The 57,671-nt window shown below is 46.1% G+C and carries 51 protein-coding genes (2 of these 51 cut by a window edge); 43 read left to right on the forward strand and 8 right to left on the reverse strand.

The features are described from left to right. Positions 1-300, reverse strand: the 5' end (the start) of a protein-coding gene (locus HNQ56_RS19640; RefSeq protein ID WP_429149636.1) for an AraC family transcriptional regulator. The gene continues 543 nt to the left of window position 1, outside the view; 300 of the gene's 843 nt are visible here — the first part of the coding sequence; it begins with the start codon at positions 298-300; its stop codon lies beyond the left edge, outside the window. 282 nt (positions 301-582) lie between these two features. Between HNQ56_RS19640 and HNQ56_RS19645 the strand changes: the two genes are divergently transcribed. The 10 genes from HNQ56_RS19645 to HNQ56_RS19690 all read left to right on the forward strand — a co-directional run bounded on the left by HNQ56_RS19645 (position 583) and on the right by HNQ56_RS19690 (position 12,022). Next, positions 583-1,425, forward strand: a complete 843-nt coding sequence (locus HNQ56_RS19645) for a 5'-3' exonuclease (protein ID WP_429149637.1) — start codon at positions 583-585, stop codon at positions 1,423-1,425. 188 nt (positions 1,426-1,613) lie between these two features. Then, on the forward strand, positions 1,614-2,582 hold the full coding sequence (locus HNQ56_RS19650; RefSeq protein ID WP_429149639.1) for a helix-turn-helix transcriptional regulator: 969 nt from the start codon (positions 1,614-1,616) through the stop codon (positions 2,580-2,582). A 515-nt stretch (positions 2,583-3,097) separates the two neighbouring features. Beyond that, the gene (locus tag HNQ56_RS19655) at positions 3,098-6,154 is read left to right on the forward strand and encodes a glycosyl hydrolase (protein WP_429149641.1); all 3,057 of its coding nucleotides are present in this window, start codon (positions 3,098-3,100) and stop codon (positions 6,152-6,154) included. A gap of 166 nt (positions 6,155-6,320) precedes the next feature. Beyond that, the gene (locus HNQ56_RS19660) at positions 6,321-6,677 is read left to right on the forward strand and encodes a SoxR reducing system RseC family protein (RefSeq protein WP_429149643.1); all 357 of its coding nucleotides are present in this window, start codon (positions 6,321-6,323) and stop codon (positions 6,675-6,677) included. Between the two features lie 475 nt (positions 6,678-7,152). Further along, positions 7,153-8,487 carry an electron transport complex subunit RsxC gene (gene rsxC / locus HNQ56_RS19665; protein ID WP_429149645.1) on the forward strand — a complete coding sequence of 445 codons (1,335 nt, stop codon included), beginning with the start codon at positions 7,153-7,155 and terminating at the stop codon, positions 8,485-8,487. A 5-nt stretch (positions 8,488-8,492) separates the two neighbouring features. After that, positions 8,493-9,428 carry an RnfABCDGE type electron transport complex subunit D gene (locus HNQ56_RS19670; protein WP_429149647.1) on the forward strand — a complete coding sequence of 312 codons (936 nt, stop codon included), beginning with the start codon at positions 8,493-8,495 and terminating at the stop codon, positions 9,426-9,428. Further along, the gene (locus HNQ56_RS19675) at positions 9,428-10,006 is read left to right on the forward strand and encodes an RnfABCDGE type electron transport complex subunit G (protein ID WP_429149649.1); all 579 of its coding nucleotides are present in this window, start codon (positions 9,428-9,430) and stop codon (positions 10,004-10,006) included. The genes HNQ56_RS19670 and HNQ56_RS19675 overlap by 1 nt, the downstream gene beginning before the upstream one ends. Then, a complete protein-coding gene (gene rsxE / locus HNQ56_RS19680) occupies positions 9,993-10,601 on the forward strand; it encodes an electron transport complex subunit RsxE (protein WP_429149651.1) in 609 nt (202 codons plus the stop codon). Before HNQ56_RS19675 ends, rsxE begins: the two co-directional genes overlap by 14 nt. Positions 10,602-10,603: 2 nt before the next feature. After that, complete coding sequence (rsxA, locus tag HNQ56_RS19685; protein ID WP_429149653.1) at positions 10,604-11,176, forward strand: electron transport complex subunit RsxA; 573 nt, start codon at positions 10,604-10,606, stop codon at positions 11,174-11,176. Between the two features lie 39 nt (positions 11,177-11,215). Further along, on the forward strand, positions 11,216-12,022 hold the full coding sequence (locus HNQ56_RS19690; protein ID WP_429149655.1) for an RnfABCDGE type electron transport complex subunit B: 807 nt from the start codon (positions 11,216-11,218) through the stop codon (positions 12,020-12,022). 7 nt (positions 12,023-12,029) lie between these two features. Here HNQ56_RS19690 and HNQ56_RS19695 read toward each other — a convergent pair whose 3' ends face one another. Genes HNQ56_RS19695 through HNQ56_RS19710 form a run of 4 tightly spaced genes read right to left on the reverse strand, consistent with a single transcriptional unit; the run spans position 12,030 to position 14,327 of the window. Next, positions 12,030-12,803 (reverse strand): ABC transporter permease, encoded by a 774-nt coding sequence (locus HNQ56_RS19695; protein ID WP_429149657.1) that lies wholly within the window; start codon positions 12,801-12,803, stop codon positions 12,030-12,032. Next, the gene (locus HNQ56_RS19700) at positions 12,796-13,506 is read right to left on the reverse strand and encodes an ATP-binding cassette domain-containing protein (RefSeq protein WP_429149659.1); all 711 of its coding nucleotides are present in this window, start codon (positions 13,504-13,506) and stop codon (positions 12,796-12,798) included. Before HNQ56_RS19700 ends, HNQ56_RS19695 begins: the two co-directional genes overlap by 8 nt. Before the next feature lie 15 nt (positions 13,507-13,521). Then, the gene (locus HNQ56_RS19705) at positions 13,522-13,854 is read right to left on the reverse strand and encodes a zf-HC2 domain-containing protein (RefSeq protein ID WP_429149661.1); all 333 of its coding nucleotides are present in this window, start codon (positions 13,852-13,854) and stop codon (positions 13,522-13,524) included. After that, positions 13,851-14,327: an RNA polymerase sigma factor gene (locus HNQ56_RS19710; RefSeq protein ID WP_429149663.1), complete on the reverse strand. Its 477-nt coding sequence runs from the start codon at positions 14,325-14,327 to the stop codon at positions 13,851-13,853. Before HNQ56_RS19710 ends, HNQ56_RS19705 begins: the two co-directional genes overlap by 4 nt. A gap of 201 nt (positions 14,328-14,528) precedes the next feature. On the opposite strand from HNQ56_RS19710, the gene HNQ56_RS19715 reads away from it, so the two are divergent. From HNQ56_RS19715 to HNQ56_RS19735, 5 genes are all read left to right on the forward strand, one after another. Beyond that, positions 14,529-16,052, forward strand: coding sequence for a Y-family DNA polymerase (locus HNQ56_RS19715; RefSeq protein WP_429149665.1), 1,524 nt, complete (start codon positions 14,529-14,531; stop codon positions 16,050-16,052). Beyond that, entirely contained in the window at positions 16,049-16,474 is a 426-nt protein-coding gene (locus HNQ56_RS19720; RefSeq protein ID WP_429149667.1) for a YolD-like family protein, read from the forward strand. The genes HNQ56_RS19715 and HNQ56_RS19720 overlap by 4 nt, the downstream gene beginning before the upstream one ends. Positions 16,475-16,477: 3 nt before the next feature. After that, positions 16,478-16,846: an ACT domain-containing protein gene (locus HNQ56_RS19725; RefSeq protein ID WP_429149668.1), complete on the forward strand. Its 369-nt coding sequence runs from the start codon at positions 16,478-16,480 to the stop codon at positions 16,844-16,846. Positions 16,847-16,914: 68 nt separating this feature from the next. Continuing rightward, entirely contained in the window at positions 16,915-17,508 is a 594-nt protein-coding gene (locus tag HNQ56_RS19730) for a DsbA family oxidoreductase (RefSeq protein WP_429149671.1), read from the forward strand. A gap of 127 nt (positions 17,509-17,635) precedes the next feature. Next, positions 17,636-18,454, forward strand: coding sequence for a MerR family transcriptional regulator (locus HNQ56_RS19735; RefSeq protein ID WP_429149674.1), 819 nt, complete (start codon positions 17,636-17,638; stop codon positions 18,452-18,454). 66 nt (positions 18,455-18,520) lie between these two features. On the opposite strand, the gene HNQ56_RS19740 is transcribed toward HNQ56_RS19735, so the two are convergent. Next, positions 18,521-19,231 carry a FadR/GntR family transcriptional regulator gene (locus HNQ56_RS19740; RefSeq protein ID WP_429149677.1) on the reverse strand — a complete coding sequence of 237 codons (711 nt, stop codon included), beginning with the start codon at positions 19,229-19,231 and terminating at the stop codon, positions 18,521-18,523. 260 nt (positions 19,232-19,491) lie between these two features. Here HNQ56_RS19740 and HNQ56_RS19745 point away from each other — a divergent pair, with 260 nt between their 5' ends. The 9 genes from HNQ56_RS19745 (at position 19,492) to HNQ56_RS19785 (ending at position 28,234) form a co-directional block, all read left to right on the forward strand. Next, positions 19,492-20,481 carry a DUF5692 family protein gene (locus HNQ56_RS19745; protein ID WP_429149679.1) on the forward strand — a complete coding sequence of 330 codons (990 nt, stop codon included), beginning with the start codon at positions 19,492-19,494 and terminating at the stop codon, positions 20,479-20,481. A 16-nt stretch (positions 20,482-20,497) separates the two neighbouring features. Then, positions 20,498-21,160, forward strand: a complete 663-nt coding sequence (gene hypB / locus HNQ56_RS19750; RefSeq protein ID WP_429149682.1) for a hydrogenase nickel incorporation protein HypB — start codon at positions 20,498-20,500, stop codon at positions 21,158-21,160. 3 nt (positions 21,161-21,163) lie between these two features. Continuing rightward, on the forward strand, positions 21,164-23,893 hold the full coding sequence (locus HNQ56_RS19755) for an FAD-dependent oxidoreductase (RefSeq protein WP_429149685.1): 2,730 nt from the start codon (positions 21,164-21,166) through the stop codon (positions 23,891-23,893). A 3-nt stretch (positions 23,894-23,896) separates the two neighbouring features. Further along, positions 23,897-24,238, forward strand: coding sequence for a hydrogenase maturation nickel metallochaperone HypA/HybF (locus HNQ56_RS19760; protein ID WP_429149688.1), 342 nt, complete (start codon positions 23,897-23,899; stop codon positions 24,236-24,238). Between the two features lie 130 nt (positions 24,239-24,368). After that, a complete protein-coding gene (locus HNQ56_RS19765) occupies positions 24,369-24,995 on the forward strand; it encodes a CDP-alcohol phosphatidyltransferase family protein (RefSeq protein ID WP_429149690.1) in 627 nt (208 codons plus the stop codon). Continuing rightward, positions 24,992-25,864 carry a phosphatidylserine decarboxylase gene (locus tag HNQ56_RS19770; protein ID WP_429149692.1) on the forward strand — a complete coding sequence of 291 codons (873 nt, stop codon included), beginning with the start codon at positions 24,992-24,994 and terminating at the stop codon, positions 25,862-25,864. Before HNQ56_RS19765 ends, HNQ56_RS19770 begins: the two co-directional genes overlap by 4 nt. Beyond that, complete coding sequence (locus HNQ56_RS19775) at positions 25,852-27,006, forward strand: metallophosphoesterase (protein ID WP_429149694.1); 1,155 nt, start codon at positions 25,852-25,854, stop codon at positions 27,004-27,006. Before HNQ56_RS19770 ends, HNQ56_RS19775 begins: the two co-directional genes overlap by 13 nt. 154 nt (positions 27,007-27,160) lie before the next feature. Further along, complete coding sequence (locus HNQ56_RS19780) at positions 27,161-27,874, forward strand: SGNH/GDSL hydrolase family protein (RefSeq protein WP_429149696.1); 714 nt, start codon at positions 27,161-27,163, stop codon at positions 27,872-27,874. A 45-nt stretch (positions 27,875-27,919) separates the two neighbouring features. Then, on the forward strand, positions 27,920-28,234 hold the full coding sequence (locus HNQ56_RS19785) for a class I SAM-dependent methyltransferase (protein ID WP_429149699.1): 315 nt from the start codon (positions 27,920-27,922) through the stop codon (positions 28,232-28,234). Between the two features lie 70 nt (positions 28,235-28,304). On the opposite strand, the gene rsmH is transcribed toward HNQ56_RS19785, so the two are convergent. Next, on the reverse strand, positions 28,305-29,354 hold the full coding sequence (gene rsmH / locus HNQ56_RS19790) for a 16S rRNA (cytosine(1402)-N(4))-methyltransferase RsmH (protein WP_429149702.1): 1,050 nt from the start codon (positions 29,352-29,354) through the stop codon (positions 28,305-28,307). 235 nt (positions 29,355-29,589) lie between these two features. Between rsmH and HNQ56_RS19795 the strand changes: the two genes are divergently transcribed. From HNQ56_RS19795 to HNQ56_RS19835, 9 genes are all read left to right on the forward strand, one after another. Beyond that, positions 29,590-30,957 (forward strand): amidohydrolase, encoded by a 1,368-nt coding sequence (locus tag HNQ56_RS19795; RefSeq protein ID WP_429149704.1) that lies wholly within the window; start codon positions 29,590-29,592, stop codon positions 30,955-30,957. A gap of 67 nt (positions 30,958-31,024) precedes the next feature. Then, on the forward strand, positions 31,025-31,564 hold the full coding sequence (locus HNQ56_RS19800; RefSeq protein ID WP_429149706.1) for a hypothetical protein: 540 nt from the start codon (positions 31,025-31,027) through the stop codon (positions 31,562-31,564). After that, on the forward strand, positions 31,548-32,345 hold the full coding sequence (locus HNQ56_RS19805) for an ABC transporter permease (protein ID WP_429149708.1): 798 nt from the start codon (positions 31,548-31,550) through the stop codon (positions 32,343-32,345). Before HNQ56_RS19800 ends, HNQ56_RS19805 begins: the two co-directional genes overlap by 17 nt. Positions 32,346-32,544: 199 nt before the next feature. Then, the gene (locus HNQ56_RS19810) at positions 32,545-33,579 is read left to right on the forward strand and encodes an ABC transporter substrate-binding protein (RefSeq protein WP_429149710.1); all 1,035 of its coding nucleotides are present in this window, start codon (positions 32,545-32,547) and stop codon (positions 33,577-33,579) included. A gap of 15 nt (positions 33,580-33,594) precedes the next feature. After that, positions 33,595-34,380, forward strand: coding sequence for an ABC transporter ATP-binding protein (locus HNQ56_RS19815; protein WP_429149713.1), 786 nt, complete (start codon positions 33,595-33,597; stop codon positions 34,378-34,380). Between the two features lie 25 nt (positions 34,381-34,405). Beyond that, the gene (locus tag HNQ56_RS19820) at positions 34,406-35,284 is read left to right on the forward strand and encodes a nitroreductase family protein (RefSeq protein ID WP_429149716.1); all 879 of its coding nucleotides are present in this window, start codon (positions 34,406-34,408) and stop codon (positions 35,282-35,284) included. A gap of 149 nt (positions 35,285-35,433) precedes the next feature. Continuing rightward, on the forward strand, positions 35,434-35,874 hold the full coding sequence (locus HNQ56_RS19825) for a MarR family winged helix-turn-helix transcriptional regulator (RefSeq protein ID WP_429149718.1): 441 nt from the start codon (positions 35,434-35,436) through the stop codon (positions 35,872-35,874). A gap of 100 nt (positions 35,875-35,974) precedes the next feature. Beyond that, positions 35,975-37,735 (forward strand): ABC transporter ATP-binding protein, encoded by a 1,761-nt coding sequence (locus HNQ56_RS19830; RefSeq protein WP_429149720.1) that lies wholly within the window; start codon positions 35,975-35,977, stop codon positions 37,733-37,735. Continuing rightward, positions 37,732-39,576 carry an ABC transporter ATP-binding protein gene (locus tag HNQ56_RS19835; RefSeq protein WP_429149722.1) on the forward strand — a complete coding sequence of 615 codons (1,845 nt, stop codon included), beginning with the start codon at positions 37,732-37,734 and terminating at the stop codon, positions 39,574-39,576. The genes HNQ56_RS19830 and HNQ56_RS19835 overlap by 4 nt, the downstream gene beginning before the upstream one ends. 561 nt (positions 39,577-40,137) lie before the next feature. On the opposite strand, the gene HNQ56_RS19840 is transcribed toward HNQ56_RS19835, so the two are convergent. Continuing rightward, the gene (locus HNQ56_RS19840; protein WP_429149724.1) at positions 40,138-41,553 is read right to left on the reverse strand and encodes a PQQ-dependent sugar dehydrogenase; all 1,416 of its coding nucleotides are present in this window, start codon (positions 41,551-41,553) and stop codon (positions 40,138-40,140) included. A 751-nt stretch (positions 41,554-42,304) separates the two neighbouring features. Here HNQ56_RS19840 and HNQ56_RS19845 point away from each other — a divergent pair. The 10 genes from HNQ56_RS19845 to HNQ56_RS19890 form a co-directional block, all read left to right on the forward strand. After that, entirely contained in the window at positions 42,305-44,401 is a 2,097-nt protein-coding gene (locus tag HNQ56_RS19845; protein ID WP_429149726.1) for a methyl-accepting chemotaxis protein, read from the forward strand. A gap of 117 nt (positions 44,402-44,518) precedes the next feature. Continuing rightward, positions 44,519-46,150, forward strand: a complete 1,632-nt coding sequence (locus HNQ56_RS19850) for a response regulator (RefSeq protein ID WP_429149728.1) — start codon at positions 44,519-44,521, stop codon at positions 46,148-46,150. Further along, entirely contained in the window at positions 46,137-47,615 is a 1,479-nt protein-coding gene (locus tag HNQ56_RS19855) for a sensor histidine kinase (RefSeq protein ID WP_429149729.1), read from the forward strand. Before HNQ56_RS19850 ends, HNQ56_RS19855 begins: the two co-directional genes overlap by 14 nt. Next, the gene (locus HNQ56_RS19860) at positions 47,612-48,640 is read left to right on the forward strand and encodes an ABC transporter substrate-binding protein (RefSeq protein ID WP_429149732.1); all 1,029 of its coding nucleotides are present in this window, start codon (positions 47,612-47,614) and stop codon (positions 48,638-48,640) included. The genes HNQ56_RS19855 and HNQ56_RS19860 overlap by 4 nt, the downstream gene beginning before the upstream one ends. Positions 48,641-48,819: 179 nt before the next feature. Beyond that, positions 48,820-49,797, forward strand: coding sequence for a substrate-binding domain-containing protein (locus HNQ56_RS19865; protein ID WP_429149735.1), 978 nt, complete (start codon positions 48,820-48,822; stop codon positions 49,795-49,797). Between the two features lie 181 nt (positions 49,798-49,978). After that, positions 49,979-51,505: a sugar ABC transporter ATP-binding protein gene (locus HNQ56_RS19870; protein ID WP_429149737.1), complete on the forward strand. Its 1,527-nt coding sequence runs from the start codon at positions 49,979-49,981 to the stop codon at positions 51,503-51,505. Next, positions 51,489-52,595 carry an ABC transporter permease gene (locus tag HNQ56_RS19875; RefSeq protein WP_429149739.1) on the forward strand — a complete coding sequence of 369 codons (1,107 nt, stop codon included), beginning with the start codon at positions 51,489-51,491 and terminating at the stop codon, positions 52,593-52,595. Before HNQ56_RS19870 ends, HNQ56_RS19875 begins: the two co-directional genes overlap by 17 nt. A 33-nt stretch (positions 52,596-52,628) precedes the next feature. After that, positions 52,629-53,678, forward strand: a complete 1,050-nt coding sequence (locus tag HNQ56_RS19880) for an ABC transporter permease subunit (protein ID WP_429149741.1) — start codon at positions 52,629-52,631, stop codon at positions 53,676-53,678. Between the two features lie 234 nt (positions 53,679-53,912). After that, a complete protein-coding gene (locus HNQ56_RS19885) occupies positions 53,913-55,199 on the forward strand; it encodes a Glu/Leu/Phe/Val family dehydrogenase (protein WP_429149743.1) in 1,287 nt (428 codons plus the stop codon). A gap of 37 nt (positions 55,200-55,236) precedes the next feature. Next, positions 55,237-57,671, forward strand: partial view of a PEP/pyruvate-binding domain-containing protein gene (locus HNQ56_RS19890; protein WP_429149746.1) — the 5' portion only. Its footprint extends 694 nt past the window's final position; the window shows 2,435 of its 3,129 coding nt (coding positions 1-2,435); it begins with the start codon at positions 55,237-55,239; its stop codon lies off the right edge, out of view.

The following is a 57,671-nucleotide window of genomic DNA, read 5'->3' on the forward strand; positions in this document are numbered from 1 at the left end:
CGGTGTAATTCCATGCATTGCTATAAATGCACGAGAAAACGAATCAGGCGAATTATAACCATACTTCAAAGCAATATCAATTATCTTTTCCTTCCCATTCTGCAAGTCAAAAGCGGCAAGGGTTAAACGGCGGCGCCTTATGTATTCGGATAGCGGTACGCCGATCAGGAAAGCAAACATGCGCTGAAAGTGATATTGAGAGCATAATGCGATCTGTGCAATCCTGGCATATTCCATTTCACGGTCAAGATTGCTTTCGATATAATCGATTGCTTGTTTCATGTTTTCCAGTGTATCCATATACTTCTCCTTTCATGATAAGTATAATATAAATTAAGAACGTATACCCGACAATATTTGCAAGTATTTGTAGGCTGGAGCGTTAATCCGCTCGCAAACAACCCCCTGAGCCAATACACCGGATGATTATAGAGATCATAATATATGATAAGCTTTAAGAAATTACAAGTCAATATTTTTTACATAGTCTTAAGATTATGAATTCAATAATTTTGGTTGAAACAAAGCTCCGGAGGAGATACAATTATAGTGATACTTTTCTCGTAGAATTGAGGTGAAGGAATGGAAAAGCTCCTTATTATTGACGGATTGAATTTGCATTTTCAGATGTTTTTTGGTATGCCGTCAAGAATTATGAATGCTTACGGTAAAGCGATACAAGGCACTCTGGGATTCGTTGGAGCGTTAATCAAGATAATGAAAATGACAAAGCCAACTCATATTGTGGTGCTGTTTGACGGCGAACATCCAAATGACAGAGCGGAACTGCTTTCCGAATATAAAGCCAACCGCCAGGATTATTCCGCTGTGCCCGAGGAAGAAAGCCCATTTTCACAACTGCAGGATGTATATGATGCCTTAACCTTTATGAATATCAAGCACACAGAGGTAGCCGAACTGGAAACCGATGATGTTATCGCAAGCTATGTACACACATACGAAGACAAGGGACAAATAGTGATTGCTTCCTATGACAGTGACTTTTTTCAGCTTATCAGTGATAATGTAAGAGTATTGCGGTACCGCGGCGATAATACGGTTCTTTGCGAGGCCGAATACATATATAACAAATATGGTATATTACCCTCCCAATATGCAGATTTCAAGTCCTTAACCGGCGATCATTCCGATAACATCAAAGGTGCGGAGAAGATAGGTCCCAAAACTGCTGCAGCACTTATAAATCAGCTTGGATACTTGCAGGAAATCATAAATAATGCCGATAAAATCCAAAAGCCGTCCATCCGTGAGTCCATTATTCGAAACGCAGACCGTTTGCGGAATAACTACAAGCTGATAAAGCTTGAGGATAGAGCAGTCTTGCCATTTGTTTTTGATGAACTCGCCTACAATTATAGCGGCATCACCACTAACGAGGTTTTGAAAGGAATTGGGCTGAGATGAATGAACCACGTGGTATCCTTGTTTTCAGAGCGAACGGTAGCGGGAAATCGATTTTTGGAAAGGCAGCTTCAGGCGAATTTAATGAACTTTATTGAAAAGCAGCGTATTTTCAGCAAGTAAAATCAAGCGATGCAAGTTATATTACTCTATAATGACGATAGGGTGGTTAAAGCGAGGTGAAATGATAAATGTACGAGTGGAATAAGCAAATTCAAATAATCGTTGATGAAATTGACGAGTGCATTAAGAACCATAATGGAGAGGCTATAACGCTGCGATTTCTTTCTCGCAAGCTGGGATATTCTGAGTTTCATACGACAAGAAAATTTAAGGAAATATCGGGTATGCAGTTTAGGGATTATCTGCGTCAAAGAAAGTTGGCTTTTGCTTTGAGAGAGGTCAGGGACAGCGAAAGAAGCCTTTTGGATATTGCTTTTGATTATGGATTTTCAACACATGAAGCCTTTACGCGGGCGTTCAAGTCGGCATATTGCATTGCTCCAAGCGAGTACCGTAAAAATCCTATGCCGGTCGCACTTCGTACAAAAATAAAACCTTTTGACCGCTACTTTTTAGGAATTGGAGAAATTGGCATGGTAAAATCCACAGAGGACGTCAAGATTTATTTTGTAACGATTCCCGCCCATAGGTTTTTGCACATCAAAAACTATGAGAGCAATGGTTATTGGGATTTCTGGCAAAAACAGAACGCCATACCGGGGCAGGATTATGATACTATCTGCGGTTTGCTCGACAGTATCAAGGATAAACTGGATGACATAGGCAGCAACGATCTTAGCAGCGGCAGCGGTCAGATTATGGCGTATATCCACGACCCGGATGGTAAACCTTTCTGTTACGGTATCCCCCGCGCTGAATGTTACGGCGTCCGGCTCGACCCCGATTATAACGGCGAAGTGCCGGCACAAATGCTCTTGATAGACGTACCCGAAGAAGAGTACATTGTTTTCGAACATGGGCCGTTCGATTATGAACAAGAAAACCGCAGCGTGGAGGAAAAGGTAGATGCGGCAATTGCAAAGTTTGATTTCGCAGACACCTCTTATTGTTATGATACTTCTCCCGGCAGAATGGCCTACTTTTTCCATGACCCGAAGCGATTTTGGAAGTATGTCAGGCCAGTGCGGAAACAATAGACGACATAGTACTGTTGGCAAAGAGTGAGAGGAGGGCGGCTAGTCACCGCCTCCTTCTCGTTTTATAAGCACCCTTGCCAGCTTGATTTTTAAAGGATATGAGATCTACCGAATTGTCATGGCTTCTTTTATAAGTTCCAGGCATGCTTCCAAGTCGCCTTCCAAGCCGTCTAATGTCATACCCTTCCATATCAATATAGAAAAATAGATTGTGGGCATAAAATCTCTTTTTGCATCATGAAGTGAATTTTATGATGTCTTTGCGTTAAAAGCTGTAAAATATATAAACTATGATGACTTTATTTCAGTTGCAACGGCGGTTTTGAAATCAATCAGAGCTGCCGTTTTTTTTCGTAGAAGCTGAGGAGATAAAATAGATGATTGGTTTTTTTGTAAGACATTAGCATTTATAAATAAAAAATGTATTGTTTTTCCAAATTATATGATATACTAATTATGACAATCTAGCTTGCACAAATTAATATTAGTAAAAAATTCATGAAAGGAGTGAGTGTATGAAGAAAACGAAAATCTTTTCTTTCGCTGTTGCGGTGTGCATGCTGCTGACTTTAATTACAACTATGCCCGTCTCCGCAGCCGAGGAAGGTACAGTGTCTGCTACCGAATGGCAAAAAGATGCAGTTGTATATCCTGCTCAGGAGCAGTTAATCCCGGCGGGACCTGTTTGGGTCAAATGGAACACTGTGCAAAATGCAGTAAGATACATAGTGTATCTGGACGACAAACCGGGTGTAGCTGTTAATGCGACGTCCGGCAGCACGATTGAGTATGAGGTATATACGGTTGATGTAAATACTCATACCGTCTGGATCGAAGCCGAGCTGACAAACGGTCAGAAGGTTTTGACAAAGCCAAGAACGTTTTATGTAAGCAAGAAAGGGATCGGTTTTTTTAACGATCTTTCAAACATGCAGAACATGAATCTAAGCTGGTATTACACCTGGAACGCAACCAAATCAAATCAAGCAGTCGTAGAGAAACTTGATTTTACCCCTATGTTCTGGAACGGCCAATGCAATCCCGGTGAAATTGCCGGCTACAAAACAGTGCTTGGCTGTAATGAGCCGGACCACACAGGACAAGTTAATACACCTGCAACGACGGTTGCCCGCAGTTGGTGGCCCAGCTTTGTTGATTCCGGCAAACGCACCGGATCACCTGCTGCGGCTTGGGAGTATGAAAATAAACCCGGCCAGTGGCTTTATGATTTTATGGAGCTTATTAAGCGGCCGGACGGTTCCTATCCTGTTGATTTTATTACAGTTCATAGCTATCCCGGCTGGCCCGGTGATACAGACGGAGGAGATCAGATTGCCGACTTTAAAGCATTGATCGAGGATTTATGGAACCGTTACCACAAGCCAATCTGGATTACTGAGTTTGCTGTGGCAAACTGGCCCAGTAACCAGGATGATATACAACCCTGGGGTTATACGAAGCAGCATGTATACAACTATATGGACAAGCTCCTTGACTATCTGGACAACTGTCCTTATGTCGAGCGTTATGCGTGGTTCTCCTTCGGCGATCCGGACGGCAATCCGTATGGTGAGAGTGCCGGAAGCCATGCTGCTTTGACGACCCGGACAACCGGTGTTCTGACCCGGCTCGGCGAACTTTACAGAGATAAGGGCAATCCGCAAAAACGTTCCGTTTCTGACAGCGCTGTTCCGGGCTCACTGGGCGGAACGGTATCCTGTATTATTAATGTTTCAGCAGGAACGGGAGGTACCGTCATGGGCGGCGGCACCTATAGCGATCATGCACAGGTTACCCTGACTGCCAGGCCGAATGAACATTATCTCTTTGACGGCTGGTACGCGGGCAGTACAAAAGTAAGCGATAATCCGACCTATCTCTTTACGGCAATAGCAAGTATGACACTGCAGGCGAGATTTAAGGTTGACCCGGCAAATCCGCCTCCGGTCCCTGTGATTCATATTTATGATCCTGACAATGTGTTTGGCGGCAATGCATTTGTTTATTCCGGTATCTGGATTAACCAATGGCTGGAAATGAGCGGCCCATGGCCGGGTATTCCTTTGCAGAAGAACAATGGCTGGCTTACATTTGAAATGGATCTGGAAACTGTCGCTACCTTTATTCTCAATGACGGAAGCTTCGATGCCGCGACCCAGATCAAATATGTATGGGACGAGGGACTGCATAACAAAACAGATCTTTACTTTGCAGTTGATAAGGACGCACTGGCGTATCAGAGTGACGGAGGCAGCAAAAAACACTATTTAACTCAGTACAAAACCAGGGAAGCTGCCCTCAGGGGAGGCGGTACCGCACCTGGCGGCCCTGTACTTAATATCTATGACCCCACCAATCAGCTTGGCAGCAATCCGTACTGGTACGGACTTGATACCAACTGGTGGGAATGGCCTGCAGGTTCATACCCCGGCGCATCTCTAACAAAGAGTGCAGACGGCTGGTTCTCACTTGAGTATGACCTCAATGTCCTAAACGCAATCATTTTTAACAATGGTACCGAGAGTGTAAAATATGTATGGTCACGTGACAGACATAAATTCAATGAATATTGGCTTGTTGTTGATCCTACTGCACCGACACATGTAGTGGATAATGGCACAGTTGAAAGATTTTTAATTCCATATACCAGTAAGGCTGCAGCATTGGCAGGCGGCGGCACGGAACCGGGACCAGGCAGAGGCGGGCCGGTTGACCCTGACATTCCGCCCGATCCTGATCCGGATCCATCAGGGGACGTGACAAACGTTGCACTCGGTAAGATGGCGGCAACAAACAGACCGGGCAACGGCGCGGCCAGCTACGGTGTTGACGGCGACGCGAATACCCGCTTTGAATCTGAGCACGGCGGAAACTATGAGCTGATTTACACCGTTGATTTGGGTGCTAATTGCTCAGTCAGCCAGATCGCAATCAACTGGGAAGCAATGACCACCACAGCCACGAAGTTCAAGATTGAAACCGCTACAAGCGAAAATGGTCTCTGGACAGAGGTTTACACTAAGAACAGCGGCGCGGCTGAACAGGTGTTCCGCACAACGTTTAATGCAGTCACAGCACGTTATGTTAAGCTCACGGCTACTGAGAAGGAAGGTCCTTGGGGCTACTCCTTCTGGGAATTTGAAGTTTATGGCACCGGGGGACAGGCTTCTTCTGCCAATGTTGCAAGGGGTAAAACTGCTTCAACAAACAGACCGGGCAACGGTGCTGCCAGCTATGGTATTGACGGCAGCAGCAATACCCGCTTTGAGTCCGAACATGGAGGAAATTATGAACTTACCTACACGATCGATCTTGGAAGCACATTCTCTGTTAATAAGATAGCTATTTTATGGGAAGCTGTCACTACAACAGCTACAAAGTTCAAGATTGAAACCGCTGCAAGTGAAAACGGACCCTGGACAACCGTTTATACGAAGAGCGGCGGTGATCCTGTTATGGATTTTGAAACATCATTTGCAGCTGTAAATGCTCGCTATGTAAAACTTACAGCTTATGAGAAGACCGGTCCTTGGGGCTATTCCTTCTGGGAATTTGAAGTTTACGGCAGATAAGCAAGCCGGTATGGAATATTCAGACAGGCAATGATATATAAAATAGGAAACCATAAGATAGCACTTGCTATCTTATGGTTTCCTATTTTATACTAAAGATGGATTCACCAAAAAATTTGCAGTATAAAAAAAATGTTATGCTATACAAAGCTGAGGAGGTTTTGTAATGTCTGAAAGAGGTTTGGTAACAAAAGTATCAGGAAAGAGCATGTGTGTGAAGATGTTTCCGCTTACCAGCTGCGGTGAGTGTAAAGCATGTGATGCGCACAGACGGTCTGCCATGACAATAGAAATTGAAAATACTTGTAATGCTTCTGTTGGAGATTATGTGTCTGTTGATATGAAGGAGACTATTTTGGCAGGCGCTGTTATTTTTTACGGTGTTCCGCTTATGGCTTTCGCAGCGGGCATTTTGCTGGGCTGGATCATTACGCCGGGCTTGGTTTCAGAAAGCCTGAGGGAGCCTGTTACCGCCGCTGTAGGGGTAGGCTTTTTATTAATAAGTTATTTGTGTATCCGCTGATTAAGAGTCGTGCGGCATTTCCGGTTGCAACAGCAATTATTTCAAATAACCTGGAGGACGACCCGGAAGAAGAAAAAGAATGGTAGTAATTACCACTGTAGGGCTTGCGGTTTTACAGTGGTTTTTTTACGGCGTTTTGTGAACTTATTAACGAAATTGTTATCTTCCGGACAATATGTTATAATAATGACCGAGAGTTGAAAATACAGAGAGACTGTTACAGTTCAGCCTGCAATGTTATGAAGTTAAGCCGTTAGAACTCCACCAAGTCACTTTTACGCAGATCCGTCCAATGTTATATTCTGTGTCACAGAATGTAACATTGGTGCATCTTGTGAAGCGGAGCGCTTTGAACGCACGAAGGTAAGGCAAGTAAAAGTGACTTGGTGGAGTTCTAACGGCTTAACTTCATGACATTGGTTCGGCCTATGGAAGGGAGGAGGCTGAACTGTAATGAGAGACTTGGAGTGAAATTATGAGATTGCCTACTTTTAAAAAGGGAATTCATCCAAAAGGTGAGAAACACCACACGGATGACAAAGCAATACAAGTAATACTCCCCAGAGTCGGTTCTAAAATGGTATATCCTATGGTACAAAGCATAGGTGTTCCATGCCAGCCTGCTGTATCTGTTGATGAGCGTGTGCTTCTGGGACAAAAAGTTGGAGATGCGGAAGGTTTAATCTCTTCTCCAATTCACACAAGCGTTTCGGGAACCGTAGACGCGATTACAAAGGTGCTTACTCCTGCCGGAATTGTTTCAAATGCTGTTATTGTGGAAAATGACGGGCTCTATGAAGAGCATCCGACAATTTCTGAACCTAAAGATTATAACAGCTATACCAATGATGAGATTTTGCAGAGAATTCGAGAAGCCGGTATTGTCGGTTTGGGAGGAGCAGGCTTCCCAACCCATGTGAAGCTGTCGCCGCCTAAGGACATGATCATTGATAAGGTCCTGATCAACGGAGCGGAATGCGAGCCGTATCTGACAACGGATTATCGGGTTATGCTGGAGGAATCAGAAAAAATCGTTATTGGTACGGAGATCATATTAAAGCTATTGCCGACGGCTATAGCCATCATTGGAATCGAAGACAATAAGCCGAAAGCAATCGAAGCTATGCAAAAAGCATGTGAGGGCCATAACAAAATAAAAGTTCCTACAGTAAAAACAAAATATCCTCAAGGCAGTGAAAAACAATTGATTTGGGCTTGTACCGGCCGTGAGGTGGAAAAAGGAAAGCTCCCTGCCAGTTCCGGTGTCTTGGTGATCAATGTGGATACTGCGATTGCAATCCACCGTGCAATTGTAAGAGGACGTCCCTTGATGCGCAAGGTTGTTACCTTCGCAGGCGGTGCGGTAAGAAATCCGGGCAATTATAAAATCAGACTTGGAACACCCATTGACGAAATCGTTGAGGACATCGGCGGACTGCATGTCGAACCGTCAAAAATTATAGTAGGCGGCCCAATGATGGGAATATCTACATATAAACTGAAAATCCCTGTTATGAAAACAACATCTGGTATTCTCCTTCTTACAGCAGAAGAGGCAGAAATCCCCCCTGAAAGAAATTGCATCCGCTGCGGCCGTTGTGTGGCCAGCTGCCCCATTGGGCTTATGCCGTATGCGCTCAATCAATTTGTGATCCACCGGGAAATAGATAACTTTGTGCATAACAATGGTATGGAATGCATTGAATGCGGCAGTTGTTCCTATGTGTGCCCCTCTAAAAGGCACTTGACGCAGACCATCAAAAAGAAGAGAAGACAACTTCTTTCCCAAAAAAAGAAAAAGGATGATTAAAATCAATGCCAAAAAAAATATTAGTTTCAGCAAATCCTCATATACGCTCCGAAGCTACCATTGAAAAAATCATGTACGATGTTGTCATTGCACTTTTGCCTGCGTGCATTGCAGGGGTTTATTTCTTTGGTATCAGAGCATTTATTACAATTATTTTATCGGTGGCATCGTGTGTATCTGCTGAATGGTTATTTGAAAAAACAGCAAAAAAACCAATCACCATTCGGGATGGCAGCGCCGTCGTTACGGGCTTATTGCTGGCAATGAATTTACCGTATGCGGTACCCTTCTGGCTTCCCATTGTCGGCGGCTTTTTCGCAATTATTATCGTCAAGATGCTGTTTGGCGGATTGGGGCATAATTTTATGAACCCTGCCCTGGCGGCCAGAGCATTTTTATTGATTTCTTACCCGGTACAAATGACAACCTGGTCCCTTGATGCCGCCTCCGGAGCAACCCCTCTTGGACGCATGAAGGAAGGCGGTTTTGTACCGGCCTCTACGGATTATGTCAACGCCCTTTTGGGCTTCAAGGGAGGCAGTCTTGGGGAGGTATGTGCCATCGCAATCATTATAGGAGGCATTTACCTCATTGTGCGCGGCGTCATTTCATGGAGAACCCCTGTTTCTTTTATTGCGGTATTCTTCCTTCTTACGGCACTGTTAAAACGCACGGGATTTGATGCTTCCTATCCGCTGTATGAGATTCTCACAGGCGGTTTGATGCTGGGAGCGTTCTTTATGGCTACTGATTATGCTTCGTCCCCTATTCATCCAAAAGGACAATTCATTATGGGAATTGGCTGTGGAGTGCTGGCTGTTCTCATCCGGTTCTACGGCGGATTTCCGGAAGGCGTCTGTTATTCTATTCTGATTATGAATCTTGTTGTTCCGTATATTGATAAAATTACGGTGCCTCATGTATACGGAGGTGGAAAATAATGTTTAAATCTGTGATAAAACAGGCGTTGTTTTTATTCACGACGACGGTAATCATTGCCGGTCTGCTGGGTATTGTACACTATATTACCGAAGAGCCTATTCAGGCGCAATTAGAGCGGGAATTGCTGTTATCAAAGCAGATATTATTGCCCGCTGCCGCAACCTTTGAAACCGTTGACATCACAAACAATAACATTTCATCCGTAAAAATGGTGGAAAGAGGCTTGGATGCATCCGGGAGTAAGGTGGGATATGTGGTAACCGTTACGCCGAAAGGCTACGGGGGAGAAATTCTGACAATGGTAGGATTTGATGCAAGTATATCCATAACAAGCTATCGTATTTTAAAATCAAATGAAACACCGGGCTTGGGGGATATTGCTGCCAAACCGGATTTTATAAGCCGCTTTGAAGGCAGATCCGGCTATCCCATCAATATTGTAAAGCTTCCCGCAAAGGAAACGGACGTACAAGCAATCACAGGTGCAACCATTACTTCAAAGGCAATAGCACAAGGCATCAATCATGCCGCTGAAATCGTCACGTTCATAGAGGAGGAAAACAATGAGCAATCTTAAAAAAATAGCTTTAAACGGGATTATTCGCGAAAACCCGGTATTCGTCCAAATGATTGGTCTGTGTCCGACTCTTGCGGTTACCACCAGTGCGTCAAATGGTTTGGGTATGGGAATTTCTACGACCTTGGTTATGATGTTTTCAAGCATAGCGATTTCTACTTTACGTAACATTCTTCCTGAAAAAATCAGACTGCCCATTCTGGTTTCTATTACAGCCGGTTTTGTTACCATACTTCAGCTTATCATCAATGCATATTTTCCTGAGCTGGATAGAGCCTTGGGCATCTTTATCCCATTGATTGTTGTAAACTGTATTCCCTTCGCAAGAGCAGAGGTTTTTGCCTCAAAAAATAGTGTTATCTATTCCGCGGCGGATGGCTTTTTCATGGGACTGGGCTTTACGGCGGCTCTTTTACTCATTGGAAGTATTCGTGAGATTATAGGAGCCGGGACTTTCTTCGGGATTACAGTTCTCCCCGCGCTATTCCCCAAAACACTGATTATGATTTTTGCTCCCGGAGCATTTTTTACAATCGCATTTATCATTGCAATGATTAACTATTTTAAAGAAAAACCGAAAAAGGAGGATCAGTAAGTATGGATTTGTTTTTTCTGTTTTTAGGTGTGGTTCTGGTCAATAACTTTATTCTTGCCCAGTTTTTGGGGGTTTGCTCCTTCTTTGGGGTATCCAATAAAATTGAAAACTCCGTAGGGATGAGTCTGGCTGTGACCTTTGTTATTACGCTGTCCGCCTTCTTTACGCATATCACCTATCGATATATACTGGTTCCATTGAAGGTGGAATATATCTCCACACTGGCCTATATCCTGATTATAGCGTCGCTTGTACAGCTTGTGGAAATGTTCATAAAAAAAAGCAGTCCTGCTCTTCACCGTGCCCTTGGCGTGTACCTGCCTCTGATTGCGGTTAACTGCGCGATTTTCGGTGTTGCCATCATTAATCAGGAGAATAATCATACTCTGCTCCAATCAGTTGTCTACGGCTTTGGTGCAGGGGTTGGATTTTCCGTTGCGATTCTTTTGATGGCAGGGCTGCGCACAAAGCTTGAGAAAGCAGATGTCCCCAAAATATTTAAAGGATATCCCATTACCTTTATTATCGCCGGATTAATGAGCATTGCATTTATGGGATTTTACGGTCTGTTTTAGAGATAGCCTTAAAAAAATATGATATGAGGAGAAAAAGATATGAATTTCCCCTATTTATTTAATCCGATGATTGCCATCGGTACCATTAGCCTGATTTTTGGACTTGTGCTGGGGTATGCAGGCAAAAAACTGGAGGTACAGGTTGATGAACGCCTGCAGAAAGTTCTGGAGGCATTGCCCGGAGCAAACTGCGCCGGATGCGGCTTCGCAGGCTGTTACTCATTTGCCGAGGCACTGGTAGACGGACGCGCCCCGTTGAACGGATGCCCTGTTGGAGGAGCCGGCACGGCCGAAAACATTGCCGGTATTCTTGGGGTTAAGGCCGAATCCTTTGAAAAGCATGTTGCCTTTGTAAAATGCATCGGTTCGGTTGCGGTTGCGCATTACAGATATTCCTACCAGGGGATTTTGGATTGCAACGCTGCCGTACAGTTAGCAGGCGGAGGCACAAAGCAATGCACCTATGGCTGTATCGGCCTCGCAAGCTGCCAGAAGCTATGCCAATTCGGCGCCATACGGATTGAAAATAATATTTCGGTGATTGACCCGGAGAAATGCACCGCTTGCGGCAAATGCTTACCGGCTTGCCCCAAGAATTTGATTGAACTGGTTCCGGCATCCTCCAATGTACGAGTTTCCTGCTTTACAAAGGAAAAAGGCAAAGAGGTAAAGCTTCGCTGCTCTGTGGGCTGTATTGGCTGCAAGCTGTGTGAAAAGGTGTGTAATTTCGGTGCCATCACAGTTAAGAATAATCTGGCAAAGATTGATTACCAAAAGTGCACCGGGTGTCTGGCCTGTGTCAAAAAGTGCCCTTCCAAGGTTATTACTATCATTCATGAAGAATAAAACCGTTTCACAACTCGTACTTTCTAAAAACAATGAGGCCAAACACGGCAGATATAAGCATGATGACAACCGAATTGATTACAATACTTATGATCATGTCCACAGAAAATGATGTTGAAGAAATGATCGTTGACATACCATAGATAGAGTGCCGCATGCTCAATTCAACGATTTTTACAGCACCGGAAGAAAAGCTGCTTAGATTTCTAAGGATGGACCAGGATGTTTCGCTGAATAATACATAGCATAAGCAGATAATGGCCGATAAGGTATTGTTTTTTATCAGTATAGAAAGCAGACAAATAATTCCCCCTAAAGAGGCGTAAACAGCGGACCCGCCAATAATCATGGCAATGTACTTACTCGTCAGTATATTACTGATTTGACCTGAGCTAAACAAAGCAATCAACTCAAACAATAAGAAAACAGCGGCAGATATAAAGGATGAAAGAATGGTTTTTGACAAATAAATATGAGTGCGGCTTTTGCCTATTATCCATTTATGCTGCCATGTTTTCCATTGATATTCTTGACCAATAAATACGGAGATTAGGATAGCAATCAAAATACCTAACCCTTTTTGATATTCTGTGCCTATTCGAATAATATCCTCGATCCCCTTAAATGCGGTTAAGTTTCCAAAAACTGAAATGCCAACCCGGATATCTTGACGCATAATCATCATCAGAGAAAAAGCAAGAATACCTGTAAATGCCATAATTCCATAAAATAACTTGCTCTTTCCAAGCCTGTAAAGGTCGGTTCTCAACAGATTAGTCATTTGCTTTACCCCCTTTTGTGTATTGCATATACAGCTTTTCTAATGAAGTTCCATTTTGGAAAGCGTCATGAGCAGCTATTTCTTTGACAATTTTACCGTCATGCAGAATACCAAGCCGGGTTATCACTTGTTCTAATTCGCTCAAAATATGGCTGGAAATCAGTATTGTCATGCCGTTTTCATGTAAGCACAGTAATAATTCACGAAGGTCTGCAATTCCGTCCGGGTCAAGGCCGTTCATGGGTTCGTCCAGGATAAGGATATCCGGCTTTTGCAATAATGCCATCGCGAGCTTCAATCGCTGCACCATACCAAGAGAAAATTGGCTTACAGGCTTATTGTTAGCAATTTCCAGACCGACAATTTCCAGCGCCTGCTCAATTTGGCTGTTATCATGCAGACCGAGTAAATGTGCCTGTTCCTTCATGTTTTCAAAAGCACTCATATTAAGGAAAAGCGATGGGTCATTGATAACAGCGGCAAATCGGCTTTCACGGCCTTCTGTTTTTGCTATGGAAACTGTTCCGTTAAAATTTTGGATTAGTCCGGTAAGAATACGAAGCAAGGTTGTTTTTCCAGAACCGTTTTTTCCAACCAATCCGTAAATATCTCTATACTCTACATGGATAGAAACCTCATTCAAAACGGCATTTTCTCCATACCGCATTTTGATATTTTCTGCTGTTAAAGTGTAATGGATCAATTTGCAATCCTCCGATCAATAAGGTTTTGGTAAAGCTCGTATATCCATAAAGATGTACAAAACGAGAGCAATGGCGGCAACCACTAAAAGTGTAAGAAGGACGCCTTTCAGCAAGGATTTCATCATTCCTTTTTTCCACCTCCTTGACAGTTTTTTTACCGCTTCGGCTTCTTTCAAATTTTGTTCTTTGCGGCTCAAAAATAGCTCTTCCTTCATTGCTTGCAATTCATCCTTGCAGCTATCGCATTCTGCAAGATGTTCCTCTATCACCGCCTTGCTTTCATTGCTGCATACCCCATCAAGATACAACGGGAGCAAGTCTTTTATAATCTCACAAGATATTTTCATTTCATTACCTCCTGTAATTGCTTCTTTGCCCTATAAAAAATCAGTCTTGCCCAACTGTCAGTTTTTCCGAACAACTCCCCAATCTGTGAGAATGGCAGTTCTCCAAATACCCGTAAAGTAAAAACTTCCTTGTATGGTTCACTTAAATTATGCAATTCAATATGCAGCCGTTTCGCCGTATCCTTGTCAAGATAATCCATCTCCAAATTGAATGTTATATCCGGTATACCGGTGTCCAAGTTAGATATCATACGTTTTTTCTTTTTGTAAAGTGTGAAATAAGCATTTTTTGCTATTTGGCAGAGCCAAACATACAGCTTACAGGAACCGTTAAATTTGTCTATGTGCTGCATGGCCTTGAAAAAGGTTTCTTGCGTTATTTCTTCTGCAATTGCTTCATCCATACAAAGAGATAGCACATATTTATATACATCAGAAAAATACTCTGAATATATCTCACCGAAATCCGCCACTTTTTCACCTCCTGATCTTACTCATAAGACTTGCATACTATATAAGCGTTTCAAACTTTTTTATTTTTCTGACCTCTTTCTAACAACCTGTTTTGTTGTCTTTCTTATTGTATTAGTATATAATAAAACAGTATTAAAGTAAGAGTATATTTCAATTTTGCCGGACAGAAAATTTTAAAGGAGGAGACCGGAGAAGAAAACATGAAGAACAGAATCTATTTCTCAATCGATTTAAAATCATTTTACGCTTCGGTGGAGTGCATGGAGCGCAAGCTTGATCCACTGACTACGAACCTGGTTGTCGCTGATGCAAGCCGTACCGAAAAAACCATTTGTCTCGCCGTCTCCCCCTCCCTCAAGGCATATGGTATTCCCGGCAGAGCGAGGCTGTTTGAGGTTGTGCAGAAGGTGAAGGAAGCAAATGCGGCCCGGTTACAAAAGGCACCGGGACGGGTCTTTTCCGGCTCTTCCTTCAGCGATATTGAATTGAAAGCCTCGCCGGAGCTCTCAGTGGGCTATATTACTGCCCCGCCGAGGATGGCGAAATATATAGAATATAGCTCGCAGATTTACGATATCTACTTGAAATACATTGCACCCGAGGATATCCATGTTTATTCCATCGATGAGGTATTCTTTGATGCTACCGATTACCTGGCCACCTACAAGCTTTCCGCCCGGGAGCTTGCTGCGAAAATGATTCTGGATGTTCTCGAAGCCACCGGCATTACAGCATCAGCCGGGATCGGCACAAATTTGTACCTTTGCAAGGTTGCCATGGATATTCAGGCAAAGCATATTCCCATGGATCAGAACGGCGTGCGCATTGCTGAATTAGATGAAATGAGCTATCGCCGCCTGCTGTGGTCACACCGGCCTCTAACCGACTTTTGGCGCGTTGGCGGTGGATATGCAAAGAAATTGGAAAAACACGGCCTTCTGACCATGGGTGATATCGCCAGATGTTCCATTGGTAAGCCTGGCGACTATTATAACGAGGATTTGCTGTACAAGCTGTTCGGTATTAATGCGGAGCTGCTGATCGACCATGCGTGGGGCTGGGAGCCATGCACGATTGCCGACATTAAAGCCTATCGACCAGGTACAAACAGTATCGGGTCGGGGCAGGTGCTGCAATATGCCTATTCCTTTGACAAAGCGAAGCTGATCGTGCGGGAGATGACGGATCTGCTGGTACTCGATCTGGTGGATAAGAGGCTTGTAACGGATCAGCTTGTATTGACCGTCGGATATGATATTGAAAATCTGACGAACCCGGAGAGAAAGAAATTATATCAAGGGGAGATTACCATTGACCGCTACGGACGTTCCGTTCCGAAATCTGCCCATGGTACGGCAAACCTTGGCAGACAAACCTCCTCTACTAAGCTGATTATGGATGCCGTCACAGAGCTGTTTGAACGCATCGCTGATAAAAATCTTCTGGTCAGGAGACTCAATATCGCGGCGAATCATGTTGTGGATGAGGGCACCGTGCAAAAACCGGACGGCTTTGAACAGCTTGACCTTTTTACGGATTACGCGGCTGCAGAGGCAAAAAAAGAGGAAGAAAAAGCCGGCCTTGAACGGGAAAAAAGGGTACAGAAAGCCATGCTGGAGATAAAAAAGAAATACGGCAAAAATGCCGTTCTAAAGGGAATGAATCTGGAGGAAGGGGCTACCACACTGGACCGGAATAAGCAGATTGGAGGGCACAAGGCATGACAAAGACATATGACGATATCATTCATTTACCGCGTCATGTTTCAGCAAAACATCCTCAAATGTCAATCAGTGACAGAGCAGCCCAGTTTTCCCCCTTTGCCGCACTAACCGGCCATGGCAGCGCCATCAAAGAAACTGCAAGGCTGACGGATGAGAGAGTAGAATTGGATGAGGATAGGAAAGAGGTTTTGAGCGAGAGGCTGCAGATGATAGCAGAACGGCTGAAAGAGCATCCGGAAATCACAATTACCTACTTTCAGCCGGACGCAAAGAAGGATGGCGGTGCTTATGTTACTGCTACGGGAACCGTTAAAAAGATAGACGGATATCAACGGGTTGTCATTATGATGGACAGCACAGAGATTCCCATTAATGAAATCATCAGCATAGAGGGACGGATATTTGAACCTATGGAGGTGTGACGGATGATAATCAAAAGCTTTACCGAAGAGCTATCGATCTGCAAAGTGCAGGACGTATCGGGGATCGATTTTTCTGACGAGTTTTGCTTTCTTGGTAAGACGGATGAGGAAATATCCCTTATTTGCTTAAGGGACAAAGTGCCTGAAAATGTAACACAGCGGGAGGATGGTTGGAAAATGCTTAGAGTTGAGGGAGAATTGGATTTTTCTCTGATTGGTATTTTATCGAAAATCTCCGCAATCCTTGCCGAAAATGAGAGTGGAATTTTTGCTGTATCAACTTATAATACAGATTATATTTTAACGAAATCATCAAACTATGAAAAAGCATTGTCCTGTCTGAAGAACTCGGGATACCAGATTATAACCTGAAGATTTTATAAAGAGATCTGTAAAACAGAAGCATTTGTAATTCACAAAACCATAGGAGGAATTTTATTATGAAGCTGGAAGTGTTTTTTGATTATACCTGTCCCTACTGTTATTTGGGCCTTCATGAGTTAAATCAGATATTGCCTGATTATCCCAACCTTTCTGTGGAATGGTGTCCATGTGAAATCCACCCGCAGTCAGAGCCCAGGGTATCCGGCTGGGATGCTTCAGGGGAGTGGTTCGTTGAGCTGAAGCCGCGTTTGGAAAGAGCGGGGCTATCCATAAAACGTCCCTTTGAGCCTGGAAATTACAGTTACCTGGCAATTCAGGGCCTGTTCTGGCTGGAGGAACAAGGTGCGGATATTAAGCGTTATAATGATGCAGTATATGCTGCTTTCTTTTGTGAAAGCAAGGATATTGAAAATATTGATGTGCTCAGCGACTGTGCTGTTTCGGCCGGAGCTGACGCGGAGTCATTTTGCCGGGCATTGAATTTAGAAATCTATAAAGAAAGGCGGCTGAGATTAAATAAGTACGGTTGGGAAGAAAACGCCCTGGATTCCGTGCCTTCTTTCCGCTTGGGCAACGCACGGCTGAATGCAGTGTATAGTGTAGGTGTTTTACGTGAGCAAATAGCAGAGTTCCTGGAAAAACATGCATAGGAGAGGTACCAGCTTGTCGGGTGAAATTTGAAGTTTGAAATTTGAAAAAACCTATTGACTCTCACACTGTGATATACTCTAAAATAAAGATGAGCTCAAAAAAACACATATATGTGAGGAATAAAAAATGCTGAGAATAGGTGATTTTTCAAAATTATCAAGGATTAGTATACGAATGCTGCGCCACTACGACGAACTGGGACTGCTGACGCCTAAGACCATTGATGACTTCACAGGCTACCGCTATTATGCGGAGGATCAGCTTCCGGTGGCCGGCCGGATTCTGTCCTTAAGGGACATGGGCTTTGGACTTGCCGCTATCGGGGAGATTCTAAAGAACTATGACGATCCGAAGGCCCTGGCTGAATTCCTGGCAGTGAAGCAGGCAGAGCTTCAGGCAGAAGCGGAAGAGGCAGGCCGCCGTTTACTCCTTCTTGATACAGCCATCAAACGGCTGAGAAAGGACGAAACTGCTATGAATTATAATGTAACCTTAAAGATTTTACCGGAGCGTTATGTCGCCAGTGTGCGCAAAACCATTTCCTCCTATGAGCAGGAGGGGATACTGTGGGGTATCCTGATGCAGGAGACCGCAGCTTTGAAACTGCAGGACAGCGAGCCCTGCTATGCAATGGCAATTTTTCACGATGCGGAATACAAGGAGACCGATGTGGATGTGGAGGTTCAAAAATCCGTGAAGGGCAGCTATCCGAACACGGAGAATGTGGTGTTTAAAACGGAACCGGCAGTAGAGATTGCCTCCGCCACCTACAAGGGCAGCTATGAAAAGGTGACGGAAGTCAATGAGGCAGTAGCAAAATGGGTACAGGACAATGGGTATGCCTTTGCCGGGCTTGCCTTCTGCATTTATCACGTAAGCCCCCATGAAACACAAAACCCCGATGAGTATGTTACGGAAGTGTGTTATCCCGTCAAAAAGAAATAATGTGCCTGTAAAAATACCGCCTGCTGGAAATGCAGGCGGTATTTTTATGCAGTCTTCCCCCTGTGTTTAAATCTCGTATATTTCCTTCGAACCGGAGATGGAGGCGGTGATTGCTTTCTCTACGGCAGTCACGGCTCCTTCCTTATCATGGTTTTTCAATGCCTCCAGGATCTTGCCCGCACTGTTGCAGACAACTTCATTTCCATACTTTTGGATAAATCTGATCCAAAGATGACTGACGGGGACACGAAAGGAACGATAAATTAAGGGAAGCAGAGTATTCCGGCTGGTCATGGCTAACTCATGATAAAAAGAGAACGCGGCATCCGCAGCCTTTTCCTGATTATCATTCAGACGCCGCATTTTATCTAAATAACGCTCCAGGGAGGTGATATCCTCCTCTGTGTGCCGGTCAACAGACAATTCCACCGCTAATTTATCTACAATCATCTTAATTTCCAATATAGACCGGATCTCGTCCCGGCGCAGATGCCCGCCGTTATAATTCATAATGGAGAGAAGGGTCTCCACGGTGCCATAGCGGCGGTAATCCATTACAAATACTCCGGAACGGGGCTTTACCTTTAAGAAGCCTTTTCTGGAAAGCTCGGCGATTCCGCCGTTTACTACCGCGCGGCTGACCTGCATCTGTTCGGCGAGAACACGTTCGGGCGGAAGCTTTTCTCCGATTTTTAACTTTCCGGAAAGAATCATAGTCTCGAGTTCTGTGACAAAAAGCTCTTTTAAGGTAGGTGCTTTTAATTTTGTGAAGTCCATTTGTATTCCTTTCTGAAACCCGATGTCATTCCTTAACTGGTATGACCAGATATCAAAAAAATATCATAATATAAAATAAAAATCAATAGAGGATATGAAATAAATGAAATATAAAGGCTGGCAGGCTGAATATCAGCAGTAGCGGACAGCAAGAAGTTTGATAAATACTTGACAATCCGAGCAAAACTTAATAGAATAAGGATATAATTGCACTACTGGTATGACCACAATAAAAGTGTTTCCTAAAAGGAGGAAGAATGATGTTTCGGTTTAATTATGGGGAGGGTGCGGAGTTTTTCAGTGTTTGGCTGGTGTGGATCGGCGTATTTCTCATTCTGTTTTTGCTGAATGAGGTTACCCGCAGATTTAAGGTGGCCGGCATCTTGGGATTTATGGTATTACCCGTCGTGCTTTCGGCACTGTGGTCTACTGTGATGAAAGAAACCACTTACACAGACTGGTTCCATCTGGCGAAGGTATATTCGTCGACAGCCGGCTGTATCGGCTTCTGGTGCATCCGCCATGTGCGCGGAACCAATAAAAAGACAGGCAGGGAATGGGCCTTGGCGGATAATAAAATAGCTCTTTGTTTTCCTCCGCTGATCCTGGCTATCAATATTTTAGAAGCGGTAGCACGTGATTTTGAAGTGGGCAGCAAGTATGCCGTAATGGCCCAGGATGTGACCGCTGATGCACCGGTGCTGCTCATGGGCGGCGCCTGGAATTATATGAATGCAATTGCCGGTATCCTGAATATTGTGATTATTACCGGCTGGTTCGGCATCAAGATCAGGAAGAAGACGAAGCAGGACGGCAGCAGGGATATGCTCTGGCCGGATATGCTGTGGTTTTACATTCTGGCATATGATTTATGGAATTTTGCTTATACATATAATTGTCTGCCCCACCATGCGTGGTATTGCGGATTTGCGCTGCTGCTGGCACCGACTCTGTGCGCGTTTACGGTCGGCAAGGGCGCATGGCTGCAGCACCGGGCCCAGACCTTGGCACTGTGGTGCATGTTTGCCCAGACCTTTCCCTTGTTCCAGGATTTTGGAAAATGGCGTGTGGACTCCACCTATAATCCTGCCATATACTTTGTGGTCAGCTTTTTAGCATTGGCGGCTAACATTGGGGGAGTGGTTTATATGATTTATAAGTGGAAGAAGACAAAACGCAATCCTTATAAGGGCGAATTATATACGGACTTAAGGGAGCATCAGGCAATCGCAGCGCTGGCTGAAAAATGAAAGGTATGGGATCAGAGTGAAGAAATTTAGAATTTTAGAAATCAGGGAAAGTATATTTGAGGACAATAACAAGGATGCACAGCGTCTCAGGGAGCAGCTAAAAAGTGAGAACACCTTTTTGCTGAATCTTATGAGCTCTCCGGGATCGGGGAAGACCACCACCCTGGTAAAGACAATCAACCGCCTGAAAGACAGGCTTAGCATTGCGGTCATGGAGGCGGATATCGATTCCGATGTGGATGCAAGGACCATTTCCGAGACCGGTGTCAAGGTAATCCAGTTACACACAGGCGGAATGTGTCATTTGGACGCGGATATGACCAGACAGGGACTCCAGGGACTGGATGCCAGGGGAACTGATCTTGTGATTCTGGAAAACGTGGGGAATCTGGTCTGTCCTGCCGAATTCGATACAGGCTCCACCAAGAATGCCATGATCTTAAGCGTTCCCGAGGGGGATGACAAGCCTCTGAAATATCCGTTGATGTTCCAGATATCCGATGCACTGATCATCAATAAGATCGATACCATGGAAGTATTTGATTTTAATCTGGATAAATGTGTGGAGAGAGTCAAAAAATTGAATCCCAAGATAGCGATATTTCCGATTTCCGCTAAAACAGGGGAAGGGATGGACGCATGGACGGAGTGGCTGTATAGAGAGGTGAAGGGAGAGTAAACTGTGGAGCAGACAATTACAAAGATGTATTTTCCGGAAGGATATGAGTGCCAGTACAAGGAGAAGGTGCTGGCCCTGGCTAATATGCTGGGCCGGAGGGATCCCAAGAAGAACGGATACAAGTGGGATGATCCGGAATACGTTATTTTAGAGCCGGGTATCGATGATGATATGGCCGAGGTAGGTCTGGCCATGGGTTACTATACCAAGAGAACTGCCGCGGAAGTGGCCCGTATTATGGGAAAATCCGAGGAATACTGCCATGAGCAGATGATGAAGCTGGCAGAGTACGGCACCTGCTTTGTGAATGTGATCAATGGAGTGGATACCTTCTGGCACGCGGAAAGCTGGATTCCGGGCATTATGGAGATGATCGTAAACAATCTGGAGGTGGTGAAGAAATATCCGGTGGTAACCTATGCCATGGAGGCGTATGGCAGAGTCCGGGGGCCCATGAGTGCAGGTATGTTCCCTCCCGGAATCGGACTGATGCGGGTAATTCCTATTGAGACGGCCATTGAGGGCAACAGCCGCAGAGCCAGTTATGAAGAGGTTTCTAAGTATCTGAATGATAATACCATCTTTTCCTGCTCCCCTTGCTCCTGCCGTACGGACCGAGAGGCCATGGGAGAGGGCTGCGGCCATCTGAAGGAGGATATGTGCATCCAGATGGGGCATGCGGCAGAATACTATATCCGCACAGGACGCGGACGGGAAATCACCAGGGAGGAAGCCTTTGAGATCATTAAGCGGGCGGAGGAGAATGGTCTGATGCACCAGATTCCCAATATCGACGGCTCCGGTAAGACCCATGCCATCTGTAACTGCTGCGGATGCTCCTGTCTGTCCATTCGTTCCGGAACCATGTATAAGAATGTGGATATGCTGCGTTCCAACTATGTTTCCAGGGTGGATAAGGATAAATGCGTAGCCTGCGGCCAGTGCGTGGAAAATTGCCCCATGAATGCCATGAAGCTGGGACAGAAGCTTTGCTCCAGCAAGCCTGTTACGGAGGATATCACAACAAGATATACCCCCAGGAACAATCCCTGGACACCGGAGGACTGGAATCCGGATTACCGGACCAACCGCCAGGAGGTGGTGGATACCGGTACGGCTCCCTGTAAGACCAGCTGTCCCGCTCACATTGCGGTGCAGGGATACATAAAATTAGCGGCCCAGGGCAAGTACAGGGAAGCCCTTGAGTTGATTAAAATGGAGAATCCCTTCCCTGCGGTCTGCGGATATGTCTGCAACAGGCGTTGTGAGGATGCCTGCACCAGAGGGGATCTGGATGAGCCTATCGCGATTGACGATATTAAGCGCTTTATTGCAGATCAGGATTTGAGCAAAGAGACCCGCTTTATCCCGAAGAAACGTTATAATTACAGCGATAAGAAAATTGCCGTTGTGGGATCCGGCCCGGCTGGATTGTCCTGCGCATACTATCTGGCGGTTGACGGATATAATGTGACGGTATTCGAAAAGGAAAAGGTTCTGGGCGGAATGCTGACCCTTGGAATTCCTTCCTTCGTTCTGGAGAAGAGGATTGTGGAAGCAGAGATTGATATCCTGAGAGAACTGGGTGTTCGCTTTAAAACCGGAATAGAAGTAGGAAAGGATATTACCCTGGATCAGCTAAGGGCGGACGGATATGCAGCCTTCTATCTGGCAGTCGGAGCCCAGAAGGGCCGGAAGACGGGGGTAGAAGGAGAAGACTATGAAGGCGTAATTTCCGGAATAGAATTCCTTTCCCGTATTAACCGGAACGAAAAAGAAAAGATTTCCGGCAAGGTAGTAGTCATCGGCGGCGGTAATGTAGCCATCGACGTAGCCCGTGTGGCGGTTCGCGCCGGCGGGGACAAAGTCAGCATGTTCTGTTTGGAGAACAGAGAACAGATGCCTGCCCTGAACGAAGAAACCCTCGTGGCGGAAGAGGAGGACATCGTAATTAATAATTCCTGGGGACCTAAGCGTATCCTTGGGGAGAACGGCAGGGTAACCGGAATTGAATTGATGCGCTGTACCGGTGTCTACGATGAAAACGGCCGTTTCAGTCCGAAGTATGATGAAAACGACACAATGATTGCAGAAGCGGACTATGTTCTCTTATCGGTAGGCCAGTCCATCGACTGGTGCGGTATTCTGGAGGGCAGCCAGGCGGTTCTGAATCCCAACAATACCATTCGGGTGGATGAACTCACTTACCAGACGAATCAGCCGGATGTATTTGCGGGCGGAGATGCGGTAACCGGCCCCCGCTTTGCCATCGATGCCATCGCGGCAGGAAAGCAGGCGGCGATTTCCATTCACCGTTTTGTCCAGGTGGGGCAGGATCTGCTCATCGGGCGCAGCCGCCGCCAGTATACCGAATTAGATAAGAGAGCTGTTATGATCGACAGCTATGACACAACACCACGCCAGAGGGCGGCAAAGCTGGACGGACAGGAAGCGAAGAAAACCTTCCGTGACATCCGGGCAGCGCTTACGGAGGAGCAGATGCAGAAGGAGACCCAAAGGTGTCTTGGCTGCGGCGCAACCGTGGTGGATGAGTACATGTGTGTGGGCTGCGGAATGTGTGCCACAAAATGTAAGTTTGATGCTATTACCCTGGAACGGGTCTATGACGGTAAGGGTGTGGAGTTCCTGGGCATAAAAAAGGCGATTATACCCCATGTCATTAAGCGTAAGGTAAAGATAACTGCCAAAAGAGTACTTGGAGGGAAAAGATAAACGATGCACGAACTGGGTATCATGTACCATATTGTTGAACAGGTATTGAAGGTGGCGGAATCAAACCGGCTCTCGGAGGTGGAGGCAATTGTCCTGCAGGTGGGGGAAATGTCTTCGGTGGTTCCAAGGTATCTTCATGCCTGCTTCCCCGCGGCAGTAGATGGGACCGTGCTTGAAAATACCAAATTAGAAATAGAAATACTCGCCGCCAATGGGATTTGCAGAAACTGCAGGAAGGTATATCCATTGCTGGAACATGCAAGGGTGTGCCCGGAGTGCAGGAGTGAAGAATTTGAGATAATCAGCGGAAGAGAGTTTTACCTGAAGGAAATCAGGGCGTGCTGAGTTGATGAAAGGGGGTTCGGTTGTATTTTAGTCGGAGCCCTTTTTCTCGTGTCTTGACAAGTCCGGCCGGTTGCGATATTATTTGGCAAGGGGCATACGCAGGAAAGCTGATATTAGGGGAGGATTTTTTATGAATGGTTATTATGGCATACCAACCTGGTTAACCTATTTGAATATGATTTTTGGTGTGATCGGCGTGAGCTGTGCGTTTAGAAGCGATATTTCCACGGCCATAGTATGCCTGATTATTTCCGGCATATGTGATATGTTTGACGGAACAGTCGCCAAATGTTTTAAACGAAGCGATTCTGAAAAAAGCTATGGTATCCAGATTGATTCATTAGCCGATGTCATCAGCTTCGGCGTGCTTCCGGGCGCAATCGGCCTCGCTCTTGGCATGGACCGCTTTCCCATGGTGATGGTGGTGGCGGTTTATATTCTCGCGGCACTGATCCGCCTGGCCTACTTTAATGTAACGGAGATGGTAATTCAGAGCAGCGGCAATCAATGCAGAACCTTTTACGAAGGGCTGCCGGTCACAAGCGTTGCGATTATCATACCCTTTACCTATTTATTGAGCCTCTGGTTTGATTTTTCGCTTCCGAAATCCTATGGCATTCTTCTGGCGGTTATCGCAGTTCTTTTTGTTTCGAAGTTTCATGTACAGAAGCTGAAAATGAGAACGATGCTTGCTCTGGGAGCGGTCAGCATCCCGGTTGTAGTGGTGCTGATTATTAAGGTTGTGATGCGCAGATGAGCGGCGTAGCCACCCATTCCGCCAAGGAAAGCGCCTCACTCAGGTTCCTCTATGGTACCCCTGCCGGACGGGCTGTGCTGAAGATACTTACGCAGCCTGTTTTTTCCGTTGTTGGCGGTGCTTTTCTAAAAATGCCGTTATCCACAATACTGATAGACAGCTATATACGGAAAAACGGGATTAATATGAAGCGATTTGCAAGGAAGCGCTATCGCTCCTTTCATGATTTTTTTATACGGGAATTAAAAGAAAAAGAATTTTCAGAGGAATGTCCCGCACATCTTTTGCTTGCCCCCTGCGATGGAAAGGCATCGGCTTATACGATCTCAGGAGAGAACGCTTTTCGTATCAAAAACTCAGTATATACCATAGGGGATCTGCTGGAGGATGAAGTGCTTGCAAAGGATTTTACCGGCGGCACCTGTGTTATCTTCCGCCTCACTCCCGATGACTATCACCGGTATTGCTATGTTGATGACGGGGAGATTCTTGCCCGGAAGGAAATAAAGGGAGTGCTTCATACCGTACGTCCCATCGCCCATTGCCATTATCCTGTTTTTGTACGGAATAGCAGGGTGTGTACCATGATGCGCACAGCCCATTTCGGTGATGTGATACAGATTGAAGTGGGAGCCTTGATGGTTGGGAAGATCCGGAACCATAAAAACTCCGGCAGCTTCTCCAGGGGCGAGGAAAAGGGACTTTTTGAGTTTGGCGGTTCCACCATTCTTCTTCTTTTCAAGGAAGGCGCTGTTCAGATAAAGAAGGATATTCTGGCAGCCACTTTACGAGGAGAGGAGCATGTCCTGCGTGTCGGGGAAGTAATTGGTGAAAAAGCGGAAGGAGGGCTTTCATCATGTGGGTTATAGCACTTATTTTGGCACTTTCGGCCTTTGTCGGATTATTTGTAAACGCAGGCCGGAAGCTTTTTCTGTGGCTGAGGCCATTGTTTACCGGCGTCAGCCCGGTGATGTACGGTACGGTATACGGAGTGATCCTTACAGCGGTTCTGGCTTTCTTTGTGGTTAGCCGTATACCGAACAATGGGTTGCCCCGTATTATTTTTAATATCGCGCATTATGCCCTTGGGTTTCTTTTATACATTATGATGCTTGCCAATCTAGTGGATTTGCTGCTGTTCCTGGGCAGGATCCTTCGTCTGTTGCCGGCGCAGCTGCCCCAGCAGGCTTCGATTGCCGCAGGAACCGCTGTATTGGTGATTGCGGCGGGGCTGTCGGTCTATGGCGCGGTTCATGCATCCGCAATCCAGACCGGCAGATATGAGGTACAGCTTCGCTTGGGGACAGAGGCGGAGGAAAGGGATTCCCTGCAAATCGCCTTGATCAGTGATCTGCATCTTGGATATGTGATGGAAGAAAATCATATGAAGAAAATCGTTGCGGCGGTAAATGACGTAAAGCCGGATCTTATCTGCATCGCAGGTGATATTTTTGACGGTGACGCCACATCGCTGAAGAATCCGGAAGCGCTTCAGCGCTTGTTCCGTGAGATGAAGGCAACCCATGGTGTCTATGCGGTTCACGGCAATCATGATGCCGGGGCAAGCTATGATCAGATGATGGATTTTCTCGCCGGAGCCGGTGTTCAGGTACTGAAGAACGAGGCGGTGGTCATTGACGGCAGAGTTGTTCTGGCGGGCAGAATGGACTCCTCACCCATCGGCAGGCAGGGGGAGGGGCGTAAAGCGCTGGAGCTTCCCCAGGGAACGGAAAATCTTCCGGTGATTGTCATGGACCACCAGCCCGGCAATATAAAAGAATACAGCGGGAATGTAGATTTGATTTTCTGCGGGCATACCCATCAGGGACAAATGTTCCCCTTTAATCTGATTACCAATGCGCTGTTTGATGTGGATTACGGATATTATCAGATGCCGGATAACGGGCCGCAGGTGATTGTCACCTCGGGGGCAGGAACATGGGGACCCCCTCAGAGGGTCGCCACTGACAATGAGATAGCGGCAGTTCGGATTGAATTTCCCTCCCAATAGCGGAAGCAATATGGCCGGAAAGCTTCTGAACTGTTACTGAAAATCAACAAAAATTTTGATCTGGTGCAAACCAACCCGTTGACAAATGACGTATAATATTCTATCATATAGTAATGATAACTATGTGACGTTGTATTTGAAAGAAGGTTGGAAGATGCTGGAGCAAATGATTAAGATTGGAGTATTTGGCGATTCGATACTGAAGGGAATACAGATCAATCCGGTAAACAAAAAATACTACGTAAATAATAATATCGATGCAGATACCTTAAGCAGGAAATACCCGATACAAATTCAAAATTATTCAAGCTTTGGATGCACGGTAAAAAAAGGCAGTGAACAGCTTAAGAAGAGACTGGAACAGGACTTGGGATGTGATGTGATTGTCATGGATTACGGCGGGAATGACTGCGATTTTAATTGGAAAGCCATCTCGGAAAATCCGGCGGGCAATCATTTACCCAACACACCAATCGAGCTTTTCACGGAGATTTACTGCGGTATCATCGATACCTTGAAGAAAAAAGGGATCATACCGATCTTGACGACCCTTCCGCCCTTGGAGCCGCAGCGGTTTTTTGACTGGTTCTGCGGAAGCTTAAATAAAAAGAATATCCTTACCTGGTTAGGTGATATCAGTACCATTTATAATCATCAGGAAAGCTATTCCAGGGTAATTGAGAAGATTGCCATGGAAACCCAGGTTCCGCTGATTGATTTAAGGGGAGCATTTTTGAAAGCAGGAGATGTGAAAGAATTACTTTGCGAGGATGGAACCCATCCCAATACCTTGGGACAGAAAGTCATTGCATCGTCTTTTGATCATTTTGCAAAGGGATTTGTAAATACCGTTCTTATGGCGCGTTGAGTTAAGAGGAAGAAAAAAGTGGGTGGGGGAGATCACATAAATAACATGAGCAATATCGAAAATGTAAAGAAGCAGTATTCAAATTCAGATAACCTTAATATTAGAATAGCGATCCATGAAAAATACAGTGTAAATAAACAGGGCTTTGGAAATTGGATTAATGAACAGTATGAAATACCGGAGGATTGCCGTATCTTAGAGCTGGGCTGCGGTAACGGTGATATGTGGAAAGAAAAAATAAAGCATATCGGGAAGAACAGCACATTAATATTATCCGATTTATCAGAAGGTATGGTTGAGGAGGTAAAGGAAAAGTACAATAGCTATGAAAATGTGTCCTTTCAGCAAATCAATATATAGAAGCTTCCGTTTTTATGCGGGAAGCGGCTGACTACCTCCCAGGCTGAAACAGACCAGTGGATCGGGCGGATCAAGCCTTTATAGCCCAACGCAATTTTGCACACCGGGCGCGGCTGTTGGAATTACATTCTTCCGCGGAGGGCCGGATAGCCTCGGGAGCGATTTCTTTATAGACGCCTTCGCGATAGAAGTGCTGAAAGGATTTCTTGACGAGGCGGTCTTCCCCGGAATGAAACGTGAGGATAGCAACACGTCCGCCCTCAGCCATGGCCGCAGGAAGCTTTTCCAGGAATTCATACAGCACTTCGAATTCATTATTCACATCAATCCGTAATGCTTGAAAGCATCTCTGACAGGATTTTTTAATTTCATCATTTCTATCTTTTTCCGGGATGAATTTCAGTGCATCTTTAATAATTTGCTGGAGCTGGCTGGTTGTCACAATGTCGGCTCCCTTTTTTATTGCAGTAACAATGGCGCGGGCGATTTCCGCAGAATGGGGCTCATCCGAATTTTCCAACAGCATACTGTGTAATTCATCCTGTGAAATGGTTTTAAGGCGTTCCGCCGCGGAGACGCCTTTTGACGGATTCAGCCGTAGGTCCAAGGGCCCTTCTGTTTTAAAAGAAAATCCCCGTTCAGGATTGTCGATCTGCATAGAGGAAACACCCAGATCCGCTAATATAAAATTCAACGGCCCTGCTTCGGCGGCAATTTGATCTATATTGGAAAAGTTCATTTGCCGAATGGTCAAAATCTCCGGGCCATAGCCTAAGCTCTCTAAGCGCTCCCTGGTACGCGGCAATTCAATAGAATCTACATCTGTAGCATATAAATGCCCCTTAGCATTCAGACATTTCAGCATCTCCAGGGTATGACCGCCGTAACCTAAGGTTGCATCCAGTCCGGTTTGCCCGGGAGTGATCTGTAGGAATTCCAGGATTTCTTTAACGCAGATAGAGCGATGCATACCGGCAGGGGTACTGCCTTTTTGAATTACCTTTGCCACGGTATCCGCATATAACTCCGGCTGCAGTTCCTTATATTTATCTTTAAAAGTCTTTGGGTGAGTCCCTTTATATCTGATACGCCGCTGGTGTTTCTGTTCTTGATGATCCATCCTTAATTCCACCTTTTCCAATATCTGTTTTTTTATATGTGATTCAAAGCCTCTTAGAAGCCGGCGGTTCGGAATATTCCTGCCAGTCATATGATATCAAATGCACTTTGTAAAAGCAAGGAACACGTATATTTTATAAATATTAATTTTATTGTTGACAAATAAATAATATTATCGTAATATTTTTATAAATTGATAACATATAAAACATACATATTTAGTATGTTTTAAAAAGATGATCTTTGAGAAAAGAAAAAAGCAGAAAGAAGAGGGGGAATCAGCAGTGGATGTTCTTGAAGAAAAGATAATACAATTGATTGAAAGGAACCGGAACAGAATACTGGAATTCGGCAGGGATATTTATGACCATGGAGAGCTGGGATACAAGGAGTTTCGTACCTCGGAAAAATTCGTTAATTTCATGGAAGGATTAAATCTGCCGGTGGAGAAGAAGCTGGCCATCACAGGAGCAAAGGCATATTTAAACAGAGAGAAGGCGGGCAATGTGTCGCTGGCTTTGATTGGGGAACTGGATGCTCTGCGAATCCCCCGGCATGCCCATGTGAATAAAGAGACCCAGGCGGCCCATTGCTGCGGGCATCATGCACAGCTGGCCGGGGTCATTGGTGCAGCCATTGCCTTAACCGATGAACAGGTAGCTTCCGCATTGGATGGGCAGTTGATCTTCTTTGCTGTTCCGGCGGAAGAGTATGGTGAGGTTGAATTTAAAAATAAGTTGATAGAAGAGGGAAGAATCCAATATGGCGGCGGAAAATGTGAACTGATTCGCATCGGTGCTTTTGAGGATATTGATTTAAGTCTGGCCCATCATTCCTCAGAGGAGGGAGTCTCCTTTGGCAGCGGCAGCTGCAATGGATTTGTATCAAAGGTAATTAAAATCAAGGGAAAGGCGGCCCATGCAGCGGCGGCTCCCGAAAAAGGGGTGAATGCCCTTTCTGCAGCTTCTTTGGGGCTGCAGGCTCTCGGTTTGAATCGGGAGACCTTCCGTGACGGGGATCACGTCAGAGTCCATCCCATCATGACGAAGGGCGGAGATTTAGTTAATGTGGTGCCCAACGATGTGGTACTGGAAACCCTGGTACGCGGCAAGACCTTAGATGCCTTTGCCGATGCCTCGGAAAAGACGGACCGCTCCTTTAAAGCGGGAGCCTATGCCCTTGGTGCGGGATACCGGATTGAAACGATGCCCGGATACCTTCCCGGTTTATCTCAACTATTTCCTGAGGAGGTTGTGGAAATTGCGAAGGAGCTGTTAGGAGAAGAAAAGGCAAAGGCTGCGGATATGGAAAGGCATGGCGGGGGTTCGACGGATGTCGGAGACCTTCAGCATATCATGCCGGTGTTTACCTTTCATACAGGCGGAACGGCAGGCGGCTTCCATCAGGTGGATTTTGATATTGTCGACGAAGAGGAGGCATATATCCTTACGGCAAAGCTGTTTGCCCTATGTGCCTACCGGTTTTTAAAGGACGGGGCAAAATCAGCAAAGCAGGCTGTGGCTTCCTATCGGCCTAAATTTAAAGGGAAAGAGGAATATGTATCCTTTATGAATCAGTTTAATCGAATAGAAGAAAGCGATTGATTCATGCAGCTTTTTTTATCCCTTAAAACATATTAAACCTATATAATTAATAAGAAAGGGAAACGAGATGGGTAAGGAAAATTTTAAACCAGAGGGCTCCGTGCCCAGGGAAGTGGCAGTCAACGAGGTTCGGAAGGCCGCCAGACAATTTGCACTCTTATATTTTCACTTCAGCAAAGTACTCTATGATCGCTTTGGCCTTGAGGAAGCAAAAGAGATAGCACGGCAGGCTGTCTTTGAACAGGCGGTGGACCGCTCCGATCAGCTGAAAGAGAAAGCGGCGGCACAAGGGTTAAAGACGGATACGGTGGAGGATTTCAGGAAGGTCATTGATTTACCGTTTTTGGGATGGGTGCCGGAATGGGGAGAAGACCATTGCCCATATGGGGAGATCTGGAGGGAATACATAAGAAAATACCCCTGGTTTAAAGAGCTGGCCCCTTTTTATTGTGATGTTATTGATACCACCACCATTGAGAATTTCACGGGACATCTTTCACACAGAATACTCCAAAATGTTATTTTAGAAGGCGAGAGCTGCCAACGGGAATACTTTGAAAGCGATAAAGTGAGGAGAGGAGAGTTCACCTATGGCACCAAAGGGTAAAGGGATCAGAAAAAAAGGGAAAAAGAAAAGCCCCTGGATTCAAATATTACAATGGTCAACCATCGCTGCGCTGCTGCTTTCCATGCAATTTGCGGTGGATAGCGGTAAAGTGCAGAAGGTATTTTTAGCTTCTCCAACCTCAATTGTAAAAAAGGGTGTGGATGTGATTTTAGATGGTACCCTGCTTCCCCACTTAAAAATCACAATGGAGGAAGTCTTCGTTGGTTACGGGCTTGCGATGGCGGTTGGAATCTTCTTCGGATTAATATGGGTTCTGTTTCCGCCGGTGGAAGAGTACATGGATATGTTTTGTTCGGCAATCATGGCAGTACCAAAGACAGCAATACTTCCGCTGTTGATTCTCTGGTTTGGTATCGGATTTAAATCGAAGGTGATATTAATCTTTCTGTTCGGGGTATTTACCATCCTGTATAATACGGTGACCGGTGCCAAACAGTGTAAAACAGAATACTTAAAGGTCGCCAGGGTATTCCGGGCGAACCGTTTTCAAACCGTATTTAAGGTCATCATTCCGGCTGCGCTGCCCTCCATATTTAACGGCTTACGACTTGCCATCGCTACCGCGCTGACCGGTGTGGTGTTCTCGGAGATGCAGGCGGCGAAGGCAGGACTGGGTTATTTGCTCTCCCAGGCACAGTCATTATTAAATACACCCCTTATGTTTCTTGTCATTATTATAGTTACGGTTATTTCGGTGCTGCTAGTGAAGCTGGTTTCCGTTATTGAATACATGGTGTGCCATAAGTGGAGGCGTGTATAGGGAAGATAGGTAAAACAATAGAAAGTAACGAATAGCAATAAAGATCAACGAGAAACAACGGAAAGTAATAAAAAGCAATAAAGAATAACGAATAGTAACGAAGAGCAATAAAAAGTATCAAAAAGCAATGTAAAGCAATACAAAGCAACAAAAAGTAAGGAGATAATGGGAACAGATAACCAATATAAGGAGAACAACTATGGACAGAAAAAAAGCAGCATTTATTTTAGTACTTATTATCATGGCAGGGATGCTGGCAGGATGCAAAAGCTCGGCTGGCAATGATAATAATATACCTTCGGGATCACCGGATACGCTGGTATTACGTTCCAGCTTTGCCCAGGGCATGACCGGGGCGGTAAATAACTTTGCCATACAAAAAGGCTTATATAAGGAGCTTGGCATTGAATTTGAAAACGTACAGAATTCAGACGGAAATGCTGGGGTGCTGTCCCTCATAACGAGGGGTGAGATTGATATTGCGGACGGTGACCCAAGCACCTACATACCGGGTATCTATAACGGAGTGCCCGGAAAGCTGGTGGGAAATATGTGGAGGTACTCCGGCTGCTTTTGGCTGATTGCCGACAATGAAATTCAAAGCTTTGAAGACTTAAAGGGAAAGACAATCGGCGTGCAGAGCGCGGCGGGCGGTATGAGACTGTCCGTACTAAAGATGCTGGAAAAGAACAATATCAGTGCGGAGGAAGCAACCCTCGTAGCCAATGGTGCTTATCAGGATGCATATGCCACCTTACTGTCAGGTGAAGTGGATGCCACCATTATCCACAATCCCTTTGCGGTATTAGCAGAAGAAGAGGGAGTCGGCCATATCTTGGGGAGGGCATGGGATTACATTCCGGACTACTATACGGGAACGATTATCGCAAGCAACCGTATTATCGAAGACGAACCGGAAAAATTGCAGAGATTTATAACGGCGTATTATCAGGTTCACGAAAAAGTGAAACATGAATACTTTGATGAGTTTATCGAGTGGGCAGCGGGGCAGATGAACACCACTCCGGAATTAATGAAAAAAGCAGTAAACTCAGAGATTGATGTATGGCTTGATTATCCCGTCATTCCGGAAAACCGTCTGGAAACAACCTTTCGGTATCTAAAGGAATATGGTTGGGTCGATGAAAGTATAGACTACACGGATACCTATACGAATCAATTTGCCCAGGTTGCAGCGGATACCCTTGGATTAACAGATCCTGAGAAAAAGTAAGTGAGGACAGAAAGCATGCCTACGATTGAACTGAAACATGTCTCTAAAGTTTATACCGCTGCAGATGATCAGGAAATACACGCCCTGCAAGATATTGAGCTTACGGTAAGGGACGGCGAGTTTGTCTGTGTTGTCGGCCCAAGCGGCTGCGGCAAGTCGACCCTGCTTGAAATTGTGGCGGGACTTCTTGAGGCGACGGTTGGTACAATCCTCCTTGACGGACAAAAGGTGAACGGTGCCAGCCGTGATATTGGGGTGGTTTTCCAGGATCCCTCGCTCTTTCCCTGGAGAGTGGTGCAGAAAAATATTGCCTTTGGAATGGAAATTGCCAATGTGCCAAAGGAACAGCAAAAAGACCGGTTAAGGAAATATATTAACATGGTAAATCTCAACGGCTTTGAACATAAGTACCCTTCCCAGCTCTCCGGCGGTATGCGCCAGAGAGTGGGAATTGCAAGGACCCTTGCCATGGAACCCAAGGTTATGCTTATGGATGAACCCTTCAGCGCGGTGGACCATCTAACCAGATGTACCCTGCAGGAGGAGCTGATTCAGATTTGGGAGAAGGAAAGAAAGACGATTTTCTTTGTAACCCATGATATCAACGAAGCGGTTTTTCTGGCAAATCGGGTGGTGCTCTTAAGTACCAGGCCGGGGCGGATACAAAAGATCTACGATATTCCCTATCCCCAGAGGAGAAATCGGAATGATAAAGCATTGTTCGACATCGCGGCACAGATCATGATGGATATTAACAACACCGGAAAGCAGATACCGGCAGATTATTACGGAGACCTGTAAAAGGTCAGGAAAGGAAGGAAAGCATATGGTTCGGGATACAAGCATGGATTATCTTACCGCTGAGGAGGCGAAGGAAATATGGAATAACAATATGCGCTTGACAGACGAGGAGTTTTTAACGATGGATGAGGTGGAGTTTCGCGCAAGGGTCAGGGAACGCTCCCATCATACACTGGAAATCCAGGTGTATGCAACTGCCTACCGTCATAAAAAGTTAGGGGAAAGACAGGCCGATTACACGAAACGTCTGTTGGAGCTGTGGGAAAAGAGAGGGCTGTCAAAAGACCTCCCGGAGTATCGTTACGCTTCTTTTCTGGTAGAAGCGGCAGAAAAACTCATAAGAGGGGAAGAGGTTGATTTAAGCCCATTTAAGCCGACACCGGTAACAGAGGAAATGGAACGTGCATTTTTTACCATTGTCAAGGAACGGCGTTCCGTACGTGAATTCAAGGATCAGGAGGTGCCCGATGAATTGATTGATAAGATATTGGAAGCGGGACTCTGGGCGGCCCATGGCTGCAATATACAGTCCATCCGTTATATTGTTGTCCGTGATAAGAACGAACCGGGCTTATTCAGGGGAAGTGATGTGCCGGGCGGCCCGGTGCATCTGGTGATCTTGCAGGATATGCGCTGTTACCGCGCGAACTCCTTTACCCCGGTGAGGAATCAGCTTCTGGATGCCGGAGCCGCCGGTCAGAATATCGTGCTGGCAGCCCATGCGGCAGGATTAGAGGGAGTATGGCTGACATTTAATGAAACAATGTGCGAGCGCCTGAAGAAAAGATTTGAATTACCGGATTACCTGCGTCTGGTGACTTATGTGGATGTCGGTTATGGGGATCAGACCCCCTATGCCCCGCAGCGGTGGGACGTGAAAGATACGATTCTGGGCAGATATTAATATCGGGTTAAATTATGACACAGAAAAATCCTCTTGACAAATAAAATTAAACAGCATACACTATTAACAATGTTAGCTATTGATGAAAATCGCTATGGAAGAGGAAAGAGAGGGAGGAATTGAGCCGCATAGAAGAAATGGTTGACGCTTTGGAAAAATTATTTTCCCGCAGAGAGGTCATGGATGAGTTTAACCGTTCCGGAAGGGGAGAGGTATTCATTCTGAAGTATCTTTTTCTGAAGGATGCTCCGGCGCTGCCGTCCGAGCTGAGTGAGGCGCTGAACAGCAGCACGGCCCGAATTTCTGCGGCTCTGGGAACCCTGGAAAAGAAGGGGCAGATTCGCCGTGAGATAGATACCAGAAACCGCCGTTATATTCTGGTTACCCTTACAGAAGAGGGGCGGAAGCGGATTCATGCAATCCTGCAGCAAATGCGGGGGGATATGATTCGGATACTGACGGAGATGGGGGAAGAGGATGCCGGAGAATTTGTGCGCCTCACAACACGTTTTTCCGAAATTGCCGAGCGTGTCATAACCGACACGATGAATTGCAGAAATCAATCATCATGGGAAGCTCCTGCTAAATAATACGGGTGGAAGAAAGAATGCAGACGGTATATGGTCTGCATTCAAAAAGCTTCATAGCTAACATCGTTCAATATGAACACAGATAACTAGGAGGATATTTATGATCAGAATTTTTAAACATCTCAAATTCCGGGAATGGCTGATGGCATTGTTCAGCTTGATTTTTGTGGTGGTACAGGTCTGGCTGGATTTAAAATCACCGGAGTATATGTCGGAAATCACCATGCTGGTGCAGACACCCGGCAGTGCAATGGGCGATATCTGGCTTGCGGGAGGAAAAATGCTTCTCTGTACCCTTGGTAGCCTGGCGGCAGCTATTATTGTCGGCTTTTTTGCCGCGCGGATTGCCGCGGCATTTTCCAGACGTCTGCGCAGCCTGCTCTTTAGTAAGGTGGAAGCCTTCTCCATGGAGGAAATCAACCGCTTTTCCACGGACAGCCTGATTACCCGCTCTACCAATGATATCACCCAGGTACAAATGCTGATTACCATGGGATTAATGCTGATTATCAAAGCGCCCATCATGGTGGTGTGGGCGATCACCAAAATCGCCGGGAAGGGCGTTGAATGGAGTATAGCCACAGGCACGGCGGTTGCGGTTATGGTTGTGATGGTTGGGTTTATCATGATCTTCGTTATACCAAAGTTCAAGAAAATGCAGCTGCTGACGGATAATATGAACCGGGTCACCCGTGAGAATCTGACGGGGCTTCGCGTGGTGCGTGCCTATAACGCCGAGGGCTATCAGGAGAAGAAGTTTGAGAAGGCCAACGGGGAGTTAACCGATACTCAATTATATACGGGCCGGGCTATGGCGGTCATGTCGCCGGTCATGACGATGATTATGAGCGGGCTCTCCCTGGCGATTTATTGGATCGGAGCTTATCTTATTAACGCGGCGCAAATGATGGATAAACTCACCGTGTTTTCTGATATGGTGGTGTTTTCCAGCTATGCGATGCAGGTTGTTAGTTCATTTCTGATGCTGGTGATGATCTTCATTATGCTTCCCCGTGCCAGTGTTTCCGCCAGGCGTATTAACGAAGTGCTGGATACGGAGCCTTCCATATTGGATGGAACCCGGACAGAAGGAGTTCCCGGTTTAAGGGGGGAGGTTACCTTCCGGCATGTGGGCTTTAAATACCCGGATGCGGCGGATTATGTTCTGCAGGATGTGAGCTTTACCGTGAAGCAGGGGGAAACCATTGCCTTTATCGGTTCTACAGGAAGCGGTAAGTCAACGCTGATCAATCTTGTGCCGCGGTTCTTTGACGCGACCGAGGGAGAGATTCTGATTGACGGTGTGAACATCAGGGAATACACCCAGGAAGCCCTGCACAATAAAATCGGGTATGTGCCCCAGAAGGCGGTTCTGTTCAAAGGCTCGGTTTCCTCTAACGTGGCATACGGGGATAACGGCGGAACCGGTTTTTCTGAGGAGGAAATAAAGAAAGCCGTCGCCATCGCACAGGGTACGGATTTTGTGGAGAGTATGGAGGGCGGCTATGAGGCGGATATCGCCCAGGGCGGCACCAATGTATCCGGCGGGCAGAAACAGCGCCTTGCCATTGCCCGTGCGGTTTGCCGCAGACCGGAAATCTATATTTTTGACGATTCCTTTTCCGCCTTGGATTATAAGACGGACCGGATTTTGCGCAGCGAGCTGAAAAAAGAAACTGCCGGTGTGACCAGCATGATTGTGGCCCAGCGGATCGGTACGATTATGGATGCCGACCAGATTATTGTGCTGGATGAAGGCAGGGTTGTGGGCAAGGGCAAGCACAGGGAATTGCTGCAGAATTGCCAGGTATACAAAGAAATTGCCATAAGCCAGTTAAGTGAGGAGGAGCTTGCGTCATGAGTGAACAAAGAGAGAGAAGAAGGCCCATGGCCGGCGGCCCGATGGGACCCGGAGCCGTTGAGAAGCCGAAGGATTTTAAGGGAACCTGGGGCAAGCTGATCGCCTATTGTAAAAGGTATCTGCCTGCGGTGGTTATCGCCCTTGTTCTGGCGGCAATCGGGACAGTGCTGCAGATTGTGGGGCCGGATAAGCTGAAGGAAATGACCAACGAGATGATGAAGGGCCTGCCCGCGCTGGTGAACGGCGTTCCGGTTGCCGGAGCCATTGACCTGGACGCGGTGAAAAGGATCGGCCTCTGGCTGGTGATGTTTTATGCCGGCTCGGCGCTGCTCAGCTTTATTCAAAGCTATATGATGACAACGGTAACACAGAAGCTCAGCAGGAATATGCGTACCGGAATATCACAGAAAATCAACAGGCTTCCCTTAAAATATTTTGACAGGGTGAGCTATGGCGATGTTCTCAGCCGGGTAACCAATGATGTGGATACCATCGGACAGACCATGAACCAAAGCATCGGAAGTCTGGTGACCTCCGTCACCATGTTTGCAGGATCGGCATTTATGATGTTTTATAATAACTGGATCATGGCGCTGACGGCTATTGGGTCCAGCGTCCTGGGGTTTGTTTTCATGGGCGTTATCATGGCAAAATCACAGAAATATTTTGTTCAGCAGCAGGATGGGTTAGGCGTCGCCAATGGTCATGTGGAGGAGGTTTATTCCGGCCATAATGTGGTAAAGGCTTATAACGGCGGCAAGGAAGCCAAGGGCTTTTTTGAAGAGGTGAACGATAGTCTGTATGAAAGCGGCTGGAAGAGTCAGTTCATGTCCGGCTTGATGATGCCCATCATGTCATTTATCGGCAACTTCGGCTATGTAGCGGTCTGTGTCGTGGGTGCGGCATTGGCAATGAACGGAACCATCCGCTTCGGTGTGATTGTAGCCTTCATGATGTATATCCGCCTGTTCACCCAGCCTCTTTCTCAAATCGCCCAAGCCTTTCAGAATCTTCAAAGAACGGCAGCTGCCAGTGAGCGTGTATTCGAATTCCTAGGAGAGGAAGAGCTGTCAGATGAGAGTCAAAAAGAAAAGCGACTTGCCAATGTGAAGGGTGATGTGGAATTTCGCCATGTGAAATTTGGGTATACTCCTGAGAAAACCATTATCCATGATTTTTCGGCTAAAATCGGAGCCGGGCAGAAGATTGCCATCGTCGGCCCCACCGGTGCGGGAAAAACAACCATGGTCAATCTGCTGATGCGTTTTTATGAGCTGGACAGCGGTGAAATCCTTCTGGACGGCACCCCCATCAGCCAGGTGCCCAGGGAGAATGTACATGAGCAGTTCTGTATGGTGCTGCAGGATACCTGGCTTTTTGAGGGCACCGTCAAGGAGAATATCGTCTATTGCAAGGAGGGCGTGACAGACAGTCAGGTGGTTGCCGCCTGCAAAGCGGTGGGACTCCATCACTTTATCCGAACCCTGCCCCAGGGGTATGACACGCCGTTGAACGATAAGGCCAACCTTTCCCAAGGGCAGAAACAGCTTGTTACCATTGCCAGGGCCATGCTTCAAAATGCTCCGATGCTGATTTTGGACGAAGCCACCAGCTCGGTGGACACCCGTACGGAAATCCTGATTCAGGAGGCCATGGATAAGCTGACGGTAGGCCGCACCTCCTTCGTCATCGCCCACCGTCTGTCCACTATCAAAAATGCCGATCTGATTCTGGTAATGAAGGATGGGGATATTATCGAAAGCGGTAATCATAAGGAACTGTTGGAAAAGGGCAGCTTCTATGCCGAGCTTTACAACAGCCAGTTCGAAGCCGCCGCGTAGGGCGGGTGATATCTTTGTTTGCCAAAGCGGGGTATTTTTAGACACGATTTCTTATATGGAACAGCAGCTTTAGGAAGCTGCCGGTTTTGCTTATCATACTCTTGCCCAGAGCTGGACCCTGCGGCGGAGATTGAGGCAGACCGGCAGTTTTTTAGGGAAAAAATAAAAATTATGTAAGATTTAGAAACTTTTACTACCCACTTTATTTACATTAAGCTATAATGTAAATAATAGAATTTATGAGGAGGAAAATCGATGAATATCTCACAAGTATTACAATTTGAAGGGCCGGTAGACTCATTGGTATGGAAAAACCCAATCGAATTTTGAGGATTTAGTTACAGCATATAGAAGTTAAAATGAAACAAATAAGAACCTGTTAAAAGATAAATAAAAATGTAACAAGAGTCAGGCATCAAGAGTTACGGGAAGTACATTTAATTCTGTACTTCCCATTTAATGATATTCCCATAAAAGTATTAAAGCAAAACATGGCGCAGGTCTTTCCCTTACCTTAAAGGAATACCTGGAATTCAGAATAGCCAGCGGTTGAATGGAATATTACGGAACAATTTCAAAAATAGTACCCTGATTAAGATCAGCCACTCTCGTAGAGCCATAGACCCCTAAATATAGTTTGGTCTGATCCAGATTAGCCCCCAAGCTGACATAATAAGCTGCCTCAGACCCAAAATCATAATCAGTTTCAATAACACTAAAATCTTCGGGTCTGCAATCAATTCTTGCCCGGGTATAAGCCAGAACACCTCTAACCGGCGACGGAGATCCCTCATTCCGGGCCAGATCGGTAAATACAATGCTTCCCGTTAAATCGGGAATTTCACTCCCCATATAGGGATGGACACCGGTAAGTGCGGTTGCTTCAAATTTATCGGGTCGGGAATCTTCATGAAAATAGCTGATGAGAGGAGGAAGGCGCCGGGGGAAAATTTCTGCTGCTTCCTCATAATAAGCAAATATTTTCTCATTCAAAGCCGGATTGGCAGAGCAGCTTTGAAGGATCGAAGTAGGAAAAGCACCTTCCCATCCTCGCCAGCCAAAGTTAACAAGTCCTTCTTGATCAGACTCGGTTTCCATGGAAGAAGATTGCACGAGCTCAGTAACAGGTATTGCTTTATAATTAATAAATGAAAAAATCGATTCGACCAGATCCTGTCCGACATCTCCTACATATTTGATATACTGATTATAAAATCTTTGAAAAGAAATGCCCGGTATATTGCGGACCCCTTTGGCAATAACCCTAAGCGTTTCCTGAATGGCTGCGGGAAGCTCATCAAAACGTGTGACGACGGGGGGAGTATCATAAAATGTATTTCCAGTGATATTGATTTCAATTATTTTACCGGCGATTTCCATATCATCCTGACTTAAATTAAAGGGATCATAGCCTGATCCGCCATCGCCGGTTGTTAGAATAAGGTTTCCTGTTTCAGGAGAAAAGTTTAAGCTATTAACACCATTGTGGTTTAAAAATGGTCTTCTTATATTAAGTAATGTCCTTCGTTTTTGAGGTTGAGCATCTGATGGTAAAATCCATTCCTCCACGGTATCAATATGATCATATTGAATTTCCCGATCAATCCATTTGAGATTTAAGGTTGCGGGGTCACAGGGATTAGGTTCAAAGGAGCCAGGAAGAGCACCCGGACCCTGTGTTCCGGCGACCGAATAATGAAGATAAAAGAGGCCGTTATAGTAAAAACCGGGGTGAAACGCTAGTCCAAGCAATCCCCGTTCATCATATCCGCCGGAGGAAGCACCCAGTTCAAGGACCTGCGGGCGGATATCTAAAAAAGTCTCTATCACTCCGTTTCCCATATAAAAAATCTCTCCCACTTGAGTTGCAATAAACAATCTCTCTATTGTATCGCCCGGCAGCAGAGCTGTCTTTAAAACGGTGGGCAGATTTATATCGCTTATCAGCGGCCATAAATTAACTTTTACTTTTACCAATGTCTTTCCCTCGTTCTTGCTGACTTTCTTTTATAAAATATGATTAGAACTATTTTATTAGTACTAAATTCAAGCGGTCATTGCATTTGACGAGGTATCTGATGATGGATTATGATTTTATAGCCCAACGTAAATAGATACAGAAAGATATTTTTGCATATTAGAAAAAACTGTGATATTATAAGTTTACTAAAGAAGTGGAAGGATTTGCAGTGGCATAGCTTATCCTGTGACGTTAAGAGGACAGCCGGATACTTGAATAACAGATATTAAGATCCCTATATATATAGCTTGGAATAAAGCAAACTGATCAAGAAGGAAATGCTGTAGATGAAAAGAATCATAATCAGCGGCTATAGTGATTTCAGTTAGGTGGTACAGCAGGCTATGGACATAAGAATCTATGAATATTTTGTGAAACCGGTTGCAGTAAATAGGCTTATGGCAGCGATGAAAAATTCAATCGCAGTGATTGAACAGGAACGGAAATTATCGCTTTCATAAATAATAGAGCAGAAAAAGTAACTTGGGATCAATATGGCAGCAAGTGCCTTTTATGCGATTCTGTTTTAGTTTAAAGCGCAATATATGGATATAAAAATGGATCGGGTGCAGCATCGGAAAGGTGCAGCATCTTGAAAGTGCGCCCGCAGGGGAGGGGAGTGAAGGAAACGCGGATATCGTTAATTATGCTGCATTTAAAGAATTGATCAACAAATTGGGGAAAAGCAAATGAGAAGGAGGTTATCTAATGGGAAAAGGAAAGAAATCAAGAAATCAAATGGGGAGTAAGAAAGAAAAGAAGCATTTTATCCGTAAAAGGTTATTAGGTTTGCAGATTGCTTTATCAATCGTGCTGTTTGTCGTAGTCCTGACGGTGGTGCAGAGCGGTATTGCTCTGAGATCCATGAATCAAAGCACGGATTATGTTCTGAAATCATCCTTGTTTGACATGGTACAGGAGACAGCCCTGCAGATTGAGACACAGATGAAGTATTACATAAACGAGGCCCGTGCCGTGGGGAATTCCTTATGCCGTGAAGAAATGACGGAACAGGATAGAAAGGATACCCTTTCCTTCACCCAGGCAAGATATGATTTCTCTAAAATCAGATTTTTAGATGCCAATGGAAGTGAGCTTTTTGACAAGAAGGATTATTCGAAGCTGGAGCTATTTCAGGAGGCTGTAAAAAATGGAGCGGCCGTATCGGATGCAATTCTGGAGGAGGAAGCCTCTGAGACCAGGAAATACACCTTTCAAATAGCGGTGCATGTCATCAAGAATGCCCTGCCCAGCGGCTCTCTTCAGGGGGTGGTATTAGCGGATTCGGGACGTGATACCTTAGGGGATATGGTCAGCAAAATTGAAATCGGAGAGCATGGCCGTGCGTTCATTATGAATAAGGAGGCCGAAATCATCACAATATTTGACAATAAAGAGGCTTCCGGGATTAATACGCCGGAGACCTTTGATAAAAATAATGTTCCCGACGATTTGAAAGCGATTTATGATCATATGGTTGCTATGGAGCCGGGGCAGATGGATATTGGGAGCTATGTGGATAAGAAGACCGGTGAGACAATCTATATCGGCTATACCCCGATACAGAATACCCCCGGCTGGAGTGTGGGCATTTATGCGGTAAAAAGTGATTTCTTCGCAGAGAGCAACAGAATGACGAAGCTGAACTTACTCCTTGCCGCAGTCTTCATTTTAGTAAGCCTGGTTACCGGCCAATATATTTCCGGCATCATCATAAAACCCATTAAAAAGCTGACCCATAAGATTAATAAATTTGCCCGGCTGGATTTAACTAAAGGGGAAGGGGATATCAAGCTGGCCAAGCGTATCGATGAGATCGGTGTCATGAATAACGGAATAGAAGAGATGCGCAGCAATCTCAATAAATTCATGAAGGAGATTTATGATACCTTCCGGATGATCAATGAGAATGCCGAGAAGCTGGAAGGAATCGCGCATCAGACCTATGCAAGCTGTGAGGACAACTCCTCTACAACCCAGGAGCTGGCAGCGAGCATGGAAGAGGCTTCTGCGACAATAGAAGGAATCAAAGAGGATATCTTCAGCATCTCCCATAGTATCAGCGAGGTGACGGAAAAGTCCTCAGCCGGTAAGGAGCTTGCGGAGGAGATCCGGGAGAGAGCCGATATCGTAAGGTCCTCTAATACCAAGAAAACAGAACATGCGAATGTACTCTTTAACGAGGTCAAAGAAAAGTCCGACGCCGCTTTGTTACAGGCGGAAGGGATTAACAAGATTGACGAGCTGACCAATATCATTAAAGAGGTGGCCAGCCGGACGAACCTCCTGTCATTAAATGCGTCCATCGAAGCGGCGAGAGCGGGCGAGCATGGAAAAGGCTTCGCTGTTGTTGCAACAGAGATCCGCCAGTTATCCAACACGGTCAGTAAGACGGCGGATGAAATAGAGAGCATTATCAAGCAGACGATTTTGGCGGTAGAGGGTCTTGCAGACTGTCTCGGTCAGTCCATCCGCTTTATCGAAGGCACCGCCATCGAAGAGCTGAAGGAAATTGTTGTTACCAGCGGCCAATACGGCAAGGATGCCCAGGCAATCAAGGATATGCTTCTGACCATCAATGAAGCGATGGAAGCGCTTAATACAATCACATTGCAGATGACGGAATCCGCTGCAGGCATCAATACAATCATGGAGCAGACCGCATCCGGCGTTACGGACATCGCAGAAAAGACCTCCGGTGTTGTGAATATGTCCAATGAAACCAATGTACTGGCAGAAAAGAGCATGGATAGTGCCAGACGTCTGAAGGACATTGTTGAGAAGTTTCAATTGGATAACGCATAGGGGTTGTATGAGATAGAGGCTGCATGGAATAGAGGCTGTATGGGATAGAGGCCGCATGGGACAGAGGCATCATGGAGCAGAGATATAAAAATAAAGGAATGGTGTTCAGGGGGTAATATGTATAAGGTTTTTTTGGTAGAAGATGAGTTTGTGGTAAGGGAAGGCATCAAGAACAATATACATTGGGAAGAGGAAGGCTTTCGCATCGTCGGAGATGAAAGCGACGGCGAATTGGCTTATCCTATGATATTAAGAGAGCAGCCGGATATTCTGATCACGGATATTAAAATGCCGTTTATGAACGGCCTGGAATTAAGTAAGCTGCTAAAGAAGGAGCTTCCCCAGTTAAAAATAATCATCATCAGCGGCTACAGTGATTTCGGTTATGCCCAGCAGGCCATTGATATCGGCATTACCGAATATCTTCTGAAGCCGGTCACATCAGATAAGCTGATGACAGCGGTTAAGAATGCGGCGGCAGTGATTGAAAAGGAGAGGAAAGACCAACAGATACTGGAGGAGTACCAGCTTTTGATCTATCAGCAGCAGGGTAAAAAAAGAAAGGATTTTTTTAATGCATTGGTCAGCGGAAATATGACCCTTTCCCAGATCATTCAGCAGGAAGAGGAGCTGGGAATCAATATGGTGGCAAGTGCCTTCCGCATAATGCTGTTTCAGTTTAAAGCCCAGGAAGACATGTATGAGTACTCCAATGAAGTAGTACAATGCGAAGGAAGAATGCAGGAGGTCTTAAGGGAGTATTCCGGCATAAAGGTTTTTGAGCGCAGTATGGATGGCTGGGCATTTATCCTCCTGGGGGAAAATGAAGAACAGATTGAAGCGCTGACCCGGGAATTATGCAAGCTGTTAAGAGAGATCAGCGGCGGCAAGGTACATTATTTTGGGGGAATCGGGAGAGTCGTTCATCGTGTCCGAGACCTGCGTCAATCCTTTCTTGATGCCAACCGGGCTTTTTCCCCGCGTTATTTTGAACGGGGAGATCAGTTCTTATTCTACAGCGATGTGCGCAATATAAAGGACCAGATAGGAAAATGGAGCAATGTCAGGGAGCTGAATCTGGAGAAGCTGGATCGCAGCCTCCTGGATGATTTCTTAAAGAGGGGCACCCTGCAGGACGTGGATGAATTTGTGGATCAGTATTTTGAAGGACTGGATGCCAATGCAATGAGCTCGGCCCTTTTCCGGCAGTATATCATGATGGACGGATACTCCGCTATCATGAAATTCCTGAAGGAGCTGGAGTACTCAAAGGAAAAGATCGATAACAGTTTTAAGAATAGCAGGGATATTAACGAACAGCTTACCAGCAAAGAGGATTGCTGTAAATTTTATAAGACCATCCTGAAGGAAGCAATCGATCTGCGGAACCGGAGCAGTCAGAAAAAATATGCCGGACTCATAGAAAAAGCCAAGGAATACATCCATCAAAAATACTCCATGAGTGATCTTACCCTGGATAAGGTGGCGTCAAAGGTGAATATCAGCCCCAACTATTTCAGCTCCCTGTTCAACCAGGAAACCGGGATGACCTTTATCGAGTATCTTACGGATATCCGCATGGAAAAAGCAAAGGAATATTTAAGATGTACGGGGAAGAAGATAACAGAGATCGGATTTTCAGTTGGCTATCTGGATTCCCATTATTTCAGCTATATTTTTAAAAAGACACAGAATTGCACACCGTCGGAATACCGATGCAGGGGAATGGTGAAGGATGATGACGAATGAAAAACAAATTAAATACCCGCTGCGGTTAAAGCTTATCCTGGTAGCTGCCATCATCATCATTCCGATGATTATTCTCTCCGTATACCAGATTACGGCTCTGCATAATTACAGCACGGCATATGATACCATTGTGCGCAGGATCACGGAAGCTAATAATTATAATCTCAATTTCAAGGAAGAGATGGACGAAAGCATGTATAAGATTGTGGTGGAAGCAGAAACTTTCGAATCCATTGATAATAATAACGATCTGAAGAATCCGTATGACCTCATTGCAGCGGCGAGAATCAATTTTTCCAAGCTGCGGGAGATAACCACCAGCCGGGAGAGCCTGGGCTGGATTAAACGCATCCTGCTTAACCTCGATACCCTGGAGGACAGGATCAACGAAATACGGGATAATCTGGAGCAAACCGGTCATTATGAGGAAAATATCGCAATGCTGGAATCGGACATCTATATTCTGACGGAGCTGTTTCAGGAAGAGATCCAGTATTATATCTATTACGAAACCCAGAATTTTGAAGCGATCCGCCAGAGCCTGAATGAACAGGTGGCAAAAGTGATTTTTACCATGATCGTGGCCCTGGCATCCATTATGATCGCCTCCTTTCTCATGAATATCATATTAACGGACAGCATCACGAAGCCCATAAGGATGCTTTGTGAAAAGACTGCCCTGGTGGCAAAAGGCGATTTTACGACACGGACCTCCTGTGAGAATCACGATGAACTATCCGTGTTATCCGACAGCTTCAATGACATGGCCATGAAATTGGAACAGCAGGTGAACAGCATAAGGCAGGAACAGGAAAATCTGAGAAATATGGAATCAAAGCTTTTACAGGCGCAGATTAATCCTCATTTTCTGTATAATACCCTGGATACGATTATCTGGCTGATCGAGGGAAACAAGAATAAAGAGGCGATTGATATCGTGGTATCCCTGTCTGAGTTTTTCCGGATCGCGGTGAGCAAGGGAAGGGACTTCATATCGATCCGGGAAGAGGAAATACATATCAAAAGCTATCTGCAGATACAGCAGTCACGTTATTGTGATATTCTGGATTATGAAATTGTGGTCCCGGAGGAGCTGTATCAATATCAGATATTGAAGCTGACCCTGCAGCCCCTGGTTGAGAATTCCTTGTATCATGGAATTAAAATGTTAAGGGCCAGAGGAAAAATAACAGTGACCGGAGAACGGCTGGGCGAGGACATCTATTTCCGGGTAATTGATAACGGAGTGGGGATGGAGGAAGAGAAGCTGAAGGAGCTGAGAAAGGCAGTGGAACTGCCGGGCTGCGAGCAGAGCGCCGGGTTTGGACTGGCTAATGTCAACAAACGGATTAAGCTGAATTATGGCAGTGACTACGGCCTGGATATCCACAGTAAAAAGGGAGAGGGTACCGTTCTAACCGTAAGGATACCGGTGCGTCTGCCAGGGGAGCGAGGAGGAATATGAATAAAAAACTTATCATTATCTTAGTGGTTTTTCTGGCGATTCCGATTGTCCTTGTAAATTGCAGCTTAAGACCTGTAAAAATCCAACAGTATAATGAAAATGACAATTCAGAGGATATGGCCTCGGATTTGATTGTAGTTGGTTTTTCACAGCTCGGTTCAGAATCCGACTGGCGTACGGCAAATACGAAATCCATCCAGAACGCGCTCACAGAAGAAAATGGCTTCTCTCTAATCTTCAGCAACGGAAGACAGAGGCTGGAGAACCAGATTAAGGATGTGCGGAGCTTTATCTTCCAGGAGGTGGATTATATTGTAATCGCACCGGTGACAGAGACCGGATGGGATACGGTGCTGCAGGAAGCCAAGGAGGCCGGTATTCCGGTCATCCTTGTAGACCGTATGATCGATACCAGTGACGACAGCCATTATATCGCAAGCGTGGGCACGGATAAGTATGAAGAAGGGCAAAAAGCCGGGCAATGGCTGGAGCAATATCTGGATACAAAAAGCGGAGATGGTTCGGATGATGTCAATATTGTCATACTGGAGGGCACCTTAGATTCAACGGCCCAGATTGGACGGTCAAAGGGCTTTCAGGAAGTAGCGGACCGGCACGGCAACTGGAAGATCCTTGCCCAGGAAAGCGGTGATTTTACAAAAGCAAAGGGCAAGGAGGTCATGGTAAAATATCTGCAGGAGTTTGAGGATATTGATGTGCTGGTTTCCCAGAATGACAATATGACCTTCGGCGCAATAGAGGCAATCCAGGAGGCTGGATTAACCTGCGGGGTGAACGGGGATATCACGGTCATTTCCTTTGACGCGGTTTCGGAGGCCTTTGACAAGATGGAGCAGGGCCTGATCAATGTGGATATCGAGTGCAATCCCTTGCAGGGGCCGCTGATCGCAGAGATCATCGAACGTCTGGAAAAGGGAGAAACGGTTGATAAAATATCCTATGTGGAGGAAAAGGTCTTTGAAGCGGAAAATGCCGCCGCAGACCGTATCGGACGGAGCTATTAGGAAAAAAACAAACAAAATTCATAGAAATCTTAACCATAAAACAACAAAAGTGGAAGTACAGGAAAAATAAATACAAACTCAGGAAAAATCTCCGTATTTTTATTCCGGTAAGTCGAATATACTTGTGCTTACAAAAAAAGAAAACTCAGTATTCTGAGTTGAAAATGGAGGAGATATCTATGAAGAAATTGATTTCATTGGTTCTGGTATTTGCACTGGTGTTCTCCCTTGCGGCCTGCGGCAGCAAAGGCAGCGAGACTTCGGGAAAATCAAGCAGCAAAAAAGTGGTGGTTGGTGTTGTGCAGACCAACGCCAACGAGTCGGACTGGCGTACGGCAAACACAAAATCCTTCAATGAGGCGTTCCAGAAAGCGGGCTTTGAGACAAAGATGGTCTTTGGTGAGGGTGACCATGCAAAGCAGATTTCCCAGGCACAACAGCTCATTCAGGAAGAGGTTGACTATCTGGTTGTCTTAGGACTTCAATCCGCAGGCTGGGAGGATGTGGCAAAGGCTGCCAAGGAAGCGGGCATTCCCCTGATTATGGCTGACCGTAAGCTTGAGCTGCCGGAGGATCTCTACACCGCAATGGTGTGCTCCGATTTCGAGGCCGAAGGGAAAAAGGCTGTGGACTGGCTTAAGAAGCAGGCAATTGACAATTGCAAGATCGTCGTTCTCGGCGGTGACACAGGCTCCTCCGCTCAGCTGGGCCGCTCCAAGGCAATTGAAGACGGCGCTAAGGAAAACGGCTGGGAGATCGTATTCAACCAGAATATGAAGGGCTGGGACGAAACTCTTGCAAAGCAGGCGGTTGCTGATCTGATCGCTGCCGGAACGGAATTCAATGTTGTTTATGCTGAGAATGACAATATGGCCCGCGGCGCCTGTGACGCCATGGATGCCGCCGGTATTACATACGGCAAGGACGGCAAGGTAAAGGTTATTGCCTTTGATGCCAACAAATGGGCGCTGGAGAAGGTTCTCGCAGGCCAGTTCAACCTTGATGTAGAATGCAATCCTCTTCATGGTCCCCGTATTGTAACCCTTATCAATAAGCTTGAATCCGGAGAGAAGGTCGAGAAGGATGCCTATGTTGATGAGGAAATGTTTGACTGTGAAACCATCACAAAAGAGATTGTTGATGCACGTTCTTATTAATCCTTAAGTTATTGTTTAAAATGCGCGGCGCCGAGTAAGCGGATATTGATCCCCAATTCCAGCACCGCGCATTTATCATATCGTTACAGCAGGTTCTGCGGCAGGGAGGAGAGCGAGTTTCTCCTTCCCGCGCAGGCTATGCTGTAACATCATACCTGAATGGAGGTTTGATAATATTACTATGCAGAATGCAGTACTTACAATGCGGGGCATTTACAAAAGCTTTCCCGGCGTACGGGCCTTACAGAATGTAAATTTCACTTTACGTGAGGGCGAGATCCACGCTCTGATGGGAGAAAACGGCGCCGGAAAGTCAACCTTAATTAAGGTTTTGACGGGAGTATACCCTAAGGATGCCGGGGAAATCTATATGAAAGGAATTCAAAAGCCGATTTCGATCAAATCTCCCCAGGAGGCCCAGAAGCTTGGGATAAGCACCGTGTACCAGGAGATCACCTTGTGTCCGAATCTGACGGTGGCTGAAAATCTGTTTATAGGCAGAACCAATGATTTCATTGTGAATTGGAAGGAGCGTAACAAGAGGGCGGAAAGCATTCTGGAGGGTCTTGGGATACCGGTTAATCCGACGCAGCAATTGTCCAACTGTTCCATAGCGGTTCAGCAAATGGTGGCGATTGCCCGGGCGGTTGATATGGATTGTAAGGTGCTGATCCTTGACGAGCCCACCTCATCCCTGGATGAACAGGAGGTTGCCAAGCTCTTTACATTGATGCGTGAACTCAAATCCAGAGGGGTAGGTATTATATTTGTCACCCATTTCCTTGATCAGGTGTATGAGCTGTGCGACAAAATTACAGTTTTGCGCAATGGCGAGCTGGTGGGAGAATATGAGATTAAGGACTTACCCAGGGTGGAGCTTGTGGCCAAAATGATGGGCAAGGAGCTTGGCGAGCTGGCTGAGATACATAATGAGGAGCAGCAGGGCATTGGTGACTTGAAGGAAGCTGTAATCGAAGCGGAAGGGCTTTCAAGCACATCAGGAATCAAGCCGTTCCGTTTTACTGCGTACAAGGGTGAGGTAACGGGCTTTGCCGGGCTGCTGGGGTCAGGACGCAGCGAGTGCGTACGTGCAATCTTCGGAGCAGACCGGATTGTAAAAGGTACCTTAAAAATCAAAGGAAAGAATGTGAATATAACCTCACCGGTCAAGGCCATGAAGAAAGGAGTCGGATATCTTTCCGAGGACCGGAAGCGGGACGGAATTATTGGCGATTTATCCGTCCGTGATAATATCATTCTGGCGCTCCAGGTCATGAGAGGCTTTTTCCGGCCCTTTACCAAGGCCCAGGCCCAGGCCTTTGCCGATGAATATATCAGCCTGCTGGGCATAAAAACAGCTTCGGCAGATACTCCCATCCATTCCTTATCCGGGGGGAATCAGCAGAAGGTGATTCTGGCCCGTTGGCTGCTGACGCATCCTGATTATCTTATTCTTGACGAGCCTACCCGGGGAATTGATATCGGCACAAAGGTGGAAATTCAAAAACTGGTGCTGAGGCTTGCCGCCGAGGGGATGAGCATCACATTTATTTCCTCTGAGATTGAGGAAATGCTGCGCACCTGTTCCAGGCTGATTATTATGCGTGACCTGTATGTGGTGGGAGAGTTAAAGGGTGAGGATATGACCCAGGATAAAATAATGTATACGATAGCGGGGGGAGTAAGTCAAAATGAGCAGAAACAGTAATCCATCTGATACAGGCCGCTCTGCATCGGTTCTTAAAGCATTGACCAGGCATCGATTATTTATCCCCATTGTGTTTCTTGCCTTTCTTTTATTGATTAATATATTCATTAATCCAGGCTTTCTAAAAATCAGCTTTGGCAGGGACAGCTTGGGGAACCCTGTCCTGGTAGGAAATTTGGTCAATATTCTGAATAACGCCACGGAGCTGGTCATACTTGCCATTGGAATGACCCTCGTTACGGCATCCTCCAGAGGACAGGACATCAGCATAGGCGCTACAGTCGCCATCGTCGGCGGGGTAATTATGCGGGTTCTTTGCGGGACGGAAACACAGCCTGCCCAGTTGCATGCACCGGTCATCGTTGCCCTCTTACTGGGCTGTCTTGCCGGAATGGCCTGCGGAGCTTTTAACGGCATTCTTGTTTCAAAATTCAATATACAGCCCATGGTAGCAACCCTCATACTCTTCACAGCAGGCCGGTCCATCGGCTCCATGGCCATGGGAGGACTGAAACCCAAAGCGGCCAGTTCCTTCCGGTATTACGGCAACTTTATTCCGGGCTTCCCAATTCCGGTGCCGATCCTCATTACGATTGCCGTTATTGGAGTTACCTATCTCGCGCTGAAGAAAACGAATCTTGGTCTGTACACCAAGGCGGTGGGCATGAATGATAAATCCTCAAGTCTGAACGGGCTTAATCCCTCGCTGATTAAGTTTTTGACCTTCGTCATTTTGGGCTTTTGCGTCGGGATCGCCGGTTTCGTTCAGTCCAGCAGGGTGCAGACGGTGAATCCGTACACCATCGTGCCCAGCATTGAAATGGATGTGATATTGGCAGTCGCCCTTGGAGGCAATTCTCTTGGCGGCGGCAAATTTAATATGGCAGGCTCGATTATCGGAGCCTATACCATCCAGACTCTGACCTCAATGCTGACTACCCTGAATGTCAACACTAACGCCGTGCCTGTCTTCAAAGCGGTTATTATCATTGTGCTTGTGGCAATCCAGACACCGATGGTCAAAAGTCTGTTCAGCAACAAGATGATAACTTCAAAACGGGCTGCGGATAACGGAAAGGAGCGGGGCTAGATGCGGAATTTAAATAAGGCTGGAGGAAATAAAGTGCAAGGAAACAAGGCTGCCGGAGTTGTTCAGAGCAGGTTAAAGCGCAGGGAGCCTCTGACGGATACCGCCTTCCTGCTGACCATTACAATTTCACTGTTTATTGCAATCTATGTGCTCTCCATTCTCTTCCTTGGAGATAAAGGGTTCAGCAAAATTCAGATGTTTTTTAACCTCTTCAACGAAAATGCCGCGCTGATCGTCATTGCCTGCGGACTTTCGGTCGTTATGATAACCGGCAGCATTGATATCTCCGTAGGCGGTTCCACCGCACTTATTTGTACGGCTTGTATCGTTTGCCTTAACAATTATGGCTTTAACTTTTTTACAGCCCTTATGCTGGCTCTGGCAATTGGCCTCTTATTTGGTGCGGTTCAGGGATTTCTTGTCGCGTATCTGGAGATGCAGCCCTTTATCGTTACCCTGGCAGGCATGTTCCTGGGCCGGGGGCTGGTTGCCCTGATCGAAGTCAATCAGATACAGGTTGATAATGCGGGTTTTGAGAAGCTATCGGGTGCACGGATCATGATCCCTTTTCTAGGCGATATCAATAAGAAGGGAATTTTAATTCAGTCAAAGCTGGAATACGGCGTTGTGGTAGCGCTGATTATTGTCTGCTTCATGTTTTGGCTGCTGAAGAAGACGAAGCTGGGACGCAGCTTCTACGCTGTGGGCGGGAACTCCCAAAGCGCCCTGATGTTAGGGATAAACATCAGAAGAACTAAGTTTTATGCTCATTTGCTCTGCGGTCTGCTGGCAGGGATCGGCGGGTTCCTGTACCTTTTCCACACCCGGTCCGGCTCGGTTCAGCAGGCGACGGGGCTTGAGATGGACGCGATTGCCGCATCCATTATTGGAGGAACCCTGCTTACCGGCGGTGTGGGTAATATCTTCGGCACTTTATTCGGCGTATTGGCAAGCGGGATCGTATTGCTGGTGGTCACCGCAATCGGAAGCCAGGATCCATGGTGGCCGCAGATCACACGCGCAGCGATGCTCTGTTTCTTTATTGTACTTCAGAGTGTCATTTGCTCCCGGAAGAGGAAATAGGCAGAGGTAAGAGCTCCTCCATATCATATGGCAAGGAAAAAACAGGAATTGACCGCGGGTCAAAATCAGTGGAGAGCGCTGGTTTTGACCCGTAAAATTTGTTTGCGGAAAAAGCTTACTGGAAGCCGTTGACATTAGAAATATTTGAGGTATAATCTTTATATATCATCGAAGACGAGAGCAAGGCCGCACTTACGATTGATAAAAGATTAACAATCTGGACAAGGAGATACTATGGGACAAAATTCTTACAATCCGTATGAAACAGCACAGCTTCAATTTGACAATGTAGCGGACAAGCTTGATTTGGATCAGGCAACCCGTCAATTGCTTCGTCAGCCCAGCCGTGAATATCATTTCACAATTCCGGTAAGGATGGATGACGGATCGACAAAGGTATTTAATGGTTACCGTATTCAGCATAATGATGCCAGGGGACCGGCAAAGGGAGGAATTCGCTTCCATCCCCAGGAAACTGTTGATACCATCAAGGCACTTTCCATGTGGATGACATGGAAATGCGCGGTAGTAGATATTCCTCTGGGAGGAGGGAAGGGCGGCGTGATTTGTGACCCCCATAATCTTTCCTTGGGTGAGCAGGAGAGATTATGCCGCGGTTATATCAGACAGCTTTCCAGAAACATGGGACCCATCTCCGATGTACCCGCACCGGACGTTATGACCAATGGGCAGCATATGCTCTGGATGATGGATGAATACGAAGCGATTCACGGCGGACATTATCCGGGAGCCATCACCGGCAAGCCGGTGGGAATGGGCGGTTCTCTGGGACGTAAGGAAGCCACTGGCTATGGCGTGGTTTATACCTTAAGAGAGGCCTTGAAGGCACTGAATATTGACATAACAACCAGCACAGCCAGCATTCAGGGCTTCGGTAATGTCGCGGAATACGCGGCACGCCTTTATACCAGCCTGGGCGGCAAGCTTGTGGCTGTTTCCTGCTGGGACAATAAGGATAAGAAATCCTACACCTTCCGAAAGCTCCAGGGGCTTGATATCGAAGAGATGGTCAGCATCAAGGACAGCTATGGAACCATTGATAAAGAGAAGGCCCGGGAGCTTGGATGTGAGGTTCTTCCCGGTGAGGACTGGATTGCCCAGGAGGTGGATATTCTTCTTCCCTGTGCCTTGGAGAATCAGATTACACCGGCGGCCTTTGACCGAATCAGCAGCAAGGTAAAGGTAATATGCGAAGGCGCCAACGGTCCGACCACACCGGATGCGGATGAATTGATTAAAGCAAGAAATATTTATCTGATTCCTGATTTCTTATGCAATGCCGGCGGCGTTACCTGCAGCTATTTTGAGCAAATCCAATGCAATATGAACTATTTCTGGCCGAAGGAGGAGGTTCTGGAGAAGCTGGATTTCAAGATGACCAGCGCCTTCCATGCGGTACATAGCCTTGCATCAGAAAAAGGCTTATACATGCGGGATGCCGCATATGTAATTGCCATTAATCGTGTGGCGGATGCAGTAAAGCTTCGAGGATGGGTGTAATAGTCCTTTTCTATTCTTAAGTGAAGGGGTAATGGAGATGAATCGATTTAAGGATCAAGACATGGATGTTCTGGTAGAAAGAGCCAAGGAGCTGGAATGTTTCTACCTGGTGGATGAAGCTCTGGCCGCCCCTTCCCTTTCGGACAGTTTATTTAAAATCGCGGAAGTAACCTCGGTGGGCTTTCATGACTATAAGGACTGCTCGGTATACATTATGCTGGATGGTCAGATGTATGCGGCGAAGCCCGTCATGGCAGACGGCGATACCCTGCAGTCCGAAATTGTGCTCAACGGAGTAACCCGGGGATGGATTAAGGCAATGTATCCGAAGCATATCTTCCATAATAAAGAGCGTATCTTTCTTCCGGAAGAACAGAAGCTGTTAGATACCATTGCCAACCGCATTGCGGAGAGGCTTTTTAAGGTAAACTTTCAGCCGAAGAACCGGTTTCGCGGGGATTGGGAAGCCATTATCACCTTGCTGCAGAATACAAACCGGGATATGCTCCTCTATGTGTGTGAAAAGATGCTTGCCCTCCTTGCCGCAACCAGTCCCAGTCTGGTGGACGATATTTTTGACCGGATGGACTGGAAGAAATACAGAATCCAGGGTGAGATTAATTTCCCTCTGGAAACCCTGCCTGCCTTTGACGTTACCCGATTGAGCCAGCTTCTGTTTTGCTATGCCGGCTCCTGTCTGGAAGATGCGTCGATTTATAATTACATCAGCTTATGGATTTATCAGGGGAAAACCTATGAGCTTATTAAAAAAATCGATAAGAAGGATGCGGATTTAAAGGATATTACCCATGCGCTGTCCCAGTATATGAATGCCGTCAAAGGCAATGAAATGGTGAGTGAGGCTACGAAACGATGGCTGACGGTGGAATTAATACAGAGATTTCTCACCGATAAACCAACCATGGTGGCCAATGCGCAAAAATACATATCCATCGAAGCACTCTGCAATCTTCTTGATAATGTGGTCTGTTCTCCCAAAAGCATCGGAAAAATAGGAGGCAAGGGCACGGGCTTCTTTATTGCCAATCAGATTATATCCGCCCATAGTAAGGATAATCCGGAGTTTTCCAAGATCAAGGCTCCTAAGACCTGGTATATTACCTCCGATGAGTTATCCAATCTCATTGAGCGGAACGGCCTGGATGAACTGAACGAGCATAAATACCGGGATATTCTTGAGATACGGACCAGCTACCCACGGATTATTCAAATGATGAAGAATTCTAAGTTTTCCTCTTACATTTTAAACGAGCTGGGACAAATACTGGACAGCTGCGAGGGGAAGCCTCTGATTGTCCGATCCTCCAGTGTATTGGAGGATCAGGTGGACACTTCCTTTTCCGGGAAATATAAAAGCCTTTTTATCACCAACACAGGTACAAAGGCCCAGAGACTTCAGCAGCTGGCGGAAAGCATCCTGGAGGTCTATGCGTCCTTGTTTAACCCGGATTCCATCCAATACCGGAAGGAGCGCAATTTAATCGACTGTTCCGAGCATATGGGCATTATGATCCAGGAGGTGGCGGGAACCAGGGTAGGGCCTTATTTCTTCCCCCTCTATGCCGGGGTTGCCTTTAGCAATAATGAGCTTCGCTGGTCCCCCAGAATCAAGAGGGAGGATGGGCTGCTGCGGATGGTCATGGGGCTGGGAACCAGAGCGGTGGATCGAATTGGAGATGATTATCCGATTCTGATTTCTCCGGGACAGCCAAACCTTCCGGTAAATCATTCGGCTGAAGATCTGGTCAGGTATTCACCCCAGAAGATGGATGTGTTGGATGTGGAAAATAACCGTTTTCTAACCCTCCCCATTGCTCAGGTGATCAAGGAATACGGAAATCAGATACCTCATATTAATTATGTCGCTTCTATAAGGAAGGAGGACATTCTGGTTGGCGTGAATTCTCTCACGGCGAATTTCAAATCGGACGAGCTGGTCATCACCTTTGACCATCTGATCCGAAACACCTCCATGATAAAGCAGATCCAGTCCGTCCTGGTTCTGCTGAAGGAGAAGCTGGGGTATCCCGTAGACATCGAGTTTGCCAGTGACGGCGACAGTCTTTACCTGCTGCAATGCCGTCCCCAAAGCAGGAATTATGATAATAAGCCCGTTGCTATTCCTCCCGACATTTCTTACCATAAGACAGTTTTTACGGCAGATAAGTTTATTTCCAACGGAAAGGTTACCGGGATCAAGACGGTAATCTATGTGGACCCGGCACAATACTCGGCGCTGGAGAAGCGGGAGGATTTAGTGAATGTGGCATATGCGGTCAGCCATCTGAACAGCATCCTTCCCCGGAAAAGCTTTATTTTAATGGGGCCGGGACGCTGGGGGAGCCGCGGCGACATTAAGCTGGGAGTACCTGTTGCCTACTCGGATATCAATAATACAGCCATGCTCATTGAAATTGCAGCAAAGGAATCAAGGTTCCAGCCGGAGCTTTC

Origin of the sequence: Anaerotaenia torta, from assembly GCF_050433395.1 — a bacterium.
Lineage (GTDB): Bacteria > Bacillota > Clostridia > Lachnospirales > Lachnospiraceae > Mobilitalea > Mobilitalea torta.

What these genes read in the sequence shown, in the direction of transcription:
- HNQ56_RS19885 (WP_429149743.1), top strand. Translation starts at nt 53,913, where the DNA reads ATGGGACAAAATTCTTACAATCCGTATGAAACAGCACAGCTTCAATTT.
- HNQ56_RS19775 (WP_429149694.1), top strand. Translation starts at nt 25,852, where the DNA reads ATGTGGGTTATAGCACTTATTTTGGCACTTTCGGCCTTTGTCGGATTA.
- HNQ56_RS19740 (WP_429149677.1), bottom strand. Translation starts at nt 19,231, where the DNA reads ATGGACTTCACAAAATTAAAAGCACCTACCTTAAAAGAGCTTTTTGTC.
- rsxE (WP_429149651.1), top strand. Translation starts at nt 9,993, where the DNA reads ATGAGCAATCTTAAAAAAATAGCTTTAAACGGGATTATTCGCGAAAAC.
- HNQ56_RS19785 (WP_429149699.1), top strand. Translation starts at nt 27,920, where the DNA reads ATGAGCAATATCGAAAATGTAAAGAAGCAGTATTCAAATTCAGATAAC.
- HNQ56_RS19815 (WP_429149713.1), top strand. Translation starts at nt 33,595, where the DNA reads ATGCCTACGATTGAACTGAAACATGTCTCTAAAGTTTATACCGCTGCA.
- HNQ56_RS19675 (WP_429149649.1), top strand. Translation starts at nt 9,428, where the DNA reads ATGTTTAAATCTGTGATAAAACAGGCGTTGTTTTTATTCACGACGACG.
- rsmH (WP_429149702.1), bottom strand. Translation starts at nt 29,354, where the DNA reads ATGGATCATCAAGAACAGAAACACCAGCGGCGTATCAGATATAAAGGG.
- HNQ56_RS19645 (WP_429149637.1), top strand. Translation starts at nt 583, where the DNA reads ATGGAAAAGCTCCTTATTATTGACGGATTGAATTTGCATTTTCAGATG.
- HNQ56_RS19705 (WP_429149661.1), bottom strand. Translation starts at nt 13,854, where the DNA reads ATGAAAATATCTTGTGAGATTATAAAAGACTTGCTCCCGTTGTATCTT.
- HNQ56_RS19865 (WP_429149735.1), top strand. Translation starts at nt 48,820, where the DNA reads ATGAAGAAATTGATTTCATTGGTTCTGGTATTTGCACTGGTGTTCTCC.
- HNQ56_RS19795 (WP_429149704.1), top strand. Translation starts at nt 29,590, where the DNA reads ATGATCTTTGAGAAAAGAAAAAAGCAGAAAGAAGAGGGGGAATCAGCA.
- rsxC (WP_429149645.1), top strand. Translation starts at nt 7,153, where the DNA reads ATGAGATTGCCTACTTTTAAAAAGGGAATTCATCCAAAAGGTGAGAAA.
- HNQ56_RS19800 (WP_429149706.1), top strand. Translation starts at nt 31,025, where the DNA reads ATGGGTAAGGAAAATTTTAAACCAGAGGGCTCCGTGCCCAGGGAAGTG.
- HNQ56_RS19670 (WP_429149647.1), top strand. Translation starts at nt 8,493, where the DNA reads ATGCCAAAAAAAATATTAGTTTCAGCAAATCCTCATATACGCTCCGAA.
- rsxA (WP_429149653.1), top strand. Translation starts at nt 10,604, where the DNA reads ATGGATTTGTTTTTTCTGTTTTTAGGTGTGGTTCTGGTCAATAACTTT.
- HNQ56_RS19875 (WP_429149739.1), top strand. Translation starts at nt 51,489, where the DNA reads ATGAGCAGAAACAGTAATCCATCTGATACAGGCCGCTCTGCATCGGTT.
- HNQ56_RS19760 (WP_429149688.1), top strand. Translation starts at nt 23,897, where the DNA reads ATGCACGAACTGGGTATCATGTACCATATTGTTGAACAGGTATTGAAG.
- HNQ56_RS19725 (WP_429149668.1), top strand. Translation starts at nt 16,478, where the DNA reads ATGATAATCAAAAGCTTTACCGAAGAGCTATCGATCTGCAAAGTGCAG.
- HNQ56_RS19835 (WP_429149722.1), top strand. Translation starts at nt 37,732, where the DNA reads ATGAGTGAACAAAGAGAGAGAAGAAGGCCCATGGCCGGCGGCCCGATG.
- HNQ56_RS19695 (WP_429149657.1), bottom strand. Translation starts at nt 12,803, where the DNA reads ATGACTAATCTGTTGAGAACCGACCTTTACAGGCTTGGAAAGAGCAAG.
- HNQ56_RS19820 (WP_429149716.1), top strand. Translation starts at nt 34,406, where the DNA reads ATGGTTCGGGATACAAGCATGGATTATCTTACCGCTGAGGAGGCGAAG.
- HNQ56_RS19735 (WP_429149674.1), top strand. Translation starts at nt 17,636, where the DNA reads ATGCTGAGAATAGGTGATTTTTCAAAATTATCAAGGATTAGTATACGA.
- HNQ56_RS19860 (WP_429149732.1), top strand. Translation starts at nt 47,612, where the DNA reads ATGAATAAAAAACTTATCATTATCTTAGTGGTTTTTCTGGCGATTCCG.
- HNQ56_RS19805 (WP_429149708.1), top strand. Translation starts at nt 31,548, where the DNA reads ATGGCACCAAAGGGTAAAGGGATCAGAAAAAAAGGGAAAAAGAAAAGC.
- HNQ56_RS19720 (WP_429149667.1), top strand. Translation starts at nt 16,049, where the DNA reads ATGACAAAGACATATGACGATATCATTCATTTACCGCGTCATGTTTCA.
- HNQ56_RS19845 (WP_429149726.1), top strand. Translation starts at nt 42,305, where the DNA reads ATGGGAAAAGGAAAGAAATCAAGAAATCAAATGGGGAGTAAGAAAGAA.
- HNQ56_RS19765 (WP_429149690.1), top strand. Translation starts at nt 24,369, where the DNA reads ATGAATGGTTATTATGGCATACCAACCTGGTTAACCTATTTGAATATG.
- HNQ56_RS19655 (WP_429149641.1), top strand. Translation starts at nt 3,098, where the DNA reads ATGAAGAAAACGAAAATCTTTTCTTTCGCTGTTGCGGTGTGCATGCTG.
- HNQ56_RS19830 (WP_429149720.1), top strand. Translation starts at nt 35,975, where the DNA reads ATGATCAGAATTTTTAAACATCTCAAATTCCGGGAATGGCTGATGGCA.
- HNQ56_RS19780 (WP_429149696.1), top strand. Translation starts at nt 27,161, where the DNA reads ATGCTGGAGCAAATGATTAAGATTGGAGTATTTGGCGATTCGATACTG.
- HNQ56_RS19690 (WP_429149655.1), top strand. Translation starts at nt 11,216, where the DNA reads ATGAATTTCCCCTATTTATTTAATCCGATGATTGCCATCGGTACCATT.
- HNQ56_RS19715 (WP_429149665.1), top strand. Translation starts at nt 14,529, where the DNA reads ATGAAGAACAGAATCTATTTCTCAATCGATTTAAAATCATTTTACGCT.
- HNQ56_RS19870 (WP_429149737.1), top strand. Translation starts at nt 49,979, where the DNA reads ATGCAGAATGCAGTACTTACAATGCGGGGCATTTACAAAAGCTTTCCC.
- HNQ56_RS19770 (WP_429149692.1), top strand. Translation starts at nt 24,992, where the DNA reads ATGAGCGGCGTAGCCACCCATTCCGCCAAGGAAAGCGCCTCACTCAGG.
- HNQ56_RS19730 (WP_429149671.1), top strand. Translation starts at nt 16,915, where the DNA reads ATGAAGCTGGAAGTGTTTTTTGATTATACCTGTCCCTACTGTTATTTG.
- HNQ56_RS19855 (WP_429149729.1), top strand. Translation starts at nt 46,137, where the DNA reads ATGATGACGAATGAAAAACAAATTAAATACCCGCTGCGGTTAAAGCTT.
- HNQ56_RS19650 (WP_429149639.1), top strand. Translation starts at nt 1,614, where the DNA reads ATGTACGAGTGGAATAAGCAAATTCAAATAATCGTTGATGAAATTGAC.
- HNQ56_RS19810 (WP_429149710.1), top strand. Translation starts at nt 32,545, where the DNA reads ATGGACAGAAAAAAAGCAGCATTTATTTTAGTACTTATTATCATGGCA.
- HNQ56_RS19745 (WP_429149679.1), top strand. Translation starts at nt 19,492, where the DNA reads ATGTTTCGGTTTAATTATGGGGAGGGTGCGGAGTTTTTCAGTGTTTGG.
- HNQ56_RS19660 (WP_429149643.1), top strand. Translation starts at nt 6,321, where the DNA reads ATGTCTGAAAGAGGTTTGGTAACAAAAGTATCAGGAAAGAGCATGTGT.
- HNQ56_RS19850 (WP_429149728.1), top strand. Translation starts at nt 44,519, where the DNA reads ATGTATAAGGTTTTTTTGGTAGAAGATGAGTTTGTGGTAAGGGAAGGC.